This window comes from Reinekea sp., assembly GCF_982785585.1.
The window spans coordinates 1-57,671 of sequence record NZ_CEYAVF010000010.1 but is presented as its reverse complement, the minus strand read 5'-3'; the positions used below and the strand labels follow the sequence as shown (position 1 = coordinate 57,671).

The following is a 57,671-nucleotide window of genomic DNA, read 5'->3' as shown; positions in this document are numbered from 1 at the left end:
TAATGACCCAGGGAGACAGCTTAAAACGCTTTACCAAACTCATTCACAAGCTTTGTCAGGAGATGGATGGCAATAGCGAGTTACAGCCCTTGGTCGAGCAACTGCAGGCCGCCAACAAAGAATGGGGTGATGTCACGCTACAGATCGGCATGAAGGCGATGCAAAATCGCGAAGAGGTGGGCGGGGCGGCAGTCGACTACCTGATGTATTCTGGCTATGTTATGTTGGCTTACTATTGGTTGCGCATGGCCCAAACGGCTCAAGCAGCGCTCGCGACCGACACCGATGAACGTGACTTTTATCTAGCCAAGATCAGCACAGCACAGTTTTATTTTGCGCGTATCTTGCCGCGAACCCTGTCCCACAAGGCAATGATGTTGGCCGGTGTAGACAGTATTATGGCGCTCGATGAGTCCCATTTCGCGTTTTAGCCTTTCCAATAACGGCAATTGATTACCCGGTTAGTGTGACCGGGTGGGCCGGGCAACACTTAACAGGGTATTTACGATGGCATCATACAAGGCTCCTCTTCGCGACATTCACTTTATTCTGGCTGAGGTTTTTAAGGTTGATCCCCTGTGGGCCTCAATGCCGTCCACGGCTGATGCGTCGATGGAGCTGGCCGATGCCATCTTCGAGGAGGGTGCTCGTATCTGTGAAGCCGAACTCCTGCCGTTGAATCGCCAGGGTGATGAGGAGGGGTGCACCTATCTGAATGGCAAGGTGACCACACCAAGCGGTTTTAAGGCTGCCTATCAAACCTACGCTGAGAGCGGCTGGGTCGGCCTGGGTGGTGACCCGGAGTATGGCGGCCAGGGCTTGCCTAAAATGCTGACCGTCATGTTCGAAGAGATGGTCTACGCGGCCAATACCTCCTTTGCCCTGTATCCGGCCTTAACGGCCGGGGCCTGCCTAAGCCTACTCGCACACGGTTCCGAAGAGCTCAAAAAAACCTATTTACCGGCTATGTACGAGGGCCGTTGGGCCGGTTCGATGTGCCTTACCGAACCCCATTGTGGTACTGACCTCGGTATCCTCTCCACCAAAGCGGTGCCCAATGGCGCCGGTCATTATGATATTACCGGGACGAAGATCTTTATCACCGGTGGCGAGCACGACCTGACCGAAAATATCATCCATCTGGTACTCGCCAAACTGCCCGACGCGCCGAAGGGACCGCGCGGCATCTCGCTGTTTCTGGTGCCCAAGATGTTGGTCACCGAGGACGGCCAATGCGGTGCGCCGAACCAGGTTCGGTGTGGCAGTATTGAGCACAAGATGGGCATTAAGGGTTCAGCCACCTGTCTGATGAACTTCGATGGCGCCGCCGGCTACCTGGTCGGCGAGGCCAATAGGGGCCTCGCCGCGATGTTTACCATGATGAACTATGAACGACTGTCTATTGGCCTGCAGGGCATTGGTTTGGGTGAGGTCTCCTATCAATCGGCCCGGGCCTATGCTCTGGATCGTCGACAGTCGCGAGCGCCGAGCGGTGCCGTGTCGCCTGAGCATGCCGCCGACCCCATTATGGTGCATCCGGATGTGCGCCGTATGCTCTTAACCCAGCGGGCCTATAATGAGGGCGGACGGGCCTTCGCCGCCTATGTTGGCATGTGGCTCGACCTGGCTAAGGGCCAACCGGACCCGGTTGCGGCGCAGAAGGCGGCGGCCCTTGTGGCACTGCTGACACCGGTTGCCAAGGCCTATTTTACCGATCGTGGCCTGGATACGACTATCTTGGGCCAGCAGGTGTTGGGCGGTCATGGTTATATCCGCGAATGGGGCATGGAGCAGTTTGTCCGCGATGCCCGCATCGCCCAAATTTATGAGGGTACCAACGGTATTCAGGCGCTCGATCTCATGGGCCGCAAGGTGGTTGGAGACCAGGGCAAGGCCTTTAAACTATTCCATCAAGAGGTGAGCGTTGACATCGCCGCCGCCGAGCCGTCCGATCCCCGAGCCCAGGCTTTAAACGTGGCGTTGACCCAACTCAGTCAAGCCACCGACTTTGTGATTCAGCAGTCATCGCTCGATGCCAATGCGATCGGCGCAGCGAGCTGCGATTACTTGAATCTATTTGGATTGACGGCCTATGCCCATATGTGGCTGAAAATGGCGCAGGTGGCCAAGCAGGGGGAGGGTGACTTCTATCGGGCTAAGCTGGCCACGGCCGATTTCTTCTTCCAGCGCCTGTTGCCGGAATCTGGCGCCTACCTGGCCAAGGTTTTGGCCGGCAGCGACACCCTGATGGCCTTGGATGCCGACCTGATGTAGGCACCCAATAGCGCAGCCGGCTTAGCCGGCAGTGTGTGTCGCGGCCTTAAAGGCCGGGCGCATCCTGGGCCAGCTCGATAGCGATATCGGCCGCCAAGCGGGCGTTGTTTAGCACCAATTGGATGTTACTGGCCAGGCTGTCGCCGCCGGTTAATTCCGCCACACGGGCCAACAAAAAGGGCGTCGATGCCTTGCCATGAATCTGTCGCGCTGCCGCTTCCGCCAAAGCCGTTTCGATCGCCGTCTTGATGATTTCTTCTGGCATCGCCGCGGCTTCTGGAATCGGATTGGCAATGACCACTCCACCGTCTAGATTTAGGCGCCATTTAACCGCCAAGAAGCGCGCCATGGCTTGGGCTGAGTCGAGTCGGTAGTCGACCGTTTCTGAGCTGCTTCGGGTATAGAACGCCGGCAATGAGCTGGTCTGATAGCCGAGCACCGGGACGCCCATGGTTTCCAGATATTCGCGCGTTAGCGCTAAATCCAAAATCGACTTAATCCCGGCACAGACCACTGCCACCGAGGTTTTGGCCAACTCTTGTAGGTCTGCCGAGATATCAAATGTTTGCGTTGCCCCACGATGGACGCCGCCGACGCCGCCGGTGGCAAAAACTCGAATGCCGGCCATTTGCGCGATAATCATGGTCGCTGCGACGGTTGTGGCACCGTGCTGCCCGGTGGCGCAGACGAATGGCAGGTCACGTCGGGAGCATTTGATCACCGTCTGTCCGGCCTGGGCGAGAATGGCTATTTCCGACTCAGTAAGGCCGGCCTTTAAGCGGCCATCGATCACGGCGATCGTCGCGGGCATGGCACCGGCGTCGCGGATCGTTTGTTCAACCAACAAGGCGGTCTGGGCATTGTCGGGCCACGGCATGCCGTGAGAAATAATGGTACTTTCCAGCGCGACAACGGGCCGATTATTCGCCAATGCCTCGGCTACCTCGGGGTGTATGTCTAAAAATGCGCTGTAGTCGATGTTGCGGCTCATGAGCACCAAGCTCCCTTGCTAAGATGACTTAAAAAAAGCTGACGAATTTCGTGCACGCCAAGTTTAGGGTTGACAGAAGCCGTACTGCTGAGCGTAAAGGTGGCACAGGCAACGGCAAACTCGAGTTGGTCTGCTGGACGCTTAAGGAGATGACGAGCGGCTACGAAGCCGGCAAACAGCGAATCGCCGGCGCCAGTATCATTTTCATTATCGCCCTTTATCGCTGACTTATACCAGGTCCCATCTTGGTTGTGCAAAATAACCCCCTGCGGGCCCTGGCTTAGGAGGACGTTTTTTACGCCCTTGGCGTGGAGTTTCTTGGCCAATGCTAGGTCGTCACCGGTTTCTTGCAGAATAGCCGCCGCCTCCTCACTATTGACCTTTAAAACATCTAGGTGGGCCAACACCGAGCGCAGGCGCGGTGCCTTGGCTGCCGAGACGCCATCGGCACAGATGGGTTTGCTGCTGTGTTGCTCACAAATCCATTGGATACTGTTTTCGGGCAAATTGGCCTCGATAATAATCTGATCGGCTTGCGTAAAATAGGCAGCCTTCAGCGCCAACTGGTCCGGTGTTAGGGTGTCGATAATGGCCATGTCGGCGATGGCTGCCAACAGTGCACCGAGTTGGTTGTTAATGGCCATATAGGTGCCGGTGGTCAGCGTGGGATGCACGATAATGGGACCGGTATCGACGCCGGCATCGGTGCAGCTGCGCAGTATTAAGGCTTGTCCGATATCGTCTCCTAATACGGTCAATAAGGAGCAGTTCATACCCAAGCGTTGGAGATTTTCAGCGATATTTCGGCCCACGCCTCCGGCACTGTTTTTCACTAGACCCGGGTTGGAGTCGCCGGGGACAAAACGGGCAAAACAACTACCGGTAATATCTAGGTTGGCCCCACCGACAATAAGGGTCCTCAATGGCAATGTGTTCGTCATGGTAACCCTCCCAGTGAGGTCTATGGTGTCAATGCCGGGTCGTTTTAGAGCGAATCAGGCCCGCTTGCGTCAATGCATCAATATGCCGGGGCACTCACCCACGCATTAGATAGATCAGGTTCCTGCGCAACAAGCACAATATCGCAACCTAGGACCGAACCATAGGTTGCTGCTCAATAAGCGTTTGAAGTAGAGCAAAAACGAGCAACAGGCAGATTAGTGGTAAACTGCCAGCAGATCTACTATTTTTTTGGAACTTCTGTGGTCCAGAGTACACCTTTATTTATCTTAAGCCGTCACTGGCAGGAAACCGATTCGGGCGTCGAATTGCGCTTCTGGTTGAGCGGTCCAGACGGGCCCCAGTGCTGGCAATTGAGTGGCCAGGACAGTGTCTGTTTTGTCTCGGAGCGGCAAGTGGAGCGCTGGCAAGCCATTTGGCAACGGCAAAAGCCGGCCATTCGGCAAACGGGGAAAACCTTTAAAACCCTGATGGGCGACACGGCGGTGCCCGTCTATTCCCGTTCTTTTAGCCAGCAGCGCCGATGGGCTTGGCAAGGGAAGGAAGTTGGCCTAAAGGTTTGGGAAGAGGATATCAATCCAGCGGAGCGATATCTGATGGAGCGGTTTTTATTCGGCAGTGTGCAGTTTGACGCTCAGCAGGCCCGGCCGGCGCAGAGCGTGCCGAACCTGCGGCCACTGTCGATCGATATTGAAACCGCCTGGTTTGAGCCGGGAAAAACGCCCGATCTGTACAGTGTGGCATTGGCCGGTGCGGGCTTGGCTCGAGTTTTCCTAGTTGATCAGGGCCAGGCTAAACAGACGCTCGATCCGACTCTGGATGCGCATTGGTTTGGCTCTGTTCGGGCCTGTCTTGAGGCCGTTATCGACGCCATTTCAAGCTATGATCCAGACTGTATTATCGGTTGGAACGTGGTCGACTTTGATCTCAGAATCCTGCAGCAGCACTGCGATCAAGTCGGCCTGTCTTTTTCCATCGGGCGTAATGGTGTGCCCGCGGCCTGGCGCGCGCGGGCCGACCAGGCAGAACATTTTTATTTGGAAGTGGAGGGCCGTCAGGTTATCGACGGACCCGGAGCATTTCGCTCGGCGGCCTGGTCCTTCGACGATTATTCATTGGAAACCGTCGCCCAAACACTGCTCCAACGGGGCAAGAAAATTGACCATAGCGATGATCGGGTCAACGAAATCGAACGTTTGTATCGGGAGGATCTAAACGCCTTTGTGCAATATAATTTGGCCGATGCCCAATTGGTGCTCGATCTTTTTGCGCAAGCCGGGCTGTGGCATTTTCTTATCGAACGCAGTCACCTCACCGGCTTGGCGATGGATCGGGCCGGCGGTTCGTCGGCCGCGTTCAATACCGTCTATATGCCCAGGTTGCACCGGCAGGGTTACATTGCCTCAAACGTCGGTGAGCAACAGTTGCAAACCACCAGCCCCGGGGGCTTTGTCATGGACAGTATCCCAGGGATCTATCGCAATGTCTTGGTGCTCGATTTTAAGAGTCTTTACCCCTCCATTATCCGAACCTTTTTGATCGACCCCTTGGGTTTGCAAGAAGGCCTAAGTGCACCCGTGGCCGAGACGGTGCCGGGGTTTTTGGATGCTCGCTTTCATCGCCAACACCATATTCTACCGGCCCTGATTGATCAGCTTTGGCAGGCGCGTGATCAGGCCAAGGCGGAAAAAAACGCGCCGATGTCGCAAGCCATAAAAATCATTATGAACTCCTTCTATGGCGTATTGGGCAGCAATCTATGCCGGTTTTTTGATCCGCGCCTAGCCAGCTCGATTACCTTACGCGGGCATGAAATTTTGCAGAAGAGTCGTGACTTTATTGAAGCCAAGGGCCATCGCGTGATCTACGGTGATACCGATTCGGTGTTCGTGCATGCCGCCGGCCATGCCGATCCGGAACAACTCGGTCGGCAATTGGCCAGCGAGTTGAACGCCTGGTGGCAAGCAAAATTGCGCAGCGAGTTTGATCTGGCATGCCATCTGGAGATGGAATTCGAAACCCACTACGAACAGTTTGTGATGCCCACCATTCGAGGCACCGAGATGGGCTCGAAAAAACGCTATGCCGGCTGGCAACTCAGCGCGGGGGAATATCGACTTATATTTAAAGGCCTGGAGGCGGTGCGTTCAGATTGGACCGCGCTGGCCAAACGCTTCCAGTTATCCCTGTACGAACGGGTGTTTCGAAATCAACCTTATAAGGCCTTAATTACCGAGACGGTATTAGACTTGAAAGCGGGGAAATTGGATGAGCAATTGATCTACAAGCGGCGCCTGCGCCGTTCGATCGAACAGTATGACAAGCAGATGCCACCTCATGTCCAGGCCGCCTGGATAAAGAGACAACAGCAACCTCATTGGCGCGGGCGTAATATTGAATACGTCAAGACGGTCCAAGGTTGGCAGCCGGTCGGTTATATCTCGGCGCAGCTCGATTATGAGCACTATATCGATAAGCAGTTGGCCCCGATCGCCGACGCCCTGCTGCATTTCTTGTCGGAGGATTTCTACAGCCTGATCGATGACCAACTGAGCCTGTTTTAACAGTCAGCGAACGGCGGGCCGCATCGCCCAAAAGCCCATTATCCATCAAGGATCCAAGCGCACCAGACTGAAGCGTTCGGGCCCGATAATGACCTCCAAGGCGTTCTCGCTAAAGCCGACAATGGTGTAGGTGAGCGCAATAGGTTGGACCGACCGCTTGAAATCACCCCCGGGTGGCGCGGTCTGGCTGAACTCGGTAATCACTGTGAGGCTGGTGTTCTCTAAGGTCCAGATGCCTTGATAGTTGTAAACCGACTGGTCGGCTCGAGTCTGAATGTAGGTGATGCTGCCATTCTCAAACAGGGTGAACTTGACCTCGCCGCCGTCGTTGGCCGAACCAAACCAGAGTCCAGGTAGCAGTTCTTGAACCACCACCAAGGGCAGTTTCTTTTTGCCTTGAATGGAAACCTCGTCTGCGTCCGACGCTATAGGCGGTCGATCACCATAGTGTATGACGCCACTTTTATCCGTCCAGGTATAGATTTTCCCGGCAGCAAAAACCGCCATTGGCAGGGCTGTTAACAGTAGCCAAAGGGCCAATCGCCACCAGCTGGGATTATTCTTGTTCATCTGTAACACTCCATAGCGTCATAAAATGGGACAAATCACTGCTTTAAGTCTAGTCTGGTTTTCGCCCGAATGGGCAACCTAAGCCGTTACCTGGTTCACGTTATGGAAAATCGGATTACCGCCTGGCGCTAAAGCTGTCGAGCATCTCAGGATGATAAGGCGTGAGTTGATGCCGAGGGTGGATAAAAACATCACCGCGTTCAAGACACTCGCTTCATTGCACCCTATACTAGCGGCCATATGATCCGTAAAAACTCTCCCAAAGCTCGAAAAGCCAAACCTAAGGGCACCATTCGGCCGAAAAAAGCGCCGGGCAAATGGCCTATGGTCGTTAAGTTGTTTGTTCAGTTGAGTCTTGTGGCGGCCTGTCTCCTGTTTTTTTGGCTGATCTATTTGAACGCGATCGTGCGCGAAGGCTTTGAAGGTCGGCGCTTTAAAATACCGGCACGGGTCTATAGCGAAGCGCAAGAGCTCTATGTCGGAGCGTCGATCAGCCAAGACAGTCTTGTCGCATTACTGCAAAAACTGGGCTATCGAGCCGCAGATGAGGCTTTCCAGGCGGGTCGCTACAGTGTCAGAGGGGCCCGTGTATCGGTCTTTACGCGCGGTTTTAACTTCTGGGATGGCGTCGAACCGGCCGGTAAGATTGCTCTGCAATTCAATGCCAATGGTATAACCGGGCTTGCTGCCGAGAATGGCCAAACGCTGCCTTTGGTGCGTCTCGACCCTCTCTATATCGGCCAAATCTACCCCGGGATCACCGAAGACCGAGTACCCTATTCGCTCGATACTATCCCGGAGCGATTGGTCTTGGGCCTAGTCTTGGTTGAAGACGAGCGGTATTTTCAACACTGGGGTATTTCCTTTCGCGGCATCGCGCGGGCGCTATTTGCCAATATCTCCTCAGGGCAGGCCTCTCAAGGTGGGAGTACCTTAACCAATCAGTTGGTCAAAAATATGTATTTGACCTCCGACAAGACGCTGACTCGAAAGATAAAAGAAGCGTTGATGTCGGTTATTATGGAAATGCATTACAGCAAGAATGACATTCTCGAGACCTATATGAATGAGGTCTACATCGGCCAGCAGGGCGCTCGAGCTATTAATGGTTTTGGCCTGGGTGCCGAATTTTATTTTGGCACCACGCTCGAAGGCCTACAGATTCACCAGCAGGCGATGCTCATTGGCCTGATCAAAGGGCCCTCCTATTATAATCCGCGCCGTCACCCCAAGCGGGCCAAGTCACGGCGCGACACGGTACTTTCAGTTTGGCTCAGGCAGGGCTTGATTACCCAGGCCGAATATCGGCAAGCCTCCAGTGCCGCGTTGGATATAGCGAGTAAGCCCCGGCAGTCTAATTATCCGGCCTTTATGGATGCCTTGCGCCGGCAACTGGCTAACGATTACCGCAAAGAAGATTTACTCGGCGAAGGCTTGACCATCTTTACCACCTTAGATCCCTTGGCGCAGACCATCCTCGAGCAACAGGTTGCCGAAACCTTGCCGAAAACCGAACAACGTTTCAAGTTGGCAGCCAATATATTAGAAGCGGCGGCCGTGCTAACCCGGCCCTCGACCGGTGATATCTTGGCCATACTCGGGGGTCGTGAACCGCGTGCTGGTGGCTTTAACCGGGCATTGGATGCCAAACGGCCGATCGGCTCGCTGATGAAACCGGCGGTCTATTTGGCCGCATTAGAACAGGGTTACAGCCTGGCCGAGCCGCTGAATGATGCCGACGTTACCATCGCCGCGGGCGATGGTACTTTTTGGCAGCCGAAAAACTACGACCGGATTGCCCACGGCCAGCCGATGTTGGTTGACGCCTTGGCCAAATCCTATAATCAGGCAACTGCACGCTTGGGCATGCAAATTGGTCTGGTTGGCGTGTTTGATGTGATTGCCCGGCTCGGCGTATCCGATTCCATTCCGCTGGTACCCGCGGTAATGCTTGGCGCGCACGGTATGTCGCCCATGGAAGTGGCGCAAATGTACCAAACCATCAGCGGCAACGGCTTCTATTCGCCCTTAAATACCATTCGGGCGGTGTCCCATCCGCAGTTAGGGGTTATCCAACGCTATGATCTGAAAGTCAGTCAGCGGTTCAGTCCCGAAGCCATTTACCTATTACAGGCGGCGATGCATGAGGCCACCGTCATGGGGACCTCCGCCAGTATTCAATGGTTGTTGCCGAGTCACTGGTGGGCCGCCGGTAAAACGGGCACCACCGATGATAACCGGGATGCCTGGTTTAGTGGCTTTACCGGCGACCGCCAGCTGGTTGTTTGGGTCGGTCGAGACAACAATAAGACCACCCCGCTGACCGGATCAACCGGAGCCCTACCGATCTGGATTAAGGTTATGGCCGAGTTGCGACCGGAACAAGAGCGGCGCGGTGTGCCGCTCGGCATCACCCAGCTCGATGTCAACGAGGCGGGTATTGTGGTGCCCAGCGGCTGTGACAATGCCAGGTCCTTACCCTTTATCTTAGGGACCGAGCCGGTCGCCAGTATGAGCTGCAACGAACAGGATAATAGAGCGGTGCCCCGAAAATCCACCTGGTGGCAAAAACTGTTTAATTAAGGCCGCCCCGGCCGGAGACGATGCGAAGGCGCGTATCCAAGGGCACTGCAGCCATCATATAGAACCGCCCAGCGCTTTGTTTAGGGCAAAAAAAAGCCCTGCCAAGGCAGGGCGTTAGCTCGCGTAGACTCCGATTAGATCGAATAGTAAAGATCGAACTCGACCGGGTGAGTCGTCATATCCAGACGCACGACGTCTTCCATCTTCAGTTTAATATAAGCATCGATGGTGTCGTCATCAAATACGCCACCAGCTTTCAGATAGTCACGGTCGGTATCCAATGCCTTCAACGCCTGTTCCAGGCTGTTGCAGACGGTCGGGTAGGCGGCAGCTTCTTCCGGTGGCAGGTCATAGAGGTCCTTATCGGCAGGATCGCCCGGATGCATCTTATTGAGTACACCGTCTAGGCCGGCCATCAGAAAGGCGGTGAACATCAGGTATGGGTTCGCCGTTGGGTCGCCAAAGCGGACCTCGATGCGCTTGCCCTTGGGGCTGGTGACATACGGAATGCGAATCGACGCGGAACGGTTACGCGCCGAATAGGCGAGCATGACCGGTGCTTCGAAACCGGGTACCAGGCGCTTGTATGAGTTCGTCGAGGCGTTGGCGAAGGCATTGAGCGAACGGGCATGCTTGATGATGCCGCCGATGTAAAACAGTGCCGTCTCAGACAGGCCGGCATAGTCATCGCCGGCAAACTGATTGACGCCGTCTTTTGAATAGGACATATGGACATGCATGCCCGAACCATTGTCACCGACCAGTGGCTTGGGCATAAAGGTTGCCGTCTTGCCATAGGCATGGGCCACGTTATGGACGCAATACTTAAGAATTTGGACCTCATCGGCTTTTTTGGTCAGGGTGTTGGCACCAACGCCAATCTCACACTGACCGGCGGTGCCTACTTCGTGATGGTGCACCTCGATGACCAAGCCCATAGACTCCATGGCATCGCACATCTGCGCGCGAATTTCATGCAGGCTATCGACCGGTGGTACTGGGAAATAACCGCCCTTGATACCGGGCCGATGACCCATATTACCGTCTTTGAAGACCCGCTCAGAAGACCAGGCGGCTTCATCGGAATCGATTTTGTAAAACGAACCGGAAATATTAGAACCCCATTTGACGTCATCGAAGACGAAAAACTCAGGCTCTGGGCCGAACAAGGCGGTGTCGCCGAGACCGGTGGAGGCTAAATAGGCTTCACCGCGCAAGGCGATTGAACGTGGGTCCCGGTTATAGCCTTCGCCGGTGGAAGGTTCAACGATGTTGCAGCGAACAATGATGGTCGCGTCTTCGGTAAAGGGATCGAGCACCGAGGCAGAATCATCGGGCATCAAGATCATGTCGGATTCGTTGATGCCTTTCCAGCCGCCAATTGACGAGCCGTCGAACATCTTGCCCTCTTGAAAAAAGTCATCATTCACTTCTGAGGAAGGTATAGATACGTGTTGTTCCTTGCCTTTGGTGTCCGTAAAACGCAGGTCTATCCAGCGGGCTTCAGATTCTTTGATTAGCGAAAGCGTAAGCGACATTGGTCGTCTCCATCGTTTAAAAGGCGCTCAATGAGTTGAGCGATGTAAAAAGTGGTCTCACAAGAAAAGATCGCGCTTATTTTAATTGTAAGTATTAGCAGTACAGCTAACCAGGCAAAAGTTATGCCGGCGATCGAATATCACCTCGGCGGCTTTGCCTGGTGCTCGTTTAGAAGGAATAGACCAAGCTCGGCACTATAAGAGTGCGGCTGCATTGGCCAGGATCCGAAAGCGCGCCTTTTTGGTGCATTTTCCACTGCGACTCTAAACACCTAGATGATATACCGTCCGGCCGGGCCATGACAGAGAAGTGTGCAACGAAGTTGAGGCCCGGGTTTTTCCGCCAACCCCTCTAACAACACCAATTGCCCACATCGAATTCGCGTCCCCAAGGGTCGCTAAAGTTCAATGTACGGCACTATTGAAAAATATCACGGGAGTGGCAAGCCGTTCAACAGGCGGATTGAAACCATTCAGATCAATGGCGCTGGAGGCGGGTAGGGCGATGCTCTGGGCTAAGGCCGGAGAACCCTCGGTATTATAATGCAGTTACCGAGGCCAGTAACTGCACGGCGAACGCACTAGTTGGTCGTAGCGGTCTCGTTAGTGGCCTGCTTCTGCTGATAGAGGGCATCAAAGTTGACCGGTGCCAACATCAGGGCAGGGAAGCTGCCTTTGACAACGGCAGCGTCGACTGCTTCTCGAGCATAGGGGAAGAGAATGTTGGGGCAGTAGGCACCTAACATCTGATCACGGGTCTCATCGGGAAAACCGCCGATTGAAAAAATACCGGCCTGTTGCACTTCACATAAAAAGGCTGTTTCTTCTTCGATTTTTGCCGACACCGTCAGAGTAAGGACCACCTCATAGACATCGGTGTCGAGTTGACGAGTTTGGGTATTCAGATCCAGTTTGATCTGTGGCTTCCACTCCTTGCGAAAGATACCCGGTGCATTGGGGCTTTCAAAAGATACGTCTTTCAAATACAAACGTTGGACACCGAATTGGGGTTGCTGTTGTTCAGTCATGTTGACTCCGTAAATGTTATAGGATGCTTCAGTTCATTAGCCTGGGGAGAACATTTAGAGGGCTTGCGCAGGGACAACCCTACTAGCGGTCTAAACCCAGTAGGCTATCCAGTTGTGCCGAGCGGTCGAGGCTATAGAGTTCGTCGCAACCGCCAATATGGTCTTCGTTGATCCAGATTTGTGGCACGCTGGTGCGACCACTCTCTTGCATCATCTTGGTCCGCAGCGACGGATCACCATCGACAATCAGTTCTTGGTAACTCACACCCTTGCGATCTAACAAGCGCTTGGCTTGTACACAAAAGGGGCACCAGTTCGACGAATATATGCGTACAGTAGGTTTCATAACAGCTCGACCCGTAACAAATTAGTCTTTAACCAGTGGCAAATTACTGCCTTGCCACTCCAAAATTCCACCGCGCAGCTTGTGCAACTTATTGAATCCTGCCTTGGCTAGGATGGCGCCGCTCGCGCCAGCGGTGGTGCCCGTTTTACATATCAGGATGACCGGCGTGTCTTTAAAAGACTCCAGTTCATTGATGCGCTTGAGCACATCCTTTGCGGGTATATGTAAGGCGTTGGGCAAATGGCCGGCGCGAAACTCATCCTTACTGCGGATATCAATCACCTTGGCATTTTCATTATTAATCATCTGCGTCATCTGTGATGGCGACACCGCAGCGCCACCGCGCGCGCCTTCGGTCTTGATCAGAAGGAAAAATAAAATCAACCAGACTGAGCTGAGTTGCCAATGGTTTATGATGAATTCAAAAAATTGCTCTAACATGGCTCGATCTCTGATTGTCGACTAAAAAAGAGGCGGCAGTATACACCACCTTATCCAATGGTAACCAATTGGATGCAAAATGAGTCAATTCAAGTCTTACTCAAGTCACTTTTGGCTGGAGAATCCTCCGGATCGATAGGTAGATCAACTTTCGGTCGGGAAAAGCAGCGGTAAATCTAATTTCAGCTCGAACTTTGGCATTGGATCATTACACTGTATAATTTGTAATTTTCCTACATTTTAACGCGAGGCATTAAAGATGGCTAAGGGTAAAACGGCAATTCTGCTTATTCTAGATGGTTTTGGCTACAGCGAGACATCGACATCAAATGCCATTGAGCAGGCCAATATGCCGGTTTGGGATCGCTTGTGGTCTACATTTCCGCACACCCTGATCCAAACATCTGGCATGGCGGTGGGCTTGCCCGAGGGTCAGATGGGTAATTCCGAAGTTGGTCATATGAATCTGGGCGCCGGTCGTACCGTTTATCAGTCCCTGACTCGAGTGACCAAGGCCATCAGTGATGGTGATTTTTTTGTCAACGAGAAGCTTATTAAGGCTGTCGATGCTGCCGTTGAGGGCAACAAGGCGGTGCACCTGATGGGCCTTCTAAGTCCAGGCGGCGTGCACGCGCACGATGATCACTTTCATGCCATGGTCGATTTAGCGGTGCAACGCGGGGCCGATCAGGTCTATGTCCATGCCTTCTTAGATGGTCGCGATACGCCCCCGCGCAGTGCCTTGGCGTCAATAGAGCGCTTGGAAGCGAAGTTGGAAAAACTGGGCGTTGGTGGCATCGTGTCAATGATCGGTCGTTATTACGCGATGGATCGGGATAATCGTTGGGAACGGGTGCAAGCCGCCTACGACCTATTGGTTTCCGGTACGGCCGACATAGTCGCGGCCACACCTATGGACGCCTTGCATGCCGCCTACGATCAGGGTAAGGACGATGAGTTTTGCCCGTCGGCCTCGATTCGCGCCGATAATACCCAGGCCATTACCATCAACGACGGTGATGCCGTGGTCTTTATGAATTTCCGGCCCGATCGATCCCGTGAGTTGACCCGAGCGCTGATCGATCAAAACTTGCAGTCCGATCTAGATCGTAGCCGAATGCCCAAGCTCAGTGCCTTTGTATCTTTGACTGAATATGCCGCCGATATAGACTGCGATGTTGCTTACTTACCAGAAAACCTGACCAACACCCTGGGGGAAGTTATCCAGAAACAGGGTGGCAAGCAGCTGCGCATCGCCGAAACCGAAAAATATGCCCATGTAACTTTCTTCTTTAGCGGGGGGCAGGAGAGCGAGTTTGAGGGCGAAACGCGCACGTTGATTCCGTCGCCGAAGGTTGCTACCTATGATTTGCAGCCTGAAATGAGTGCCCCAGAGGTCACTGAGAAACTTGTTGCGGCCATTGCTTCAAAGCAATACGACCTGATCGTTTGTAACTACGCCAATGGCGATATGGTTGGCCATACCGGCAAGATGGCTGCCGCCATCAAGGCCGTTGAAGCACTGGATACGGCCTTAGCTGCCGTAAGCCAAGCCGCATTGGCGGCTGATGCGGATCTGTTGATTACCGCCGATCACGGCAATGTTGAGCTGATGGTCGACCCCGTCACCGGTGGCCCAGTGACCAGCCATACGATCTTTCCAGTGCCCCTGATCTATGTCTCCAATCAGGCCCAGGGCGTCCAATTGCAGGCTGGCGCGCTAGCCGATATAGCACCGACCCTGTTGACAATATTGAAGATTGCCGTGCCGGTTGAAATGACCGGGCGGAATCTGATTGTTTAGCCAACGGCTGACCGCTGTTTAACCCGCCTAAGGCGGGTTTTTTTTTGCTCTCCAGTTTGGTTTTAATACTGGCCTGGGCCAACCGCAAGCCGATTAGTTAGATCGCTCTGGGCCGGGCTCAGGACCGACGATGAAATCGAACCCGCGCGTGCTGGCGACAGGTCGCGACGCACCTGTTAAGATCGCCAAAACCTTTTTGTGGATGCCCAGTCATTGCTTCGTTCCTTTATTTTGCCTCTGTTGATCGCAGCCGCGTTGCTAGGTGGACACCTAAGAGCTGACGACTTGGCGCAAAACCAGGCCGCACTGCAAGCGGTCAGTAAAGCGTTAAAGGCACTGGAGACCACACTGGCCGGGCAGCAGCAGGACGTATCCAGTGCTCGGCAGGCGCTCCAAGAGGTTGAGCGAGAAATGGCCGACTTACAACAAAAAAGTCTTGTCTTGAATCAAACAGTGGCTACCCAAAAGGCAGCCATAGCCCGGCTCGGTGAACAAAAAAGTGAGTTGCAGGCGCAGTTGGCGACCCAAAAAGATCAGATATCGGCTGTTTTACGCCTTGCTTACAAGCAAAACAATCAGCCACTGATTAAACTGCTATTGTCGAAGCAGCGTCCCGAAGACGTTGCTCGGCATCTGTATTACTTTTCCGTGCTGACCGATAATCAACAGCAGCAGGTAGCAAAATGGGTCGAGGAGCAGAACCTGTTAGCGACGACCCTGCGCACCGAAGCTCAATTGCTGATAGAGATGGAAGAAAATAAAGAGCGCTTGGTTGAACAAAGCCGTAAACTCAAAAGTCAGCAAAACAAACGCACTCTGGCCATCGCTGCGATTAACAGCGAGGCCGAAAACACCATTGGCAACATTGCTCGCAAAGAAAAAGAACTTGCGAAAATGACCGAGCTAATCGATCAATTGCAATCCAAGCTGGCCAGTTTGGGTCTGGAATTTCCCGATTTGGAAGGGCGCACGAACCCTAAAGGTGAACTGCCATGGCCCGTGTCGGGTCGTTTAAAGAACGCTTATGGCCAATCGTTTGATGGCAGCGTGCTGACCTGGCAAGGGTGGTTAATTGCGGCCCCATTGGGCACCGATGTGCTCGCCGTTCAGCGTGGCCGAGTGGTCTTTGCTGATTTTTTCAAAGCCAATGGGCTGTTGATGATCGTCGATCATGGCGCTGGCATCTGGACACTCTATGGCCGGAATCAAGCTCTATTGCGCGATGTCGGCAGTTGGGTTGAAGCTGGCGATGTGATCGCAGCCGTCGGGCAGTCTGGGGGCTATAATGAAAGCGGTCTGTACTTTGAAGTCCGAAAAGACGGGGAGCCACAAAATCCGGCGAACTGGTTGCAGAAAAGGTAGGCCTTAACCTTGAATACACAAATTGAAAATACTGATGTTGAAGGAACTCTTATGAGACTTATTCGTAATCCGTTGTTGGCAGCATCGACGGCACTAGTTATTGGTTTTGCCGTGGGTATTGCGACGGTGGTTCAGGCCGATGATGAAAGCCAGTTGCCGATCGATGAAATTCGCCTGATGTCGCAAGTGTTGGAGCGTATAAAACAGTCCTATGTTGAAGAGGTGACCGACGAGCAGCTCTTAGAGTCCGCCATCGAAGGTATGTTAACCGCCTTAGATCCCCACTCAGACTATTTGACGCCGGATGACTTTAAAGATCTGCGTGAGAGCACCTCGGGTGAGTTTGGCGGTCTGGGTATTGAAATCACCCTCGACACCTCGGGCTTTATTAAGGTGGTGGCCCCAATAGACGATACCCCTGCATATCGCGCCGGAATGCAATCGGGCGATCTGATTACACAGATAGATGATGCCCCGGTAAAGGGTATGACCATTAACGATGCGGTTGGCCTAATGCGCGGCAAACCTGGTACCTCCTTGGTATTGAAGGTGGTTCGTTCAGGCGAAACGGGTCCGTTGGAGATCGAAATTACCCGCGCAGTGATTAAGGTGACCAGTGTCCGTCATCGCATGCTGGAACCGGGCTTTGGCTATATTCGCATCTCTCAGTTTCAGGAGCGGACCGGCCCGGACTTTGAAGATGCATTGAATCAATTACATGCCGAAGCTGATGATAAGTTGCAGGGCTTTGTACTGGATTTACGCAACAATCCGGGCGGCGTTTTGCAGGCATCGGTTGATGTGGTCGACAATCTGATCACCGATGGACTCATTGTCTACACCGAAGGCCGTATCGCGAATTCCGATAGCCGATTTGTGGCGCGCAAGAAAGATCCGAGTAAGGGTGTCACGATGGTGGTCTTGATCAATGGTGGCTCTGCTTCAGCCTCTGAGATTGTCGCCGGTGCGTTGCAAGATCACGGTCGAGGTTTAGTCATGGGCACTCAGTCTTTTGGCAAGGGCTCAGTGCAAACGATTTTACCGCTCGATAAGGATCATGCGTTGAAGCTGACCACCGCCCGTTACTACACGCCCAACGGCCGGTCCATTCAGGGTCAAGGCATAGTGCCGGACATTGAGGTTAAGCAGGGTAAGTTGACGCTCAATGACAGCGAGGGCTTTTTCAAGGAATCCGATTTGGCCGGTGCGCTGGTCAATCCTGATAGCGAAGCCGATGTCGACGGGGACGAAAAATCCACAGTCGAACCGAGTGAGGATTATCAGTTGTTTCAGGCTGTGACGGTACTCAAGGGCATAGCCATTCTGAATGCCAAATAGTTCGTTGCGTTTTCTACTGGTCCAGCTAATGTTGACGGTGCTGCTTTCGAGCAGCGCCGTTTTTGTGTCGGCCCAAGGGAAAATTGTTCTGGTTATTGACGATTTGGGTAATCAGCGCCGCGCGGGCCGGTCGGTCATAGATAGCCCATGGGTCACCACCGTGGCGATCATGCCGGGTCGGCCTTTTACCGAAGAGTTGGCCCAATATGCCTTTGCGCAGGGTAAAGAAATTATTATCCATATGCCGATGTCCAACGAGACCGACTTCCCCTTAGGACCTTTAGGTTTGAATCGCGTAGACGGCAAGGCTACCCTGACAGAGAATTTGCACACAGCCCTAGCGGGGGTGCCGCATGCGGTGGGTTTATCGAACCATATGGGCAGCCGCTTAACGCAAGATCGCGAGGCCATGGGTTGGGTGATGGCAATGCTCAAACAGGTGGGCTTTTATTTTTTCGACAGTCGGACGGTGTCGACCACCATCGCCTACCAGGTCGCGGCGCAGTACCAACTGCCTTGGTCCATGCGCAACATTTTTTTGGATCATTACCGAACCGAGGATTTCATCGCGCAGCAGTGGCACTTGGCGCTGACCAAGGCGCGTCAGGGCGAAACGGTTACGGTGATCGGTCACCCCTATCCTGAGACCCTGCGCTTTTTGAACAATCTGCAGCTCGACCCGAGTGACCTGGCGCTGCTATTACCCTTATCTGCGGTGCTCAACTACGCTGATAAAGTGGCACGCCCCCTGAGGAATTTCCCGCAAGGGCTTTAAGCTGTACCCAATTCATTTGATGTTCAGTATAGGGCGCTATAGTCTGGCGCAACTGAACAAACGATCGCATAAGGAAAACGCTATGAAACAGCTGCTGGTTATCTTCTTGATGAGTGCTCTAGTCTTGTCAGGCTGTGCAACCCTCAACAAGAATGAATGCCTTACCGCCAACTGGTATCAGATCGGCTATGAGGACGGTGCGCGCGGTTTTCCTGACACCCGTATCGGGTCGCATCGTGAAGCCTGCGCCAAACACGGCATTTCGCCTGATTTTCGTGCCTATCTGGATGGTCATGAAGAAGGGGTTATTCGTTTTTGCACCGCGCAAAATGGCTTCGCGCAAGGTAAGAACGGCTATCAATACGCCGGCATCTGTCCGCCGTCACTGGAAGGGCGCTTTCTCGATGGTTACGATGCCGGGCGGCAGATTTACGCGGTGACCTCGGCCATCCGCAGTGCCGAATCCGAACAGCGCCAGAATGAAGCGAAAATGAGTGCCCTAGAGCAAGAGATTATTAGCAAAAAACAGGTCATGTTTGCCGCCGAAACCTCGGTCGAGGATCGTTACCGGCTGGATGGCGAGTTAAGCAGCATGCAGCAAGATTTGGGCGGTTTGGAGCAGCGTAATAGGCAATTGTTGGTCGATCTTGCGCAGGCCCAAGCCCAATTGCGTGTGCTTGAAGAAAAGTATGCCTACTTCTAGGCGATATTCGGATAGTGGCTGGATCGACAGTCACTGTCATCTGAATGAATTGGCGACTGCGCCGGCTCAGCTTAAGGAGGCCAAGCAGGCGCAGATCGAATATTTTATTGTCCCAGGTACGGCACCGCAACAATGGTCAGATGTGATCGCATGGCAATCTGCCCACTGTGCGATCGCCTTGGGCACCCACCCTTGGTTTGTTGACCCGAATGAGGACCAGATCGGCCAGTTAATTGTTGCCCTTCAGCAGCATGAGGTGGTCGCCATCGGTGAAATTGGTCTCGATTTTTACTCCAATCAAAGCCAACCTCGACCCCATAGGGCGCTGCAGCAACGGCTGTTCGAAGCCCAACTGATGATCGCCAAAGCGCATCGTTTACCGGTGATCGTGCACAGCGTCAAAGCCCATCAGCAAGTGATCGATACCCTGCGCCGTCTGGCCATCGAGGATGGCGTCGTGCACGCCTTTATCGGCAGTGCGGAGCTGGCGCAGCAGTATATCGAGCTAGGCTTTCATCTGGGCATTGGGCCGTTGATCCTAAAATCACCCAAAACCCGGGCCGCTCTGGCGCAGGTCCCGCTGAGTCAAATGCTGTTAGAAACCGATGCCCCTTTTGGCAACAGCCATTCGGCCGCTAATCCGTTGCTGCAAATCTTGTCGGTAGCCCAATGTGTAGCCGAGATTAAACAGATCAGCTTAGCGCAACTGCAGCACGCGACCCGAGGCAACACTCAGCGTCTGTTTCGTCTGCCGGCCGACCATTAGTCACACCGGGGCACTGACCGCTTGATCCATTCTGTGGGGATCCTAGAGCTCCTCAGGAGCGGGGAGGGCGTCGCCGCAGACACGACAATATTCAGCATCAATCTCATGACCGGTGATACCGCAACCGATGCACCCGCGCGCGTCCCGTTGGGTGCGCATCGCCTGAGTCAGTTCGGCCGTGTAGATGCCGGTCGGTACGGCGATAATGGCATAACCGGTAATCATCGTTGCCGAGGCAATTAATTGGCCTAATGCAGTCGCCGGCGCAACATCGCCATAGCCCACCGTGGTTAGGGTGACGATTGCCCAATAGATACTTTTGGGGATCGAGGTGAAGCCATTTTCTGGGCCTTCCACCAGGTACATAATAGCGCCAAAGACCACCACCAACGTGCTGACAAAGTAGAGGAAAACCAGAATCTTGCGTTTACTTGAACGCATGGCCCAGACCAGTTGTTCGGCCTCATGCATGTAACTGAACAGTTTAAGGACACGGAAGACCCGTAAAATTCGCAGGATGCGAATAACCAAAAAGGTATTGGCGCCGGGAATCAGAATGGTTAAATAGGTTGGGATAATGGATAACAGATCGACGATACCATAAAAGCTGAAGGCGTATTTTAGCGGATGTCGCACACAGGATAAGCGCAGTAGATATTCGACGGTAAAGGCTAGGGTAAAGGTCCATTCGATAAAGTTGAGCAAGCCTTGATAGCTGATCCGAACCGCCGTGACGCTTTCCAGCATAACCGCCAGCACACTGAGTCCGATGGCCATGATCAGGGCCACATCGAACAGCTTTCCGGCGCGGGATTCGGCGCCAAAGATAATGTCATTTAATTTCAGCTGCCAGGGAGCCAGTGGGCTGTCGGCAGACTCGGACTGAATAATATGAAACCGATTGAAGTTGCCACGGGCCATCAGAAGGCCTCCCCAACAGTGATCGCAAAGTTAAGCTCTTGGGCATCCACTAAGCCGATATCGAGCCGAACGTTGAAACGATCGGGGGTCGTTGCAAAACGGAGTCCTAGACCGACGCTGGAGTGAAATTCACGTACCTGGAGTTCGGCCAAGCTGGGCGCAACCTGAATGCTATCGAAAAAGGCCACACCGGCCCATTTAGGCCCCAATGTCTTGCGCCATTCCAACTGGCCGCCCAGGGCTGTGAAATCGATCCAACGATTGCCATTGGCGCCTCGTAAGGTGCGGTCCCCGGTCGGCTTGGGTAGATGGGTGAAGGGTGTCTTGGCGCTGGCCAACTGGCCATGAGCTCGAACGGCTAAGACGTCGGCACCCAGGGTGATAAAGTGCGCGGCACTGACCTGGGCCAGATAAAAACCGACGTCACTGCCCAATGCTTCACTGTACAGATCCAAGCGGCTCGACCAAAGCTGACCACTGGTGGACCAGTCGGTATTATCGCGGCTGTCGATCCGGCCAGAGATTCCCAAGCCGGTATAGAGACCGCCGCTCTGACCGGCAACCGAGGCATCCAATAGGTCGGCCTGCGACGGGTCGATAAGGGCATCGATGCGGTGAAATTCGGCCAATAGGCTGGCACCCAGGTAGAATGTGTCGGTCACCTTTCGGGTCGCCGAGACAGAACTTTCCAGCGCGCTGTCGGCATAGCTATCGCCCGCATCGGGCGTTTGGTTGGCCTGGCCGTAATAGTCGCTGGGCCAATATTTACCGCCCAGCTTGCCGCTGATGTTCCAAGCGCCGTCGGAGACATATACGCTCGGCCAAATATAGGCCTGGTATTGTCCTTCGGTGGTGCCCTGGAGCAAAGCCTCTAATCGATTCTGGGGTACCGTAGGTGTTTGCTGGGCAAAAATACGCATCACATAGGCACCATACTGGAAACCGGTTTCCGGCGAGGAGCCGACAGCGGGTAAGGGTACCCAGGTGGCCGGTTTTAAAGGCGCGGCAACGGATTCGACAGCCACTAGTAACACTAATCCAAGGGTCAGCCGGTTGATGTTCATAGGCGCAGTCTGTTCCATATTTAATTGTCAGCCGATCACGCTACCCCAGCACCTATTGCCGGTCAATGGTCGATTGTGGGCGGTCGGGGCGTTAAGATTGGCGTCCACTCAAGGCATCGGCCATCAGCTAGCGGGTGGTTCGCCCCATTACCGCCTGAGTCGTCCAAGCTGACGGTGGCTATTGGCGCAGGGATGCGGCAACCTACAAGTATAGGCTTGGGACGACGATATAGGGTTTATATGATCGATTTGAATAACTCCAACCTGGGCGGTGGCCTGGTTAAAGGCTTAGGCGGGCTTGATCAATTGGGTGGGGCGGGTCGCTTGCTGCAGAGCGATAGGGCGTATTCGAGCTGTTTCGGCGATAACAGGGGTTTTCAATGGATCCGTAACGACCGTTCGTGGTGGTTTAGTTGAGGCTCATGGCAAGACGCCAACAGGCCCAGAGAATGGATAGGGTGTCATGGCCGTTAGTCTAAAAAAACCGGTATTTTATGAGTTGGAAATTAAAAAAAGTCGCTTTCTCGCTTGGGTTGAACCGGTGGCTGACGCCGAAGCCGCCAAAGCCCGGCTGGCGGCTTGCCGAAGCGCGCACCCGGGCGCGCGGCATATCTGCTTTGTGTTTTCCGTGCCCGGTACCAGCGGCATGAGCGATGACGGGGAGCCGTCGGGCACGGCGGCCAAACCCATGGTGAATGTGCTCAATCATAAGGGCCTGGTGAGTGTGATGGCCATCGTGGTGCGCTACTTTGGTGGCATCAAGCTGGGCGCGGGTGGGTTGTCGCGCGCCTACGGCGGTGCCGTCGCCAAAGCCTTAGAACAGGCAGAATACCAAGCGGTAGAACGTCAGTGGTCGATTCTAATCCGCTGCCCCTTTGCCCTAGAGAGTCAGATTCGACGGGTTTGCGAGACCTACCAGGTGGCGCTGCTGGAGGTCCAGTATGGCCAAGCGGTCAGTGCCAGCCTGCAGGTAGCAGACTCGATCAAAACCGATCTGGTGTCAGCCCTTCAGGCCACGGCGCCCGGCAATTCAGAGTTCATCGTGCAGGTGGCGGGCTAAGGGCGCTGGGTGAGGCCATTCGGCCCGCAGCGGTCACTCATCCGTGCCACAGTTCATTTCCCTGCGTGCGAAAGCCAACTCCTTGATGTGAATCATCTAACAGCCTGGTCTAGTATTAGATAATGCTAATCTGACTTTTTGGAGTATCACAACGATGAAACTGGTAATAGTAGGCGGGGTGGCCGGTGGTGCTTCTGCCGCGGCTCGAGCGCGGCGAATTAGCGAGACGGCTGAAATTATAGTGTTTGAACGCGACAGTTTTATCTCCTTTGCCAACTGTGGCCTGCCCTACCATATTGGCGGTGAGATCCAAGATCGCAGTGCCCTCTTGGTGCAGACGCCTGAATCGATGAAGGCACGCTTTAAGCTCGACATTCGCATCAACTGTGACGTGATCGGTATCGACTCGGCGGCCCAAACCGTGCGGGTCCGGGAACTGGATGGCGGGCGAGAATACAATGAGCGCTATGACGAACTGGTCCTATCCCCCGGTGCAAGACCGATTGTGCCAGCCATTTCAGGGGTCGATTTGAGTGCCGTTTTTACGCTGCGCAATATTCCCGATATGGATCGTATTATCCGTAAGATCAATATTGACGCGCCCCGTTCGGCTGTGGTCGTCGGGGGCGGTTATATTGGCATCGAGATGGCCGAAGCCTTGATTCATCGGGGTATTGAAACCACCCTGGTGGAGATGTCGAATCAACTAATGCCGCCAATCGATCCGGAAATGGCGGTGCCTCTGCATCAGGAGATGCGTCGCCATGGGGTGCGCCTGCAGCTCAACGACGCCCTGCAGGAGATCGCCGAAGTCGACGGCCGCCTGCAACTGACCCTTAAGGCGGGTAAACCATTGGTAACCGACCTGGTGATTATGGCGATCGGCGTACGGCCGGAAAATCAGTTGGCCGAGTTGGCCAATCTGGCCATCGGTGCGCGTGGCGGTATCCAAGTCGATCGGCATATGCACACCAGCGTTGAGCATATCTGGGCGGTCGGGGACGCCATTGAGGTCAAAGACTATGTTACCGGCCTGGCGGCACAAATACCGTTGGCGGGCCCGGCCAATCGACAGGGCCGTATTGTGGCCGATAATATATTTGGCCACCCGGCTGAATATAAGAACACCCTTGGCACTGGTATCTGTAAGGTCTTTGATCTGGCAGCAGCGTCAACCGGTGCCAGTGAAAAGTTGCTCCGCGGGCAAGGCATCCCGTTCGAGAAAATCTATGTCCACGCCAGCGATCATGCCGGTTATTACCCCGGTGCCACCCAGGTCAATCTGAAGCTGTTGTTCGATCCAAGCGATGGTCGCCTGTTGGGAGCCCAAGCCATCGGTCCAAAGGGCGTCGATAAGCGCATCGATGTATTGGCCACGGCGCTGCGCGCTCAGATGACGGTGTTTGACCTAGAAGAACTTGAACTCTGTTATGCCCCGCCCTTTGGTTCTGCCAAAGACATTATCAATCAGGCCGGCTTTGTCGCCAGTAATGTGCTGCGCGGTGAACATCAGATTTGTCAGGCCGAACAGATCAGTGCCCGGGTCGATGATGCACTGCTTATCGACGTGCGCAGTCCCGCTGAAATCGGCGTTCTCGGAACCATTGATGAGGCCCTGAACATTCCAGTCAATCTGCTCCGAGCCAACCTCGACCGGCTGCCCAAGGATCGTCCGCTGGTGGTCTTTTGCGCCGTTGGCTTGCGCGGTTATGTCGCCTACCGCTTACTGAACAACCTGGGCTACCAGGTACGTAATTTAACTGGGGGGTTCACCACCTACCAGATGGTGAAGCGGATCGGCATCTAGCGCGATACCTACTATAGAGGTGATCGGCATGCTCGGACAAAAGGATTAATCGGCCACAACGGCTGACTGTAATTGAACCAAGGCCCAGTCGATGTGCTCGTCTACCAGGGCCGATACCCGCCCTTTGGCGCGCTCTAAGGTGGCGATCAACTCTGGCGACGCCGGGGCATTACCCAGTGCCACGGCGATATTGCGCTGCCATTGGGCATAGCCGATACGGCGAATTGGACTGCCCTCGGTGTTGTGCAGAAATTCCACCTCGGTCCAACTAAAAGCCTCCATCAGAGAGATTTTCTCCAGCGAATGGCGCGGCGTAAAGTCGGCCTCCTGCGTGGTATCGGCCTTGTTGTTATGGGGGCAAACCAGCTGGCAGTCATCGCAACCATAGATGCGGTTGCCCATCTTTGCGCGTAAATCGACCGGGATGGAGCCGTCGTATTCGATGGTTAAGTAGCTGATGCACTTGCGCGCGTCCAATACCCCCGGCGCAACAAAGGCATCGGTTGGGCAATCGACCAAGCACTGATTGCAGCTGCCGCAATGACCCTGTTCCAAGGGCGGATCAAAGGGCAGGTCTAAGTCGGTAAAGAGCTCGCCAAGGAAAAACCAACTGCCGACGCCTGGCGCCAGCAATAGGGTGTTTTTCCCAGTCCAGCCCAGTCCAGCCTGTTCGGCCAGCTGGCGTTCCATTACCGGGGCGCTGTCGACAAAGGGGCGATAGCCATGACTGCCGGCTAATTCGGTGATCTGTTGGGCCAATTGCACTAGGCGCTTGCGCAGGACCTTATGATAGTCTCGGCCCAGCGCATAGCGCGCGACATAAGCCAGCTCCGGTGAGTCGAGCACGGCCATGCTGTGGTGATTGGCCGGCAAATAGTCCATGCGCACTGCAATGACCGTCTTGGTGCCCGGTTGCAGTAGATCGCCGCGTAAACGTTTGTCGGAATTGCGCGTTAACCAGTCCATCTCGCCATGATAGCCGGCGTCCAGCCATTGCTGCAGATGTTCGCCATGCGCGCGGGTGTCGGGCGCGCAGAAGCGCATCGCTTGAAAGCCAAGCGGGGCTCCTAGGGCTCGAATTTTCTCCGCCAGGCTGAGTTCAGTTGTTGTTGCAATAAGGTCCACAGGTACCGCCATCGGTAAATTCATCATCGTTCAGTCACATCCATCGGGACTAATGATACACTCTGACGGGTTCGTCTTGGATTAAGAAAGAAGTTAAACCGTGAAAATTCAAATAACAGAAGCTCAAATGCTCCGTTTTGGTCAACAATTGGCCCAGGTATGTCAGGCCGGCAGCGTTATCTATCTGCACGGAACCTTGGGCATGGGTAAAACGACCCTGTGTCGAGCCGTGATTCAGGGGCTGGGCTGGGCTGGGCGAGTCAAGAGCCCGACCTACAATTTGGTAGAAGAGTATGACTTGCTGACCGTGCGCGCCATTCATTTCGATCTCTATCGCCTGGCTGAACCGGAGGAGTTGGAATTTATTGGTATTCGCGATTACGATGCCAGCACTAATTTGTGGCTTATCGAATGGCCGGACCAGGGCCGGGGCTGTTTGCCCGCGGCAGACCTGGAGGTGACTCTGAGCGAGGCTCCGGGCTTGCCTGAAGAACGCCTGATCCGACTGCACACGAACAGTGCCAAAGGTGCCAGCCAGTTGCTGGCCCTACAACAATTAATGGAGATACAAGCTTGAAGCAAAGGTTGCTGGTTTTATTACTGGTCTTGTCCGGTCCGGTTTTTGCTGCGACCGTGCATGGCGTGCGTATTTGGCCGGCGCCTGACAATACTCGGTTGGTCTTTGATCTCGATACCCCTATTGACCACTCGATTCTGGTCTTAAAGAACCCCTTTCGTATCGTGCTCGATATCGAAGGTGCCGGCCTGAGCACCGACTTTGCCGAGCTGGATCTTACCGGTAGTGGCGTCACCCAAATCCGCAGCGCAACGCGCAACGCCAATGACATCCGTATCGTCTTGGATATGTCGACCAATATGCTGCCAAGAAGTTTCGCCCTCAAGCCTAACGACCAGTATGGCCATCGCCTAGTGCTCGATCTGGAGCGACCCACGCTCCAGACCCCAACCATCACACCTCGTATTGAACCCGTGGTCAGCAAGTCCATCGCCCAAATAAGCAATCAGCGCCGGGATATAGTCGTCGTGATTGATGCCGGTCACGGTGGAGAAGATCCCGGCGCCATCGGCCCCTCTAAATTGAGAGAGAAGGATGTGGTGCTGGCCATTGCCAAGGAAGTGTATCGGCAGCTCTCCGCCATAAAAGGGTATCAGCCGATCTTAGTGCGCGACAGCGACTACATAGTGGGCTTGAAGCAGCGCCGTGAACTGGCTCGGAAAAAGAATGCCGATCTGTTTATCTCGATTCACGCCGATGCCTATTCTAAGGCCTCGGCCCATGGCGCCTCGGTCTATGCGCTGTCAAACGGTGGGGTGGTCAGTGCCGTTGCCAAATATTTGGCCAATCAAGAGAATGCCGCCGATGTGATCGGCGGGATTAACGGAGTCAGCCTGGAAGATAAGGACGAGGTCTTGAAATCGGTGCTGGTGGATCTGTCAATGACTACCACCTTGCAGAGCTCACTCAGTGTCGGTTCGATAGTCCTCAATAAAATGGGCAAATTTGCCAAGTTGCACGGCGACCGGACTCAGATTGGACAGGCCAATTTCGTGGTCCTAAGAGCCCCAGATGTGCCATCCATCCTGATCGAAACCGGTTTCATCAGCAATCCGCGGGAAGAACGTAACCTCGGCTCGGCGGCCTATCGTAAGAAAATGGCCAGCGCGATCAGCGCCGGGATTCAAACCTACTTTCAGCGCACGCCGCCGGAGAGTAGTTATATCGCGTGGCAGAAGCAGCAGTCGCAGACCCTTCAGGCTGCGACGCGCAGATACACCGTTGCCAAGGGTGATACCTTATCGGGTATCGCGGGGCGATATGGCATATCACTGACCAATTTAGTCAGCTTGAACAACCTTAGAAGTAACTCCATACGGGTAGGGCAGGTGCTGTTAGTGCCGGGGGCTTCCTAATGGCTGTTAATCAACACCTTAATACGACAGGATGCCAGGCTTGATGGCGGAGCGCACAATTGAAATATTATCGCCCCGTTTGGCTAATCAGATCGCCGCGGGCGAGGTGGTCGAGCGTCCGGCATCGGTTGTCAAGGAGCTGATTGAAAACAGCCTCGATGCCGGTGCGACGCGGATCGATATCGAAGTTGAGCAGGGTGGCCTGAAGTTGATCCGGGTGCGGGATAATGGCCGGGGCGTGGCCAAGTCCGATCTGTCCTTGGCGCTGGCGCGTCATGCGACATCCAAGGTTTACTCACTCGATGAGTTAGAGGCCTTGGTATCGCTCGGCTTTCGGGGTGAAGCCCTTGCCTCGGTGGCGTCCGTATCGCGGTTGAACTTCACCAGTAAACCGGCCAGCCAAGCCGATGCCTGGCAGGTCCAGTCCCAGGGTCGGGATATGCTCACTGAGGTAACCCCGGCCGCCCATACCGATGGCACCTCCGTCGAGGTGCGCGATCTGTTCTTTAATACTCCGGCTCGGCGCAAGTTTTTACGCACTGAAAAGACCGAATTCAGCCATTTGGAAGAGGTCATCAAGCGCCAGGCTTTATCGCGCTTCGACGTCGGTTTCTCATTGCGGCATAACAATCGCACCATCCACGCGCTGCGTCCGGCCCTGACCATAACCGAACAGCAACGCCGGATCGCGGCGCTGCTGAATCCTGACTTTATGCTCAACTCGATTCTGATCGAGACCGAGCGGGCTGGCCTGAAGATGACCGGCTGGGTGGGGTTGCCGACCTTTTCCCGGTCCAGTGCCGATATGCAGTACTTCTTTGTCAACGGCAGAGTGGTGCGCGATCGGGTGATCGCCCATGCCGTCAAACAAGCCTATCGTGATGTATTGTTCCACGGCCGCCAACCCTGTTTTGTGTTATTTCTAGAACTCGACAGCCTGGGTGTTGATGTCAATGTCCACCCGACCAAGCACGAGGTCCGCTTTCGCGATCAGCGTTTGGTCCACGATTTCCTATTTTCGCAATTGCACCGCGCCCTGGCCGAAGTGCGCCCCCAACTTGGCGCAGAGCCGCTGGTTGCGCCTGAGTTAACGCCCACTACCAGCGGTATCGAGGCCGGTGAATTTGGCGGTCAGCGCAGCCTGAATATGGCAGACCGCTCTGCGCCCTATTCGATGTCATCAACGCCGAGCTCGAGCCTTAGCACCGGCGAACAGGTCGCCTTTTATCAGCAGTTGCAGCGCCCAAGCGATCTCGTTACCGAGCGCGGCTGGCAGGCACAGCAGCCGCTGCCACAGACCAGCCAAGTGGACATCCCGCCCTTAGGTTTTGCCATTGCCCAGCTGCACGGCGTGTTTATACTGGCCCAGTCTGAACAGGGGCTAATCCTAGTTGATATGCATGCGGCCCATGAGCGCATTACCTATGAACGGATGAAGAACCAATACGATCAGCAGGGCATTCAAGCACAGCCCTTGTTGGTGCCATTGAAGTTGGCGGTGAGCAATCGTGAGGCCGATACGGCCGAGGAGTTTGCCGAGGTGCTGGCAACATTTGGCTTGGAGCTGCAACGCTCCGGGCCGGAAGCCCTGACAGTGCGGCAAATACCGGTTTATCTGCAGCAGGCCGATGTGGAGCCGTTGGTGCGCTCGGTGCTAGCCGACTTTAGTAGCCATGAAAGCTCGGATGCCATCCTCGCCCAGCGCAATGAAATACTCTCCACCATGGCCTGTCACGGTTCGATTCGGGCTAACCGCAAGCTGACCATTCCAGAGATGAACGGCTTGCTGCGCGATATGGAACGTACTGAACGCAGCGGACAATGCAACCATGGCCGACCGACTTGGACCCAGCTGTCGATGACCGAGTTGGATAAGCTGTTTTTGCGGGGACGATAAATGATCGACAATAGGCCACCGGCTCTATTTCTAATGGGACCGACTGCTGCCGGCAAGACCGAATTGGCGATTGCCCTAGTAGAGCTGGGCAGCTGTGAAATCATCTCGGTAGACTCGGCACAAATCTATCGCAGCATGGATATTGGCACGGCCAAGCCAGATGCGCAGACCCTAGTCCGCGCGCCGCACCATTTGATCGATATTTGCGACCCGGCTGAAAGCTACTCGGTGGTGCAGTTTCGTCGTGCTGCGCTCGCGACAATGGCCGAGATCAGTCAGCGTGGTAAAATACCCCTATTGACGGGTGGTACCATGCTGTATTTCAAATCATTGGTCGAACCGATGGCCGACTTGCCGGAAGGTGATCAGGGCATCCGCAGCGAACTGGCACAGCAGATGGCGGACCAGGGTTTGGTCGGGCTCGTCGCGCAATTGGCTCAGGTTGACCCGGTGGCTCACGCCCGCATCGATCTGGCGAATCCGCAGCGAGTGCAGCGTGCGCTGGAGGTGTTCCGTGTCAGTGGCCGACCCATTTCAGCCTTCTGGGCCGAAGGCACCCACGACGGACGGGGTAATTTGGCCGTCGGCGCGGCGGAGCAATTCCCTTATCGATTACTGCAATATGGCGTGATACCGCAAGACCGGGCCATTCTGCATGCGCGCATCGCACAGCGCTTTCGTTGGATGCTCGAACAGGGCTTTGAGCAAGAAGTCCGGGAGCTTTATAGTCGAGGTGACCTGCATCTAGATCTGCCATCGATGCGCTGTGTCGGATATCGACAGATGTGGCACTACCTCGATGGCCTGATCGATTACGATGAAATGATTGAGCGCGGTATCATCGCGACGCGTCAACTGGCCAAACGTCAGCTGACCTGGTTGCGCGGCTGGCCCGAGTTGCAGGCGCTCGACACTAGTGCAGTGAGCAGTGTTGATTATTGCCAGCAGATCTTAGGGCAACTGTGACGCCGCCGTGGTTGAATTTGACCATATTTTGGCTGGCCATCTAGGCGAACTGAGATCAAGCAAGCTTGTTTGCTAACTATTAATATCGGGGGTATTAAGTAAATAATGTCCTGTTGCCATCCACAATGAGATGGAAATCAACTAGAATTACTAATTGGAATTTTTGAATGCTATTGAACCAGCCTCCATTGTGGGCCAATGGCGCGCTTCGGCGTAATAAATTGGTCGATGTTGGCCCATTCTTTGGGCACCGAGTGACGGAGTCATTGGCTTTAGTGGCACCCGGGCACGCTGGTTTGCAAGCCAACTATTATTATAATCCTTGACAAAAAGGGAGCAGAACATGTCAAAAGGGCAGTCTTTACAAGACCCTTTCTTAAACGCGCTACGTAAAGAGCGCATTCCAGTGTCAATCTTTCTGGTAAACGGCATTAAGTTGCAGGGTCAGATCGAAAGCTTCGACCAGTTTGTTATTTTGTTGAAGAACACTGTTAGCCAAATGGTTTACAAACATGCCATTTCGACGGTCGTCCCCGCCCGCAATGTCAAGATTACCCAAGACGACGATGACGTAATTACTGTCGAGTAACGGGACGGTCCACTATTTTTCTCTTAGCCGGGCAGCGCCGGGCATCGGAGTTTTGATTGCTTTTTGAACGTGTAGAGGGCGGAAACCGAGCCATATTGGTTCATGTTGACTTTCCTGAGTCGGACCAGCGTGAGGACGCGGCGGAGTTTTCCGAGTTAGTTACCTCAGCTGGGGCCGAGACCGCATTGTTTATCCGCGGTGTTATGACGGTTCCTCATTCCAAATTTTTTGTCGGTGCTGGCAAGCTAGAAGAGATTCAGCAGGCCGTGATTGACCATGAGGCCGACCTAGTATTATTTAATCACGCATTGCGACCCTCACAGGAACGTAATATCGAAGCCGCCATAGAGTGTCGGGTGCTCGATCGGACCGGACTCATTCTCGATATATTCGCTCAGCGTGCCCGAACCCACGAGGGCAAGCTGCAGGTCGAATTGGCTCAGCTGGAGTATCAGAGCACGCGTCTGATTCGTGGTTGGACCCACTTGGATCGAGAAAAAGGCGGTATTGGTCTGCGTGGCCCGGGTGAAACCCAGCTGGAGTCGGATCGACGCCTACTGCGTAGCCGTATCTCAACGATTCACAAGCGCCTCGACAAGGTTGAGAAGCAACGCAACCAGTCCCGGCGCGCCCGAAATCGATCCAACACTCCAACGGTGGCCCTAGTGGGATACACTAATGCGGGTAAATCCACTCTTTTCAATTATTTGACAGACGCTACGGTCTATGTGGCGGATCAGCTTTTTGCCACGCTGGATCCGACCTTGCGTCGTCTTGAAGTGCCTGATATGGGCGGTATTGTGCTGGCCGACACGGTAGGCTTTATTCGTCACTTACCTCATAAGTTGGTCGAAGCCTTTAAAGCGACCCTGCAGGAAACGGCCGGCGCCGATCTGTTATTGCACGTCGTAGATTGTGCTGATGAAAATCGTCACCATAATATGGCGCAGGTTGAAGCCGTATTAACTGAGATAGGGTCAATTGATATACCCCGGTTGGAAGTATTCAACAAGATCGACCTGCTCGATGATTTTCAACCTGCTATTGAGCGTGATAATGCAGGGCGACCGGTCCGAGTCTGGTTGTCGGCCGTAAGTGGTGAGGGCACTTCATTATTGCTGGCGGCCATTACCGAATTGCTGGGTGATGAGATTCTCGCCACCACTATTGTGTTGGAGGCCAGCGAGTCTGGTTTGCGTGCCGCTTTATTCGAGCAAAATGCCATCTTGTCTGAAAGTTATGACGAGGTCGGCCGAGTTCAGCTGGAAGTGCGCATGCAGAAGAAAGACTTTAGACAATTGTTAAAACGTTTTAACCTGACCGAAGAACGCTTTGGTGTTGCGCGGGTTAAGGAATTTTTCGAGCAATAGCTGAGTTTTCAGTTATAAAAACTATAATAGAGACGGAGTAGACCATGGCGTGGAACGAACCACCAGGTGGCAATAAGAACGACCAAGACCCTTGGGGTAATCGCAATCGAAATAAAAACGATGGCCCTCCAGATCTTGACGACCTCATCAAACAGATCACCGAGAAGCTCAATAAATGGCTTGGTGGCAATAAGAAAGGCGGCAACGGCGGTTCGGATACCCCGCCAGCAGCCGGCTTTGGCGCTATAGCAGCCATCGTCGCGGTGATCGCGGTGCTCTTCACTGGTTTCAACGCCTTTTACACGGTCGATGAATCCGAGCGCGCCGTGGTGCTGCGTTTGGGTGAGTTTTATCGGGTCGAAGCCCCCGGTCTGCACTACATGATCCCCTTTATCGATCGTATTGCCGACAATGAAAACGTCAATGTGACTCAGGTGCGTGAACACAGCCTGAAAACCTCGATGCTCACGGCCGATGAGAATATCGTTACTGTATCGATGACGGTGGAATACCGCGCAGCCGATGCCAAACTGTACGTGCTTAACGTGCGTGATCCAGAGTCAACCATGGCGCATGCGTCCGAGTCAGCTTTGCGCCACGTTGTTGGTTCTGCCGGTTTGGAGCAGATCTTGACCACCGGCCGAGATCAGGTCCAGGCTTTGGTAAAAGATCGCTTACAGCAGTATCTGGACAACTATGAAGTCGGTATCCAGGTCGGTCAGTTGAAGATCACCAATGCCGCGCCGCCGACTGCCGTGCAAGACGCCTTCGATGACGTAATCAAAGCGCGCGAAGATCAGCAGCGACTGATCAACGAAGCCCAAGCTTACGCCAACCAAATTGTGCCCGTCGCCCAAGGTGCCGCTCAGCGTCAATTGGCCGAGGCAGAAGCCTATCGGCAAGAAGTGATAGCCCGTGCGACTGGTGAATCGGATCGTTTCACTGCGCTGCTGAATGAGTATCTAAAGGCTCCTGATATCACGCGTGAACGTTTGTACCTCGATACTATTGAAGAGGTTTATGGCAAGAGTTCGAAGGTGTTGTTAGATGTGGAGGGTGGCAATAACATGATCTATCTGCCCCTCGATCAGCTGCGCCAGAGCCAGGCCAGCGGCGCCGCCGCAACAGACCTGAAAGCCGGTGCCGTGAGCAGCATGTCACAGACCGATGTCAGCAACCTAACCGACCAGATTCTGCGCGAAATCGATCGCCGCAGAAGCAACCAATAAGGGGCTGAACAGATGAACGCAAAAAGTAGCCTACTAGTAGTCGTGCTCGGCCTAGTGATATTGGCAGCCAGCAGCAGTATGTTTATCATCGAAGAGCGTCAAACGGCCATACGGCTGTATTTCGGTGAAGTCACGGCTTGGGACATTGAGCCGGGTCTGCATTTTAAGATCCCACTGGTGCATCAGATCAAGAAGTTCGATAACCGTTTGATTACGCTCGACAGTCAGGCCGAACGCTTTATTACCAGCGAACAGAAGAGCTTGGAAGTGGACTCCTACGTGCAATGGCGCATCACGGAAACACTGAAATTCTACACCGCCAACAGTGGCGGTGATTTCTTCCGCGCTAACGAGGTACTTGGCTCTCGAGTCAATGCGGCTCTGCGCGACGCCTTTGGTGACAAGTCTCTGCGTGAAGTGGTCACGGGTCTGAAAACTGGTGAAATACTGTCCTCTGGTAACAACATACGCAGCGATGAAGGTGAACGAGATGCCCTGATGCAGCGTGTCTTGCAGAAGGTCAATGCCGTGGCCGTAACCGAACTGGGGATTCAGGTCGTCGATATTCGTATCAAGGCGATCGATCTGCCGCAGGAAGTGTCCAGCGATGTATTCCGTCGTATGCGCTCCGACCGGGATCAGGAAGCGCGAAAATTCCGTTCCGAAGGTCAGCGTCAGGCAGAAATTATTCAGGCCAATGCCGATCAAGAGCGAACCATTACCATCGCCAACGCGTTCCGAGAGTCTGAACAGATTCGCGGTGCTGGTGATGCCGATGCGGCGAAAATTTATACCAGCGCCTATTCGGTCGATTCTGAGTTCTATGCCTTTCACCGCAGTTTGAGGGCCTATCGCAATGCCTTCAACTCGACGGGTGATATGCTGGTGCTGGAGCCGGATAGCGACTTCTTCCGTTACTTGAATAATCAGAACGGAAAACCCTAACGATATGACTGGGCGAAAGCCCTAAGTCTCTGTATAATCTTGCAACCGGGCAGATGCCCGGTTTTTTTGTGCCTAAATTTGTGACATTACGGGATTTCAGATCGAATGACCATTTCAGAACGCTGGCTTTTACCGGACGGCATAGAAGAGATTCTGCCGCCGCAGGCCGCCCGTATCGAAGCTTTACGCCGCGCCCTACTCGATGAGTATCGGGTGTGGGGCTATGATCTGCTGCAACCGCCCTCGGCGGAATATTTGGAGTCCCTCTTGACCGGGGTCGGCCACGACCTCGATCTGTTGACCTTTAAGATTACCGACCAGCGCTCAGGCCGCTTGATGGGCATTAGCGCTGACCGGACCCAACAGGTCGCGCGCATGGACGCCCATTCGATCCCCAAAATCGGTGTCGCGCGCTACTGCTATTGTGGTGAGGTGCTGCATACCAAGGCGACCCACCTGCTATCATCGCGCAGTCCGATGCAAATTGGCGCTGAATTGTATGGCTATTCGGGCTTGGATAGCGAAGTTGAAATTGTGTCCCTAATGTTAAGTTCACTTCAGAGCGCCGGTCTGAAACAGATAACGGTCGATCTGGGTCACGTTGGTATCTATCATGCTTTGGTCGCCGAGACCGAGTTGAGTGCCAGTCAGCAGACCGAACTCTACGGCCTATTGCGTCTGCGCGCCTTGCCAGAGCTCCAGCAATGGCTTGCCGCGGTTGATATGGCCGAGGAGCATAAGGCGATTTTCCTGAAATTACCGGCCATGGCCGGCTCATTGGACGATCTGGAACTTTGGGTGGAGGAGTTTGCCGAGGCTCCTAAGGCTGTTTTGGCAGCATTGCAGACCCTTAAATCGATTGCCCTGGCGATCCGGCAGGCATTTCCCGAGGTCCGAATTCATTTTGATTTGGCCGAATTACGAAATTTTAACTATCATACCGGCCTGGTTTTCTCCGCCTTTGTGCCTGGCTTTGGCCAGCCAGTGGCGCGTGGTGGGCGCTATGATCATACCGGTGAAGTGTTCGGACGTTCTCGACCGGCTACCGGCTTCTCCAGTGATCTAAAAATACTGGCCACCCTAGTGGTCAGTGATTGGGCTGAAACGCCTGGTATCTTGGCACCTGCGAGCAATGATCCGGCATTGGCTGGGGTTATTCGAAGCTTGCGGGCTCAGGGTGAACGGATTATTCAATTATTTAGCGAACAACCCGAGAGCGACGAGCTGGGTTGTGATCGGGTATTGGTGCAGGACAATGGCCAATGGCATATTCAACTGATTTCTCAAAACGGACAAGTTTAAAATGGGTAAGAATGTAGTCGTACTGGGCACCCAATGGGGTGATGAAGGCAAAGGCAAGATTGTTGACCTGTTGACCGAAAACGCAGATGCAGTGGTCCGATTCCAGGGTGGCCACAATGCCGGTCACACCATTGTAATTGACGGTAAAAAAACCGCATTACATCTGATTCCGTCTGGTGTAATGCGCCCAGGTGTGACCTGCGTCATCGGCAACGGCGTGGTTTTGTCCATCACCGCCTTGCAACGTGAAATGGCCATGCTGGAAGAGAAAGGGGTGCCCGTGCGCGAGCGTCTGCGTGTTTCTCAGGGTTGCCCACTAATTTTACCGGTCCACGTTGCCCTAGATCAGGCGCGTGAGGCCAAGCGTGGCATTAAGAAAATCGGTACCACCGGGCGTGGCATCGGGCCGGCCTATGAAGACAAGGTCAGCCGTCGCGGGGTCCGCCTGGGAGATGTGTTCCAGGCCGGCTTCAAGGAAAAGTTGACCGAAGTGCTGAATTACCACAACTTTATGCTCAAAGAATACTACGGTGCCGAAACAGTAGATGTCGATCAGTGCATCGCGGAGGTTATCGCCGACGCTAAAAGTATCCTAGATATCACCACCGATACGGTCAGCTTGGTGCACGAGATTCGCGAGCGCAGTGGTAACATCATGTTCGAAGGCGCCCAAGGCTCGTTACTCGATATCGACCACGGTACCTATCCCTATGTGACCTCGTCTAATACCACGGCCGGCGGTGTCGCCACCGGTTCCGGTGTCGGTCCGCTGTATCTGGATCAGATCATGGGCATCACCAAGGCCTACACCACTCGAGTCGGTGCCGGTCCATTCCCGACTGAACTGTTTGACGACAACGGCAAATACCTGGCCGAAAAGGGCCAAGAAGTGGGTACTACTACCGGCCGGGCTCGACGTTGTGGCTGGTTTGATGCAGTATTGGTCAAGCACAGTATCCGGATTAACTCGATCAATGCCATCTGCCTGACCAAACTCGACGTGCTCGATGGTCTGGATATCGTCAAGGTCTGTGTCGGTTATCAGGATGAGGCGGGACAGGCAGTGGCTTGGCCGGCGTCATCCGAAGCCTTTGATACCGTAACACCCGTCTACGTCGACCTGCCCGGTTGGCATGATTCCACCGTAGGTGCTAAGTCACTGGCTGATTTACCGAAGAATGCCCGTGCCTACATCGAATACATCGAAAAGGCTATCGGCGCCCGAATCGATATAGTGTCCACTGGACCCGATCGAGTTGAAACCATCGTGTTAAAGCACTCCTTCGAACTCTGAGACACCACACTAGCGCGGGATAGGTCGCTAAAAGAACGCAGTTGCACAGTGCAGCTGCGTTCTCGTTTTCCTTCCGATGAAGTCTTTCCTACAAATTGAGTCCATCTCCCGTTATACTAATTTTTCTAAAATAACAATGAAATATGGATATTGTGAAAAAAAATAACTCAACTTTAGACCCTCACCTAGAACGTGAGGCGGAAAAATACGATAACCCAATTCCCAGTCGTGAATTTATTGGTGAGCACCTTGCCCAACGCAAAGGGCCCGCAAGCCATCCTGAATTGTGTTTTGAATTGTCCCTAGTAACTGAAGACGATGTTGAAGCTCTGCGCCGGCGTTTGCTGGCCATGGTCCGAGATGGCCAATTACTCTGTTCACGCAGTGGTGCCTTCGGCCTAATCGACAAAATGGATCTGATCCGCGGACGTGTACAAGGCCATCGCGATGGCTTTGGCTTTCTAATCCCGGAACAAGGCGGTGATGATTTTGTGCTCAATAACCGCCAGATGCGTTGTTGTTTTGATGGCGACATCGTATTAGCCCGCAAAGGCGATAAAGATCAACGTGGCCGAGTTGAGGCGATCATCACTGAGGTGATTGAACGTCGTACGCCCGAGTTGGTTGGTCGGTTCCGCTGGGAAGGCGACTTTGGTTTCGTAACCCCCGAAAACAAGCGTATTAGCCAAAATGTTCTGATCCCAGCCAAAGATGTTGCCGACGCTAAAGATGGCGACATCGTGTTGGTTGAGATCGTCGAACAACCTGAATTTCGTAAACAACCTATTGGTCGGGTCAAAAACGTTCTGGGTGCTCATATGGCGCCCGGCATGGAAATCGACATCGCCATGCAAACCTATGACATTCCGCACGAATGGCCGCAAGATGTCGAAGTCCAGATCGTCGATTTCGGTACCGAGGTCAAGGAAGGCGACAAGGTCAATCGGGTCGATCTGCGCGACAAGGCCTTCGTCACGATCGACGGTGAAGATGCGCGTGATTTCGATGACGCGGTATTTGCTCAGGCGATGAAGAACGGCGGAACACGCCTTTATGTCGCGATCGCGGACGTGTCGCACTATGTTGCCGTGCACAGCCCGCTCGATGTGGAAGCGCGCAATCGCGGCACCTCAGTCTACTTTCCGGAACGGGTTATCCCAATGTTACCGGAAGTACTGTCCAATGGTCTCTGTTCGCTCAATCCGCAAACCGATCGTTTGGCGTTGGTTTGTGAGATGGAAGTCAGCGCATTGGGCGTGGTCGACCATTTTCGCTTTATGGAAGGCATTATCTATTCGCATGCCCGTCTGACCTATACTCGGGTGGCCGAGGTGCTCGACAAGAGTGAACCGAGTCATCGTGCCGCCTTGGTGGCCGAGTATGGTGTTAATGTCGAGAAAAATATCGATGCGCTCTATGCTGTCTATAAGGGCTTCGGTATTGCTCGCTCAATCCGCGGTGCGATCGAATTTGAAACCCGCGAAACGCGCATTGTCTTCAATGATGAACAGAAGATTGACCGCATCGTGGCAACCTCGCGTAACGACGCGCATCGCCTGATCGAAGAATGCATGTTGGCGGCCAACGTCTGCGCTGCAACCCTGATTGAAACGATGGAAATTCCGTGCCTCTATCGCGTGCACGATACGCCGTCGCCAGAGCGCTTGCAGAATCTGCGTGAATATATGGGCGAACATGGCCTAGGCGTAACCGGCGGCATGAAGCCAAAGGCCGCCGATTACCAGAAGCTACTGCACCAGATTCGTGGTCGTGAAGACTTTGAACTGTTGCAAACGGTTATGCTGCGCTCAATGGCACAGGCTGTGTATCAGATGGAAAACCTGGGCCACTTTGGTTTGTCCTTTGATCGCTATGCTCACTTCACCTCGCCGATTCGACGCTATCCAGATTTGCTCGTGCATCGTGCGATCCGTTCGGTGATTCGCAGTAAAAAGCGCACCGCCTTAGTGACTCGGGTCAAAGAAGCCGAGCTGATGGCGACAGCGGATATCTATCCGTATGACGTCAAGCAGATGCTCGAGCTGGGTGAACATTGCTCGATGGCCGAACGACGCGCCGATGAAGCCACTCGTGATGTGGTCACTTGGTTGAAATGTGAATATATGAACGATCATATAGGCTCAGAATTCAGTGGCACCGTGTCGGCGGTGACCAATTTTGGTCTCTTTGTTCAGTTGGACGATATCTACGTTGATGGCTTGGTGCACATTTCCAGCCTGCAATCGGATTATTACCAGTACGAGCAAAGCGCGCATCGCTTGGTCGGCGACCGCACCCGTATCGTCTATAGCCTAGGCGATAAGCTGCAAATCCGCGTGGTTCGCGTCAGCTTGGACGATCGTAAGATCGATTTCGAACTGGCCGAAGGTGGCGTGACCAAACCCGATCGGGGTCGTAAGGGCAGCACTCAGCGCAAGCCGGCGAAACGTCAAGAGAGTTCGACCGATGGGTCCGATCAGGGTAATAAAGCCAGTACAGATGGCAAGCCGAAGAAGCGCAGTGGCAGCCGTAGCGGCGGCCGTAAGCGTTAATCGAACGGTCCTCGATCGTTCTGAGATCGGCCGATCCCGACAAGGTGCGCCTGTTCAGCAGGCGCGCCCGTTAGTTTAGACACGGACGCCCAGAATAATACCCGCCCCTATCGCCTGCTTAGCAAATTTCGGAGAAATCTAACAATGACGGATTCCATGTGGGTCTTTGGTTTACACGCTGCACAAAGCGCCGTGGAAACGCACCCGGAACGGATCAAAGAGGTGGTACTGCTCAAGGGCCGCCAAGATAATCGTATGAATCGACTGCTCGATTTGGTGCGAGCTCAGGACGTCAAGTTTCGCCTGGTGAACCGGGAAGACTTTGATCGTATTCTGCACAAGCATGAGCTGATGGAAGGCCGCCATCAGGGCGTTTTAGTACAGACTCTGGCGGCACCGGTACTCAAAGAGGCCGATCTGGAGGAAATGCTCGACGCGCTGACGGTCCCGCCGCTGTTGCTAATTCTCGATGGGGTTACCGATCCGCATAACATCGGCGCCTGTCTGCGGTCCTGTGACGCCGCCGGTGCGCACGGTTTGATCGTGCCGAAGGACAAGTCGGCTAGCCTGACCCCTGCCGCGGTCAAAGTGGCCAGTGGCGCTACCGATACGGTGCCCTTCTTCGCGGTGACCAACTTGGCGCGCACGCTCGAGGCGCTGAAGAGTCGGGGGATCTGGATCTATGGCACGGCCGGCGAGGCCAAGAGTTCGGTCTACCAAACGCCGTTAACGGGCCCGATCGCACTGGTTATGGGGGCCGAAGGCAGTGGCTTGCGCCGCCTGACCCGAGAAACCTGTGATGGTCTAGTTTACCTACCGATGGCCGGTCAGGTCAGCAGCCTCAATGTCTCCGTTGCCGCCGGTGTATGTCTGTTTGAAGCAGTACGCCAGCGTTTGAGCGCTGCCGCACCATAGGGGCGTCTCTGGATCCCCTTTCTGCTTTTGGGCACCGGTCAGCGGTAGCCCATATCTCTGTCTTAAATATTACCCAGCTCAGTTCGGATAAAGCCGCAGTGCCTCATCGGGTGCGCGCGCCGAGCCTGTTCGACCGATCAGGCGCTCCAAGGCTTGCACCAATGCGGTCATGGCTGAGGCGCTCGGAGGTGTCGCTTGGTCGCTAAAAAGCGATCGTTCCAGATCTTCAAAACTTTGTCGTGTTGACTGATCCAAGCGGGCTTTTACTACCGTTAGGGGGTCATTGCCTGCCCCGGTCAATCGCAGCAGACATTGATAGAGGCCGGAATAGTCCGAGGCCTTTGCCAAACGTTGGGCTACTGCCCAATTGGGCGAGACCGCGCCAGGTGTTAGGACGTCCGTGCTGCGTGCCGTCGTTACAGTTCTTACCTGGCGCCACCACAGCCCTAACGTGAGCAACCACCCAAGGCCCGCCAGAAGCGTGGCGTAAAGCCAGTAATTGGGTCCAAACGGGGCAAGTTCGGGCTGCTCGGTTGACCGACTCTCAGGGCTCAATAGCGGCTCGGCGCCCGGAGCTTGTCCGGTCCCTTTCGGGCTGACCTGGGTGGTCGCCACTACCCTGATAGTGCGCTCCGGAAGCTCGGCCCATGCCAGCGTGTCGGTATCGGTATTCCACCATGGAATGCGGATGGCGGGGATGCGATAGGTACCCGGCGTGTCGATGGTCAAGGCCGCAGAATCTAGGCGCTGGTTGTCGCTGAAGGTGGCTTCGTTACGATACAGCCTCAGACGACTGTCTAACGAGGCGCTGATCGTCGCTAAGGGGTCGGGCAGCCGGCTGGCGGCCAAACCCTGGGTTTGGGTAGAGATCTGCCAGTCGAGGTGGCTGTTCGTATCCATAGGCTGACCGGTATCGAGATTGTCGCTCAGCCGTATTTCGGTCGCGGGCAGCCAATAGGCATCGGACGGGAAGCTGGCTGGGATCGCGCGAATCTCAATCGGCTCAAGATCGACCGTGCGGCTAAAGCGGACGTAGCGACCTTGGGCCGAATCGGGGTACTCGCCGTTAAACACGATGGTCGGTATCTTGACCGCGCCCGGATTTTTCGGCGTCAGTTCCAATACTTGACGATAGAGGTTATAGGTCTGACCGTTGCGGGTGGTATTGGTGTTTTCCTCCTTCACGAGCCGCGTTTCAAAGCTGTCCAAATCGATCGTTTCGATCGCGCCCTTGACCTGGATCTTATAGGCAAACTCCAGGACTATTTCAAAGGCTTGATCGACATAGGGGCGGTTGTTACTCAGACGACCGGTGAATTGCACGGCATCCTCTGCTAAGGAGTCGCCGCGCTGGCGCGCATCGAGCACGGTAACAAAGATCGGCTCGCTCTGCTCGTCACCGGCTCGGATGCTGGGGATCGCAACCACGCCACGGGCCTTACTGGAGAGTCGAAATTGATAATCGACCCGCGAACGAGCGCGGCCATTGATGTTTTGACTAGACTGCTGCTGGACCCGTTGTTCGATCGAAAACAAACTCGCCAGCGCCGCTAAGTCGGTCGAGTTTAACTCGGCGGCAGGGGAGACGGTGACCGTCAGTACCAATGATTCGTCATTATAAAGCTCGGTACGATCGACCTGCGCGCTTACCGCCGCTTCGGCCAGGCCGACAACCAAAAACATTGTGATCAGAGCGCCAAGGCGCCACGCAGTTACCATAGAGTGCCATCCGGTTCGATAGGGTTTTGTTGAAATTGATATCTGAATTTTTGTTGCAACAGCGAGCCAGCAGGGGCCTGCAATTGATTGAGCACCGCCTGCACCTCCTGATCCGCCCTGAGTTGCTCGGCACTTTTCTCCTCGCCCGCCGCTGCCTGCTCGGCGGCTTGATCGGCCGCCTCTTGTGCTGCCTGCTCTTGCGCTGCCTGGCTCGTTTCGCTCGACTCGGGTGCCTCGGTCGGGTTGCCGTCCTGGTCCCCGGGTTGATCCGGCTCGCCGTCGTTAGGCTGTTGGTTTGACTCAGACGGTGCATCGGATTCTGGTTCTCCGGATTGCGAGTCCTGTTGTTCCTGTTGTTCCTGTTGCTCTTGTTGCTGCAGAAAGGCTTCGATCAGGGCCTTATTTTTTTCTGCCGCCGGATTCGGAGCCCTGTCCAGGCTCTGTTGATAGGCCTGGATCGCCGCTTCCAGTTTGCCGGCATTGGCCAGGGCATTGCCGGCGTTAAACAGTGCCGCTGGTGTCGCCAGGCTCAAAAATGTGTCGGCCGCAAGCTCAAACTGACCGCTCTGATACTGCGCCTCGGCCCTCAAGGCCGGGTCCTTAGCAAGCTGCAGTGCCAACTCAGGATCTTGCCGCACCAGGGCCTGATAGGCCTGTTGATTGCGGTTATGCAATAGATCCACGGCCAGGGCCTCGTTCGGAGCACCACTGAGCAGCACCAGCATCAGGACACCCGCGCTTGACAGGGAGGCCTGGCGATTAACCCAGAGCAAGAGCAGGGCAATGGGCAGCAATAGCCAATAACCCAGATCCTCCACGGCCATTTGCTCGGCAACATTAACGGATTGCTCGCCCAACAAGCGCAGGCTGGGCTGGCTACCCATTTCGGCGGCGCTAAAGCCCAGCCCGGCTGCTCGTTGTAACAGGTCGCCGATCTGGGTAGAGACCACCACCAACTGATCGTTATCCGAGAGATAACCCTGCTCATTGGGCAAGGGGATAGGGCTGCCGGCCGCGGTACCGACCGCGACCACCGTCCAGGATTGGGCCTTGGGCAGTGCTTGCCGAATGGCGTTCACCTTGTTGGCGGCGATATCGTCGGTGAGCCAGAGGACATGAGCCGCAGGCCCGTCCCCGCTGGCCAACTGGTCGGCTAGTAGGGCAAAGGCCTGTTCGGCGTTATTGCCAAACTCGGGCATTAAAAAGGGCGTCAGTGCGGCCAACTGGGTGCCTAGGGTAGCCACATCCTGGGTTAGGGGAGTCAGCAGGTGGGCTGAGGCCGAATAGACAATCACACTGGTCTTATCGAACAGGCCACTGCCGGCCCAGTCGGCGATCATCCGCTTGGCTCGGGTCAGACGATTGGGTAGCAGGTCGGTGCCGGCCATCGATAGGCTGTTGTCGAGTACCACGTAGAGATTGCCCTGAGTGACTGATTGGGCGCTGTTGGTAGGTTGGGCCGGTCCCGCTAAGGCGAGAATAATCAGCACGCCGAGTATCGGTACCAGCCAGGAGCGCATCCGCCGGCGCGCACTAACCTGGCCGGCCAGGGCCGCATAAAGGGTCGGGTCGATCAGTCGTTGCCAAGCGCTTTGGTGTCGCCCGTTGCGAATCAGCCGATAGGCCAGGGGAAGCCAGAGTAGCAAGAGCAACAGTAGGTAGGGTCTAAGCCAGATCATCGGTTCTCGCTCCTCGGCGCCAAGGCAGGCTGGCAGCCAACACAATTAGCCCAAAACTGGCCAGCAATGGCAACCAGTAATACTCGATCACCAGTCGCACGTCGCGGTCATCCCGATCACTGGTTTCCAAATTGTCGATGGTGCGAAACACCTGTGCCAAGTCTTGGGTGCTAGTGGCCCGGAAATAACGGCCCTGAGTTTGTTCGGCGATGGTTTTGAGCGTCTGTTCATCGATCTCATTGCCACCGCCTCTGAGCATCCCCAAGAAGCTGGTTGGTCGATCGCCGCCAAAGCCGATGGTGTAAACCTTAATGTCGCTCTGCTGGGCGATGGTGGTGGCCTGTTCTGGGGTGACATCGCCGGTCTTGTTCTCACCATCGGAGAGCAGGATAATCACCTTGTCCGGGGATTCGGACAGGCGCAGTTGTTTTACCGCCAGCGCCAGACCATCGCCAATCGCCGTGCTGTCGCCGGCCATGCCCGGGCGAAGATCTCTGAGAATGGCGCTCACGGCTTGGACATCTGGGGTCAAGGGGGCTTGGATGTCGGCAAAGCTGCCAAACACTACCAGGCCGATAAAATCCTGCCGGCGCTGTTCGACGAATTGGCCGACGACCGCCTGGACCGCCTGATAGCGCTCGATGGCCCGCCCGTTCCAGGTCATATCGGGCTCCAGCATGCTGCCAGAGAGATCGACGGCCAAGAAGATGCTGCGTCCGGCGATCACGTTGCTGACTGGCTCCCCGACCCATTGCGGCCGTATCAGCGCCACCACCAACAGGACCCAGGCCACTTGCAGCAGCCACCCGGCCCGCGTTACGCGTTGTCGGCCAGGCGGTTGTTGCTGGCTCAAGCTCATTAAATAGGGATGCTCCAAGGCCTCGGCGCTGGCCGATGTGCGACTCCGCGGCAGCAGCCAGAACAGCGGCAAGATTAAGGCCAGCCAAGGCCAGGCAAAATTCATCGGTGTGCCTCCTTGCGCCAGGCCTTGAGTAAACGCTGAACCTCGGCCCAATCAATCGGGTGGACCGCCGGTTCGGCCCGATAGTGGCCGTTTAACCAACTCGGGGGCAGGGTTGCCAGGCTCGAGGTAACCCGCTCTGCGAAGGCGCGATCGGTTAACCCCTTGTCGGCGCCGAGCTTGTTGATCAGCACCCAACGCAACAGTTGGTGCAGCTGCAGCAACTGCCGATCGGCGTCAGTTTGGCCCTGAATGCGTTTGCGCTGGCGCGACACCCGGCGCCAATCGCGACCCAGGCGCCACCAATAGAGCAGTGCCGCTGTGGTAATGAGCACGGCGCCTAAGACCAGCCAGTAGCCCAATGCGATGGGCCAGATGGATGGCTCGGTGGGCAAAACATTGCCGGCCAGTTGGGCGAGCAGCTGCTGCACAGCGGGGTTTTCTTCGGGCATCAGTGATACAGAGGCCAAGACTGCACCTCGCTCCAGTGGAATTGATTATTACGGTGGCTGAACAGGGCGCCATTGGCCTGCCAGACGAAGCGCTCCAAGGCGTCATTGTGGGCCTTAAAATGGTCTTTGTACTGCTGCTGTAGGCGGCCATCGGAGCTGGCGATCCAACCACTCTGGTTGGGGTTTTTAACCGGCAGTAGGCCGGCCGACGGCAGCTGGCAGTCGAATGGATCCAATACCTGCAGTAGGGTGAGCGAGCTGATCGCCTGCACCGGGATCTGCTGCGCCAGTTGGGCGATATCTTGCTGCAAGAAGTCGGCAATAAACCAGAGGTTGGGGCGGTTTTTCCAATGCGCCAGCGACACCGCCGGTGCCGGCTCGAGCGTGCGGAACTGACCAGCCAGATAGGCATGGGCCTCGACCAAGAGCTGACAGGCCCGAGCGCCGTCCTTTTGGGCACTGACGCGCAGCTCTTGTTGCCAGTCGGCGCCGACGCGCACGAACAGGCGCAGTGGATGCTTCAGTTGCAGAAAACGCCAGATCAGGAAGGCGGCCCAATGGCAGGCCATAACCGATTTAAAACAGCCCTGAGTGCCAAAATAGCTGCTACTGCTGAGGTCGAGCCAGATGGTGTGCTCGCTGTGGCGATCTTCTTCCATAACTCGGACAAAGGGCAGTTGCTTCTTGGCAGTTTGACGCCAATCGATTTGGCGCACATCGTCGCCGGACTGATAATGCTTCATCTCGATAAACTCACGGCCCTGACCGCGATAGACAGAACGCTGTTCGCCAATGCGCTGAGCACGGCTGCGCGGCGGCGTTAAGCGGCGGAGATCCAGTGCCAGAGTTTGCAACTTCAACAGTTCATCGAGCTGCACGGTTGCGCCCAAAACGGGGAATTCAGTCTGCATCCTAGCTTACCCCACCGGCACCGCGGCGAGTAACTGGTGCACTAACGCATTACCATCGAAGCCCTTGGCCTGTGCCTGTAAGCTGAGTACCAAGCGATGGGCAATAACCCGGCTGGCAACCTGTTGGATATGGTCTGGGGTCACGAAGTCACTGCCGGACAACCAAGCCAGGGCGCGCGCGCAGCGATCCAAGGCGATGGTGGCGCGCGGCGAGGCGCCATAAAGGATTAAACCCTCTAGGTCGGCCTGATACGCACCGGCATGCCGGGTGGCATTGATTAGGTGCACTATATAGGTTTCAACGGCCGCGCTGACATGGATCTGATCGACCTCGGCCCGCGCGGCCATCAAAGTATCGAGGTCAATGTTGGCATAGGCGGGCAGCTCATGGGCCTGCTCCTGCCGGGCCAAATGGAGGATTCGAAACTCATTTTCAAGGCTCGGATAATCGAGCGAGACCTTCATCAAGAAGCGGTCTAATTGGGCCTCGGGCAGCGCATAGGTGCCTTCGTGCTCAACCGGGTTTTGTGTGGCCATAACCAGAAAAGGCGCGGGCAATGGATAGGTTTGGCCGTTAGCCGAGACCTGCCGTTCCGACATTGCCTCGAGCAGCGCCGATTGCACCTTGGCCGGAGCTCGATTGATTTCATCGGCCAAGACCAGGTTGGCGAAGATCGGCCCGGGCTGAAATTCGAAGCGATGTTCTTCGACGCGATAAATGTCGGAGCCGGTGACATCGGCGGGCATCAGGTCGGGGGTGAACTGGATCCGCTTGAAGCTGCATTGCAGGCCATCGGACAATGCCTTGATCGCACTCGTCTTGGCCAGCCCGGGCGCGCCTTCGACCAGCAGGTGGCCATCGGCCAACAGTCCGATCAGCAGCGACTCGATGAGTTGCTCCTGGCCGATGATTCGGGATTGCAGCGCGGTCTTTAATGCATGGAGTGCGTCGTAGGTTGCCATAGTTCATAGAATGCCGGTGAGAAGACTGCAGGCAAATTAAGGGCTTAAGGCGACCGATACAAGGGGGTTTACCGGATTTTTGCAGAACAGAGTCCAAAACCTGGGTTAAACCGGTGCTTGGCCGGTCAAACCCTTATCGAGTTCGCGATCTATTATCGCACCTCCAGCCACCACAACGGATTGCTACTCATCTGGCCAAGCACAATGGCCTCGCCGATGACCGGTGTGTTGACCTGAACGTTGCTCGCCGCGGCTGCGGCCGTGACCCGTTCAAAGGGATCAAACCAGCTGTGCAAACTCAAATCGAAAGTGCTGTTATGGATCGGCACCATCTGTTTACCGCCTAGATCGAGATGAGCCTGAACCGATTCTTCGGGCAGCATATGCACCCCGGCCCAGTTCTTGTTGTAGGCACCGGTCTCCATAAAGGTGACATCAAAGGGTCCAAAGCGTGTGCCGATCTCCTTAAAGCCATCGAAGTATCCGGTATCGCCACTAAAGAACAGGCGTTGCGCGTCGCGGCCAGGCTGTTCGGGCGCGCTAAATACCCAGGAGGCCCACAGAGTCCGATCTCGATCGGTTAGGCCTCTGCCACTAAAGTGCTGTGACGGCGTGGCCGTTAGGGTGACACCGGCCACGTCGGTGTCCTGCCACCAATCGAGTTCGATGACCTTAGCGGGATTGACACCCCATTTGATTAGATCGGCCCCAAGCCCGAGCGGACAGACAAAAAACTCCACCTTGGCGATGAGCTGCTTAATGCTCGCTTTGTCCATGTGATCGTAGTGGTTATGCGATAACACCACGGCTTTAATTTGCGGCAATTGCGCTATCCCGATTGGCGGCTGATGAAAGCGTTTCGGTCCGGCAAACTGAACGGGCGAGGCGCGTTTGGAAAAGACTGGATCGGTGAGCCAGAATTCGCCATTGAGCCAGATCAGCAGGGTAGAGTGCCCGAGGCGATAAAAGCGGCTCTCGGCGCTGGGCAGGTTGAGCAATGACGCCGGATCGATATTCAGCACCGGCAGGGCATCGGTTGGCGTGGCCTGTTCGCTCTTATGTTTGCGATAATCCTTGAACATACTCCACAGGCCGGACATTGACATCTTCATGGCCTCAACCGGATTGCGAAACTTGCCGTCGGCGTATTGTGCCGAACGTTGGGTCAGTTCTTCGGTCGAAGGACTGCTGTTTAATATAGTGCCGACACTCATTACCGAGCCTCCTAATAGGACCGTAATAGATACTAGGCCAATGCCTAATTTTTTCTTCCATTGACTGCGCCGCGGACGATTAAACATCCTGAGCAACCGCCATATTAGAATCTTCTGTGGCGAAGAAATCTTGCTGGGTTAAGGTCTGGGCCAGCCCTAGGGCGGTTTCATAGCCTAAGCCGACATTCGCACCGGTTTTCAGTGCGATTTTGCCTGCTTGGCTGGGGGCCTGATCTAATGTCCAATTGGTCTTATTCATCGTTAGTACCTTTGCTTACCAAATGAGTGACCGATCCAACCTGACCGGGTCGCTAAATGCCGTGAATTAAGGGCTTTGAGTCGTATTTGCTTAATTGATCGTTAAGCTACGCAGCGCAATCGCGAAGCCGGTGTCGATATGTTGTTGCAGTGCTGCGCCGGTTAAATTGGCGTCAATGGCGCTGTCGATCGCAACTTCCAGCTGCGCGAAAATAAGCTCGATCATATAGGGCAAGGGCACCGCGACGGTATTGTCCAACCGACTGAAGTGCTCCAATAATTGGCCCATCACGGCAAACTGTTGGTGGAGCTGAGTCTCAGCCTCTTGACTGGCCATATTGGCCAATTTCATTTGTTGTAACAGGTCGTGTTCTATCGGGTTATCGACACCCCAGCGGATGTAAGTGCACCAAAAGTGGTTAAAGCAGGCGACGGTATCGTTCAAATCCGGCAGGCCGGGTAAGGTGGCATCGGCGACGCGCGTCTTAATTTCCACATAGACCGCATCGATCAAGGCTTCTTTACTGGCGAAGTAATTAAACAGCGTCCCGGTGGCCACGCCGGCATGCTTAGCGATCCGCGCGGTCGAGGTGTTCCAGAACCCTTCTCGGGCAAAGAGGTCGGTGGCGGCGTTGATCAGTTGAGTGCGTTTGTCTGTCATGGCTTGAGCTTAACAATGAATGACTAGTCAGTCAATTTTCATCCTGCCCGAACCGTTTCAGCCCAAGCTGCTGTCAGTAAACCTACTCAGCTAACCCCCATGGGTCCGCAAGGTGGAGGTAGCGGCGGTTTTCCTGACCCGAGATTTCAAACTACACCTTTGTGCTCAACAGTTTATGATCCTATCTAGCGCAGGTTTAACCTGCCGGTGAGTGTCTACTGCCTTACCGCACCCAATTCCTCTTCTGCTTAAGGTGATAAAAAGATGGCGACTAACCTATCCGCGGCACCGCAACCGCAACTAACAGTGCCGCAATTCAAAGAATCGGTCCTGAAGCATTTACATTCCACCCTCGGGACCTATGAAGAAAAGGCCTCCCAGCAAGCGTGGAATCAGGCCATTGCCGCGGCCATCAACGAGTTTGTCTACGACGGTGTCAGCCGTACCCGAAAGACCCATGCTGGCAAAGGCACACGGGCGGTGCATTATTTGTCATTGGAATTTCTGATGGGTCGACTGATGTCGAACAACTTGCAGAATCTCGGCCTCTATGAAATTGCCGATGCGGCGATGACAGACCTGGGTCAGAGCCTGTCCGATATCTTGGAAGAAGAGCCCGATATGGCCCTGGGCAACGGCGGATTAGGTCGTCTGGCAGCCTGCTTTATCGATTCGATGGCGACCCTGAGTTTGCCGGCCATTGGCTATGGCATTCACTATGAACACGGCCTGTTTCGGCAAGAATTTTACAAGGGTCGCCAGGTGGAGCGGCCCGACGAGTGGCGTGAGTTTGGCAGTTCATGGGAAATATGCCGACCGGAATCGCAGCAGACCGTTAAGCTATACGGCTATGTGGAAACGGTTTATGAGCAGGGCCAATCGCGTAAAGTGTGGCGCCCGAGCCGAACCTTACGTGCCATTCCCTGGGATATCCCGATCGTCGGTTACGGCGGTCAAAATGTGAATATCCTGCGCTTGTGGGAATCGCGTGCCGATAAGTTTTTCGACTGGGATGTCTTTAACTCTGGCGGTTATCTCGATGCCTATGCCGAATCGGTGCAAGCCGAAACCGTCTCCAAGGTGCTCTACCCCAATGATGAAACCGAAGCGGGTAAAGAACTGCGCCTGATCCAGCAATATTTTTTCAGCGCCGCCTCGATTGCCGATGTGATGCGCCGCTATAAGAGCGCTCACGGTAACGATCTGAGCAAGTTTGCCGAACTCAATGCCATGCAGTTGAACGATACTCACCCGGCCATCGCGATCCCAGAATTGATGCGTATCCTGGTCGATGAAGAAGGCTTCACTTGGCATGACGCGTGGACCATGACCCGCGCCACCTTCGCCTACACAAACCATACCCTGTTGCCTGAAGCCCTCGAACGTTGGCCGTTAAAGTTGATCGAAAAGGTTTTGCCGCGCCATATGGAAATTATTTTCGAAATCAACTCACGCTTTTTACAGGACGAGGTTGAAGCCAAATGGCCTGGCGATGATGCCGTTAAACGCAAGCTGTCGATCATCGAAGAAGGCTCGGCGCAGATGGTACGCATGGGCAATCTGTCCGCGGTTGGCTCGCACACGGTTAACGGTGTGGCGCAGATTCACTCCGAATTGGTCAAGAAAGATCTGTTCCCAGAACTCAATGCGCTATGGCCCACCAAGTTCACCAACGTCACCAATGGCATCACTCCACGACGCTGGATGAAGGCCTGCAATCCGCGCTTGTCGAGTCTGATCGAAAAGCATGTCGATGCCGATTGGCCACGTTATCTTGAGAAACTATCTGGCCTAAAAGCCCTCGCCGATGACGCTGCGTTCCAGAAAGACTATATGGCCGTCAAGCAAGCTAACAAGGAAGATTTTGTTAAGGTGATCCGAGAGTTAACCGGTATCGAGGTCAGTGCCGATGCGATCTTCGATGTGCAGATCAAGCGCTTGCACGAATACAAACGTCAGCACCTTAACCTATTGCACATTATGGCGCTCTATCGCCGCCTATTGATCGATCCGAACTATGATTTGCACCCACGCGTCTTTATCTTCGGCGCCAAGGCCGCGCCAGGTTATCGCTTGGCGAAGGAAATTATTTTTGCGATCAATAAGGTTGCTGAAAAAATTAACAATGATGTGCGTATCAACAATAAACTCAAGGTCGTCTTCCTACCCAACTATCGAGTGTCGCTAGCCGAAAAACTGATTCCGGCGTCCGATGTCTCCGAGCAAATTTCACTGGCAGGCAAAGAAGCCTCGGGCACCGGTAATATGAAGCTGGCGTTAAACGGTGCCATCACCATTGGTACCATGGACGGCGCAAATATTGAAATTGCCGAAGAAGCCGGCACCGACAATGTGGTGATCTTCGGTATGGAAGTGGATGACGTCGAGGCGTTGTTGGCCAAGGGTTATCAGCCGGCCGATTATTATCGCAGCAACGATGAACTGAAGGCGGTGCTCGACTGGTTAGATGGTGATTTCTTTACCCCAGGAGAGCCCGGTCTGTTATCTGAAGTCAAACGCAACTTGATTGAGTCGGATTCCTTTATGGTCCTGGCCGACTTTGAGGCCTACAGCGAGGCACAGAAAAAAATCGACACACTATACCGTGACAAAAAGGCCTGGGCCCGAGCTGCCATTATGAATACGGCCAGTTTGGCGAAGTTCAATTCGGACCGATCGATTCAAGACTATGCCGAAAATATTTGGCATATCAAGGCCGTCCCGGCCAAGTCTTGATCGCACGCATGGGCTGTTGACGGTCCACGTCCACTGTACCAAAACCTTCTAGGCGCTTCGGCGCCTTTTTTAATTAGCTGCCAATCGAGGCCCACGGGCGCACGCCTTGCGCAACCGAAATTATGACATAAACTTATTGAAACGAAGCTGGAAAGAACCTCATAGGCGATGAATCACTTGACCATTAAACACCTAACCGGGCTCTTGGCTTTGCTGGCCCTTGCACTGTCGATTGTTCTCGCTCTCTTCGTCTACACCGATGTCCGTCTGTTGCGGCAAATGTTGGCCAAAAATGAAACGGTACTCTTGCCAATTATTCGTCAAGGCTATGAAGCGCGCATCAATACCATTCAAGTACAGCAATGGCTTACCGACATCAGCGCGACACGCGCTCAGGATGGTTTGAACGATGGCTTCGATGAAGCCAAGAGTGCCTATCAAAACTTTCGTCAAAATATTCAGCAGCTGTTGGCGTTGGACCCGGCCAATGAAGCACTCTATCGCGCGATTTTACCGGTATTTGACGCCTACTACGGTGCCGGTAAGAATATGGCTCAGGCCTATATAGATGGGGGCCCCGCGGCTGGCAATCTGCTGATGACGCCGTTCGATGATTCCGCTGCGGCAATCGGCGCTAAGCTCGACCAGCTTCATCAACAGATCGAATTGCTCGCCCGGCAGAATATCGCTCAGGCGCAGAGTACGATCAGCCGTCATATAGTCACCCTGTTGGCCAGCTTTGCCGCGCTTGCGGCGATCCTACTGCTGATGTTCGTCTTTGTCGTCGTGCGGGTCGCGACGCCAGCCCACAAGATCGCCGAGCGTTTGAGCGCCATCGCCGATGGCGACTTAACCCATGATTTGGACGACGGGCGACGCGATGAGTTAGGCGCTATTGTGACGGCGTCGAGCCGCATCGGCGCAAAATTCCAACATTTTATTAGCCAGATTGTCGGTGGCTCCAATTTGAATTCGGCCTATTCCTATGCCCTGCTGTTTTCGATGCAAGATGCCACCGAGGTGATCGAACATCAGGTCCAGGAAAGTGCCCGAATTGTCGCGGAAGTGGAGGCGCTTATGGCCTCAACTCGGGCGATGCAGGAGGCGGTACAGCAGACGGTATTGGAAACCGGTGATGCGCGTGAGCAGGTCAATGCCAGTCGCACTAATTTGGGCGACGCCAACACCATCGTGCGGGAATTGGAGCAGCACCTAGACCACGCCGAAGTCGCCATCACCGATCTGGCCGGTCAGTGCCAATCGATCAATACGGTGGTGTCGACCATCAGTGGTATAGCCGACCAGACCAATTTGTTAGCCCTCAATGCGGCCATCGAAGCCGCCCGCGCCGGAGAACAGGGGCGCGGTTTCGCGGTGGTCGCAGACGAGGTGCGGGCACTGGCGCAGCGCACTCAGGAGTCCACTGGGGAGATCCGCCAAACCGTCGATGCGTTGCAAAAACTGGCCGACACGGCGGTTACGACGATCAACCAGAATAAGGCGGTTGCGGCGCGCAATGCGGCCTTAAGTGAGGATGTTATTGAGTCGTTGAGCAAGACCTTTGGTTATATAGAGGCGATCTATCGATCCAATCAACGGGTGCATGATATCACTGAGATTCAGCTCAGCAATGTGCAGACGATCAGTGCGCGCACCCAGATGATTGAGGATTTGTCGGCCCAGGTTATGCACAAAATCGGTCGCAGTGACCGTCTTAGCGGGTATATGAAACAGAGCCTACAATCCTTTACCACCATCAGCGAGCAAGTGAAAATCCGCTGAGCGCTCGCTCGCTCGCTCGCTCGTAAGGCCGGCCGCTAGCCGGCCGAGCCAATTAGATCGAGCGCAGATGAAATACCTGTTCGGTGCCGGCAATGGCCGCCAAAACCTCAGCGGACGGTTCGCTGTCGATATCCAAAATATTGTAGGCGATATTATCCCGGCTCTTATTCAACATTTCGACCACATTGATATTCTCCTCGGCGAGCAGGTTCAGGACCTGGCTCAGGACCTTGGGCACGTTTTGATTGGCAAAACAGATCCGATAAGCCGTGGTGCGCTCCAGTTCACAGTTGGGGAAATTGACCGAATTGCGAATATTGCCGTGTTCAATAAATTCAATCAGTTGGCGCGCACCCATAATGGCACAGTTGTCCTCTGCCTCTCGCGTGCTGGCTCCTAAATGCGGTAGGGCAATCACATCGGGTCGATTGATCAGTTCTGGGCTGGGGAAATCCGTGACATAGGCGGAGAGCTTGCCGGTGTTAAGCGCGACGAGGGCATCGGCGGTATTAACGATCGATTCCCGGGCAAAATTGAGTAGCTTTGCGCCGTCCTTGATGCTGGCCAAACTGGTGCTGTTAATCAGGTTTTTGGTCGCCTCGATCGCCGGTACATGCAGGCTAATGTAGTCACTGCGGCTGAGCAACTGTTGCAAATTCTCCGCCTTTTGGACCTGATTGGGTAAACGCCAGGCGGCATCGATTGAGATGGCCGGGTCGTAGCCGATCACCTTCATGCCCATACCCAGCGCCATATTGGCCACACTGGAGCCAATAGCGCCGAGGCCCACCACGCCGAGTGTCTTGCCCATCAATTCCTGGCCCTTGAAATGCTTCTTCTCGGCCTCGAGCAGTGGACCCATATCCTCCGCCGTGACCTCTGACAGACCCGCTGTGTAGCTCAGGCCGGCATAAATACCGCGCGAGGACAGCAATAGGCCGGCCATGACCAGCTCCTTGACCGCATTGGCATTGGCACCGGGACTGTTGAAAACCACGATGCCGGATTCGGTGCAGCGCTCTACCGGGACATTATTGACGCCAGCCCCGGCGCGCGCTATCGCCTTAAGGCCGGTCGGGAATGTTAGGTCGTGCAACGTGGCGCTGCGCAGTAAAATCCCATCGGGTTGGGCAATTTCGCTGCCGACCTCATATTGGGCGCGCGGGAATTGATCGAGGCCTTCGACGGCAATGGTGTTATAGGTGCGAATTTTATACATAGGTGCTTCCTGTCCTAGGTAACAGCGCTCCCGACAGTCGGTGATTCGGTGTCAGCACGGGGTGCTAACTGAGCCGTTCCAGCACTGTCGATGACGCGCAATGACTTATTGTGACTATGAGTTCAGGTGACCCAGTTGGAACCCCTGGGGTCCCAAATAGGCTAGCCTGCTTTAGGCCAAACATCGGCAATCGCTTCAGGCGACTTGGGTATAAGCCCAGTCAAGCCAAGGCAGCAGGGCAGACAAATCGGCTTCTTCAACGGTCGCACCAGCCCAAATTCGTAACCCGTCTGGAGCGTCCTTATAGGCGCCGATGTCATATGCAACGCCCTCGTCCGCCAACAGTTTCACCAGTTGCTTAATCTGTTCGGCGCTCAGATCGAGCGTAAAACAGACACTGGTATTGGAGCGAATAGCCGCTTCCTGGGCCAGAAAATGAATCCAAGGAGTCTGTTCGACAAAGGCTTCTAAAACGGCCAAGTTGGCCGTCGATTTGGCAATGCTCTGTTGCACGCCGCCAATCTGTTCCACCCAAGACAAGGCATCGAGGTAGTCGGCGACGCAGAGCATCGACGGCGTATTGATGGTTTCGCCGCGGAATATACCCTCACTGAGTTTGCCACCGGCGGTCAGGCGAAATATTTTCGGCATCGGCCAAGCTGGGGTATAGGACTCTAATCGCTCCACCGCACGCGGGGACAAGATCAACATGCCGTGGGCCCCTTCACCACCGAGTACCTTCTGCCAGGAAAAGGTCACAACATCCAGCTTGGACCAGGGCAGCTCCATGGCAAATACCGCGGAAGTGGCATCGCAAATGGTTAGGCCGGTGCGTTCATCGGCAATCCAGTCGCCATTGGGCAACTTGGCCCCAGAGGTGGTGCCGTTCCAGGTAAAGACCGTGTCGTGCTCCGGGTTCGCCTGAGTCATATCGGGCAGTTGGCCATAGTCGGCGGTCAGCGTGCGCACTTCGGGCAGCTTTAATTGTTTGGTAATGTCGGTAATCCAGCCCTGGCCAAAGGACTCCCACCCGAATACATCGACCGGCCGCGGACCCAGTAGGCTCCACATCGCGATTTCCATGGCACCGGTGTCGGACCCCGGTACGACCCCAACCCGATAGCCGGCCGGTAGATCCAGCAGTTGTGCAGTTTGGTCACAGGCTTTTTTCAGCGCGATTTTGCCAATGCTCGAGCGGTGCGATCGGCCGAGTAAGGTTTGATCGAGGTTGCTGAGGCGGTAACCCGGACGTTTACTGCACGGCCCGGAGGAGAAATTCGGATTCTGGGGTTTAAGGCTTGGTTTCATAATGCTTTATCTGTCCCTTTGGTCAGTTTAATCGCTATAAAATAGGTCAATTACATCATCGAATCATGGTACGCCGAAACCAAAGGGAGCCAAAACCTTTCTGATCAAAGAGTTCTAACCTGGTGGTGAAATATATGCATCGCCGAGTTGCGCGCGTCGCATTCACATCTGGCGCGGGCCTGTGCCGCCGACAAAGCCAAATTGAGCTGGTGTTTAGGTTAGCAGTGCAACTAAACTAGCGCCCCAGCTAATCGATCGTCAGGAGTTCAGTATGCAAAACAGTGTCCCGTCCGTTGTCTTTAAAACCCGAGTGCGCAATGAAGCCTTAGGCGGCCCGAATCCGTTTGAATGGCAAGATGTCAGTACCGATGAGCTGTTTGCCGGTAAAAACGTTGTGGTTTTTTCCCTACCGGGCGCCTTTACGCCAACCTGCTCAACTTCGCATCTGCCACGTTATGAAGAGCTGTACAGCGAATTTCAAGCCCAGGGCGTCGATGCAGTGGTCTGTGTCTCGGTCAATGATGCCTTCGTAATGTATCAGTGGGGTCAAAGTCAGAAGGCCGAAAACGTCTTTCTGCTGCCCGATGGCAATGGCGAATTTACCCGTAAAATGGGTATGTTAGTCGACAAGAACAATCTCGGCTTTGGTCAACGCAGCTGGCGTTATGCCATGCATGTTGAAAATGGCCAGATTAGTAAGTTGTTCAGCGAGGCCGGTTTTGCCGACAATTGCGCCACCGACCCCTTTGAAGTGTCCGATGCCGATACCATGCTGAACTACCTAAAAGCGCGCTAAA

Annotated in this window: 48 protein-coding genes (1 of these 48 running past the window's edge); 27 read left to right on the top strand and 21 right to left on the bottom strand. The window is 54.7% G+C overall.

Annotation, left to right across the window (positions count from 1 at the left end; genetic code table 11):
• On the top strand, positions 1-431 hold the end of the coding sequence (locus AC4FIC_RS06075; RefSeq protein ID WP_100256417.1) for an acyl-CoA dehydrogenase C-terminal domain-containing protein. The gene continues 1,351 nt to the left of window position 1, outside the view; only the last 431 of its 1,782 coding nucleotides appear in the window; the start codon falls outside the window, past its left edge; its stop codon occupies positions 429-431.
• 76 nt (positions 432-507) lie between these two features.
• Complete coding sequence (locus AC4FIC_RS06070; protein WP_100256418.1) at positions 508-2,274, top strand: acyl-CoA dehydrogenase C-terminal domain-containing protein; 1,767 nt, start codon at positions 508-510, stop codon at positions 2,272-2,274.
• A gap of 46 nt (positions 2,275-2,320) precedes the next feature.
• Here AC4FIC_RS06070 and AC4FIC_RS06065 read toward each other — a convergent pair whose 3' ends face one another.
• Together AC4FIC_RS06065 and AC4FIC_RS06060 are read right to left on the bottom strand one after the other, a co-directional pair.
• Positions 2,321-3,265, bottom strand: coding sequence for a pseudouridine-5'-phosphate glycosidase (locus AC4FIC_RS06065; protein ID WP_100256419.1), 945 nt, complete (start codon positions 3,263-3,265; stop codon positions 2,321-2,323).
• Positions 3,262-4,206 carry a carbohydrate kinase family protein gene (locus AC4FIC_RS06060; protein ID WP_100256420.1) on the bottom strand — a complete coding sequence of 315 codons (945 nt, stop codon included), beginning with the start codon at positions 4,204-4,206 and terminating at the stop codon, positions 3,262-3,264. Before AC4FIC_RS06060 ends, AC4FIC_RS06065 begins: the two co-directional genes overlap by 4 nt.
• Before the next feature lie 261 nt (positions 4,207-4,467).
• On the opposite strand from AC4FIC_RS06060, the gene AC4FIC_RS06055 reads away from it, so the two are divergent.
• A complete protein-coding gene (locus AC4FIC_RS06055) occupies positions 4,468-6,789 on the top strand; it encodes a DNA polymerase II (RefSeq protein ID WP_100256421.1) in 2,322 nt (773 codons plus the stop codon).
• A gap of 45 nt (positions 6,790-6,834) precedes the next feature.
• Here AC4FIC_RS06055 and AC4FIC_RS06050 read toward each other — a convergent pair whose 3' ends face one another.
• Entirely contained in the window at positions 6,835-7,359 is a 525-nt protein-coding gene (locus tag AC4FIC_RS06050) for a DUF4124 domain-containing protein (protein ID WP_476194287.1), read from the bottom strand.
• A gap of 324 nt (positions 7,360-7,683) precedes the next feature.
• On the opposite strand from AC4FIC_RS06050, the gene mrcB reads away from it, so the two are divergent.
• Positions 7,684-9,942, top strand: coding sequence for a penicillin-binding protein 1B (mrcB, locus tag AC4FIC_RS06045; RefSeq protein WP_273285850.1), 2,259 nt, complete (start codon positions 7,684-7,686; stop codon positions 9,940-9,942).
• A 134-nt stretch (positions 9,943-10,076) separates the two neighbouring features.
• On the opposite strand, the gene glnA is transcribed toward mrcB, so the two are convergent.
• The 4 genes from glnA to AC4FIC_RS06025 form a co-directional block, all read right to left on the bottom strand.
• Complete coding sequence (gene glnA / locus AC4FIC_RS06040; protein ID WP_100256424.1) at positions 10,077-11,480, bottom strand: glutamate--ammonia ligase; 1,404 nt, start codon at positions 11,478-11,480, stop codon at positions 10,077-10,079.
• A gap of 581 nt (positions 11,481-12,061) precedes the next feature.
• Positions 12,062-12,508, bottom strand: coding sequence for a protein-export chaperone SecB (secB, locus tag AC4FIC_RS06035; RefSeq protein WP_100256425.1), 447 nt, complete (start codon positions 12,506-12,508; stop codon positions 12,062-12,064).
• A gap of 82 nt (positions 12,509-12,590) precedes the next feature.
• On the bottom strand, positions 12,591-12,854 hold the full coding sequence (gene grxC, locus AC4FIC_RS06030) for a glutaredoxin 3 (RefSeq protein ID WP_100256426.1): 264 nt from the start codon (positions 12,852-12,854) through the stop codon (positions 12,591-12,593).
• A gap of 21 nt (positions 12,855-12,875) precedes the next feature.
• A complete protein-coding gene (locus tag AC4FIC_RS06025; RefSeq protein WP_100256427.1) occupies positions 12,876-13,295 on the bottom strand; it encodes a rhodanese-like domain-containing protein in 420 nt (139 codons plus the stop codon).
• 259 nt (positions 13,296-13,554) lie between these two features.
• Here AC4FIC_RS06025 and gpmI point away from each other — a divergent pair, with 259 nt between their 5' ends.
• The 6 genes from gpmI (at position 13,555) to AC4FIC_RS05995 (ending at position 20,043) form a co-directional block, all read left to right on the top strand.
• Entirely contained in the window at positions 13,555-15,099 is a 1,545-nt protein-coding gene (gpmI, locus tag AC4FIC_RS06020) for a 2,3-bisphosphoglycerate-independent phosphoglycerate mutase (RefSeq protein ID WP_100256428.1), read from the top strand.
• A 213-nt stretch (positions 15,100-15,312) separates the two neighbouring features.
• Complete coding sequence (locus AC4FIC_RS06015; protein ID WP_145980232.1) at positions 15,313-16,461, top strand: murein hydrolase activator EnvC family protein; 1,149 nt, start codon at positions 15,313-15,315, stop codon at positions 16,459-16,461.
• A 51-nt stretch (positions 16,462-16,512) separates the two neighbouring features.
• Positions 16,513-17,799 carry a S41 family peptidase gene (locus AC4FIC_RS06010; protein ID WP_273285847.1) on the top strand — a complete coding sequence of 429 codons (1,287 nt, stop codon included), beginning with the start codon at positions 16,513-16,515 and terminating at the stop codon, positions 17,797-17,799.
• A complete protein-coding gene (locus AC4FIC_RS06005; protein WP_273285846.1) occupies positions 17,789-18,574 on the top strand; it encodes a divergent polysaccharide deacetylase family protein in 786 nt (261 codons plus the stop codon). The genes AC4FIC_RS06010 and AC4FIC_RS06005 overlap by 11 nt, the downstream gene beginning before the upstream one ends.
• Positions 18,575-18,656: 82 nt before the next feature.
• A complete protein-coding gene (locus AC4FIC_RS06000; RefSeq protein WP_158524288.1) occupies positions 18,657-19,277 on the top strand; it encodes a DUF2799 domain-containing protein in 621 nt (206 codons plus the stop codon).
• Positions 19,264-20,043, top strand: a complete 780-nt coding sequence (locus AC4FIC_RS05995; protein ID WP_100256433.1) for a TatD family hydrolase — start codon at positions 19,264-19,266, stop codon at positions 20,041-20,043. Before AC4FIC_RS06000 ends, AC4FIC_RS05995 begins: the two co-directional genes overlap by 14 nt.
• A 42-nt stretch (positions 20,044-20,085) precedes the next feature.
• On the opposite strand, the gene AC4FIC_RS05990 is transcribed toward AC4FIC_RS05995, so the two are convergent.
• Both AC4FIC_RS05990 and AC4FIC_RS05985 read right to left on the bottom strand, forming a co-directional pair.
• Positions 20,086-20,964: an ion transporter gene (locus AC4FIC_RS05990; RefSeq protein ID WP_100256434.1), complete on the bottom strand. Its 879-nt coding sequence runs from the start codon at positions 20,962-20,964 to the stop codon at positions 20,086-20,088.
• A complete protein-coding gene (locus tag AC4FIC_RS05985) occupies positions 20,964-21,989 on the bottom strand; it encodes a BamA/TamA family outer membrane protein (RefSeq protein WP_273285845.1) in 1,026 nt (341 codons plus the stop codon). The genes AC4FIC_RS05990 and AC4FIC_RS05985 overlap by 1 nt, the downstream gene beginning before the upstream one ends.
• 502 nt (positions 21,990-22,491) lie before the next feature.
• Here AC4FIC_RS05985 and AC4FIC_RS05980 point away from each other — a divergent pair.
• Positions 22,492-23,088, top strand: coding sequence for an IMPACT family protein (locus AC4FIC_RS05980; RefSeq protein ID WP_100256436.1), 597 nt, complete (start codon positions 22,492-22,494; stop codon positions 23,086-23,088).
• Between the two features lie 154 nt (positions 23,089-23,242).
• On the top strand, positions 23,243-24,895 hold the full coding sequence (locus AC4FIC_RS05975; protein ID WP_273285843.1) for an FAD-dependent oxidoreductase: 1,653 nt from the start codon (positions 23,243-23,245) through the stop codon (positions 24,893-24,895).
• A gap of 45 nt (positions 24,896-24,940) precedes the next feature.
• On the opposite strand, the gene queG is transcribed toward AC4FIC_RS05975, so the two are convergent.
• Positions 24,941-26,032 carry a tRNA epoxyqueuosine(34) reductase QueG gene (gene queG / locus AC4FIC_RS05970; protein WP_100258695.1) on the bottom strand — a complete coding sequence of 364 codons (1,092 nt, stop codon included), beginning with the start codon at positions 26,030-26,032 and terminating at the stop codon, positions 24,941-24,943.
• A gap of 88 nt (positions 26,033-26,120) precedes the next feature.
• On the opposite strand from queG, the gene tsaE reads away from it, so the two are divergent.
• From tsaE to rlmB, 12 genes are all read left to right on the top strand, one after another.
• Positions 26,121-26,597 carry a tRNA (adenosine(37)-N6)-threonylcarbamoyltransferase complex ATPase subunit type 1 TsaE gene (gene tsaE, locus AC4FIC_RS05965; protein ID WP_227003760.1) on the top strand — a complete coding sequence of 159 codons (477 nt, stop codon included), beginning with the start codon at positions 26,121-26,123 and terminating at the stop codon, positions 26,595-26,597.
• A complete protein-coding gene (locus AC4FIC_RS05960) occupies positions 26,594-27,952 on the top strand; it encodes an N-acetylmuramoyl-L-alanine amidase (protein WP_100256439.1) in 1,359 nt (452 codons plus the stop codon). Before tsaE ends, AC4FIC_RS05960 begins: the two co-directional genes overlap by 4 nt.
• Before the next feature lie 43 nt (positions 27,953-27,995).
• On the top strand, positions 27,996-29,849 hold the full coding sequence (gene mutL, locus AC4FIC_RS05955) for a DNA mismatch repair endonuclease MutL (protein WP_227003761.1): 1,854 nt from the start codon (positions 27,996-27,998) through the stop codon (positions 29,847-29,849).
• On the top strand, positions 29,850-30,815 hold the full coding sequence (miaA, locus tag AC4FIC_RS05950) for a tRNA (adenosine(37)-N6)-dimethylallyltransferase MiaA (RefSeq protein WP_100256441.1): 966 nt from the start codon (positions 29,850-29,852) through the stop codon (positions 30,813-30,815).
• 343 nt (positions 30,816-31,158) lie between these two features.
• Positions 31,159-31,404, top strand: coding sequence for an RNA chaperone Hfq (hfq, locus tag AC4FIC_RS05945; protein ID WP_100256442.1), 246 nt, complete (start codon positions 31,159-31,161; stop codon positions 31,402-31,404).
• A gap of 56 nt (positions 31,405-31,460) precedes the next feature.
• Complete coding sequence (hflX, locus tag AC4FIC_RS05940; RefSeq protein WP_100256443.1) at positions 31,461-32,774, top strand: ribosome rescue GTPase HflX; 1,314 nt, start codon at positions 31,461-31,463, stop codon at positions 32,772-32,774.
• A gap of 44 nt (positions 32,775-32,818) precedes the next feature.
• On the top strand, positions 32,819-34,003 hold the full coding sequence (hflK, locus tag AC4FIC_RS05935; protein ID WP_100256444.1) for an FtsH protease activity modulator HflK: 1,185 nt from the start codon (positions 32,819-32,821) through the stop codon (positions 34,001-34,003).
• 12 nt (positions 34,004-34,015) lie between these two features.
• Complete coding sequence (hflC, locus tag AC4FIC_RS05930; protein WP_100256445.1) at positions 34,016-34,948, top strand: protease modulator HflC; 933 nt, start codon at positions 34,016-34,018, stop codon at positions 34,946-34,948.
• Positions 34,949-35,053: 105 nt separating this feature from the next.
• The gene (locus AC4FIC_RS05925) at positions 35,054-36,250 is read left to right on the top strand and encodes an ATP phosphoribosyltransferase regulatory subunit (protein WP_100256446.1); all 1,197 of its coding nucleotides are present in this window, start codon (positions 35,054-35,056) and stop codon (positions 36,248-36,250) included.
• Between the two features lies 1 nt (position 36,251).
• Positions 36,252-37,544 carry an adenylosuccinate synthase gene (locus AC4FIC_RS05920; protein ID WP_100256447.1) on the top strand — a complete coding sequence of 431 codons (1,293 nt, stop codon included), beginning with the start codon at positions 36,252-36,254 and terminating at the stop codon, positions 37,542-37,544.
• 143 nt (positions 37,545-37,687) lie between these two features.
• Complete coding sequence (rnr, locus tag AC4FIC_RS05915) at positions 37,688-40,096, top strand: ribonuclease R (RefSeq protein WP_273285839.1); 2,409 nt, start codon at positions 37,688-37,690, stop codon at positions 40,094-40,096.
• A 144-nt stretch (positions 40,097-40,240) separates the two neighbouring features.
• On the top strand, positions 40,241-41,011 hold the full coding sequence (gene rlmB, locus AC4FIC_RS05910; protein WP_100256449.1) for a 23S rRNA (guanosine(2251)-2'-O)-methyltransferase RlmB: 771 nt from the start codon (positions 40,241-40,243) through the stop codon (positions 41,009-41,011).
• Positions 41,012-41,089: 78 nt separating this feature from the next.
• Here rlmB and AC4FIC_RS05905 read toward each other — a convergent pair whose 3' ends face one another.
• From AC4FIC_RS05905 to AC4FIC_RS05865, 9 genes are all read right to left on the bottom strand, one after another.
• The gene (locus tag AC4FIC_RS05905; RefSeq protein ID WP_100256450.1) at positions 41,090-42,730 is read right to left on the bottom strand and encodes a BatD family protein; all 1,641 of its coding nucleotides are present in this window, start codon (positions 42,728-42,730) and stop codon (positions 41,090-41,092) included.
• Positions 42,724-44,409, bottom strand: coding sequence for a VWA domain-containing protein (locus tag AC4FIC_RS05900; RefSeq protein WP_476194882.1), 1,686 nt, complete (start codon positions 44,407-44,409; stop codon positions 42,724-42,726). The genes AC4FIC_RS05905 and AC4FIC_RS05900 overlap by 7 nt, the downstream gene beginning before the upstream one ends.
• Complete coding sequence (locus AC4FIC_RS05895) at positions 44,396-45,373, bottom strand: VWA domain-containing protein (RefSeq protein WP_100256452.1); 978 nt, start codon at positions 45,371-45,373, stop codon at positions 44,396-44,398. Before AC4FIC_RS05895 ends, AC4FIC_RS05900 begins: the two co-directional genes overlap by 14 nt.
• The gene (locus tag AC4FIC_RS05890; RefSeq protein ID WP_145980235.1) at positions 45,370-45,840 is read right to left on the bottom strand and encodes a DUF4381 family protein; all 471 of its coding nucleotides are present in this window, start codon (positions 45,838-45,840) and stop codon (positions 45,370-45,372) included. The genes AC4FIC_RS05895 and AC4FIC_RS05890 overlap by 4 nt, the downstream gene beginning before the upstream one ends.
• The gene (locus tag AC4FIC_RS05885; RefSeq protein ID WP_100256454.1) at positions 45,822-46,733 is read right to left on the bottom strand and encodes a DUF58 domain-containing protein; all 912 of its coding nucleotides are present in this window, start codon (positions 46,731-46,733) and stop codon (positions 45,822-45,824) included. The genes AC4FIC_RS05890 and AC4FIC_RS05885 overlap by 19 nt, the downstream gene beginning before the upstream one ends.
• A 6-nt stretch (positions 46,734-46,739) precedes the next feature.
• Positions 46,740-47,696 (bottom strand): AAA family ATPase, encoded by a 957-nt coding sequence (locus AC4FIC_RS05880; RefSeq protein ID WP_100256455.1) that lies wholly within the window; start codon positions 47,694-47,696, stop codon positions 46,740-46,742.
• Positions 47,697-47,848: 152 nt separating this feature from the next.
• Complete coding sequence (locus tag AC4FIC_RS05875; RefSeq protein ID WP_100256456.1) at positions 47,849-48,910, bottom strand: MBL fold metallo-hydrolase; 1,062 nt, start codon at positions 48,908-48,910, stop codon at positions 47,849-47,851.
• Positions 48,911-48,989: 79 nt separating this feature from the next.
• A complete protein-coding gene (locus AC4FIC_RS05870) occupies positions 48,990-49,169 on the bottom strand; it encodes a hypothetical protein (protein ID WP_100256457.1) in 180 nt (59 codons plus the stop codon).
• Between the two features lie 90 nt (positions 49,170-49,259).
• A complete protein-coding gene (locus AC4FIC_RS05865) occupies positions 49,260-49,829 on the bottom strand; it encodes a TetR/AcrR family transcriptional regulator (protein ID WP_273285836.1) in 570 nt (189 codons plus the stop codon).
• A 264-nt stretch (positions 49,830-50,093) separates the two neighbouring features.
• Between AC4FIC_RS05865 and AC4FIC_RS05860 the strand changes: the two genes are divergently transcribed.
• Together AC4FIC_RS05860 and AC4FIC_RS05855 are read left to right on the top strand one after the other, a co-directional pair.
• On the top strand, positions 50,094-52,565 hold the full coding sequence (locus tag AC4FIC_RS05860) for a glycogen/starch/alpha-glucan phosphorylase (protein ID WP_100256459.1): 2,472 nt from the start codon (positions 50,094-50,096) through the stop codon (positions 52,563-52,565).
• A gap of 168 nt (positions 52,566-52,733) precedes the next feature.
• Positions 52,734-54,347, top strand: coding sequence for a methyl-accepting chemotaxis protein (locus AC4FIC_RS05855; RefSeq protein WP_100256460.1), 1,614 nt, complete (start codon positions 52,734-52,736; stop codon positions 54,345-54,347).
• 52 nt (positions 54,348-54,399) lie between these two features.
• Here the strand turns inward: AC4FIC_RS05855 and AC4FIC_RS05850 are convergent, their stop codons facing one another.
• Positions 54,400-55,566: a phosphoglycerate dehydrogenase gene (locus AC4FIC_RS05850; protein ID WP_100256461.1), complete on the bottom strand. Its 1,167-nt coding sequence runs from the start codon at positions 55,564-55,566 to the stop codon at positions 54,400-54,402.
• Between the two features lie 195 nt (positions 55,567-55,761).
• A complete protein-coding gene (locus tag AC4FIC_RS05845; protein WP_100256462.1) occupies positions 55,762-56,874 on the bottom strand; it encodes a phosphoserine transaminase in 1,113 nt (370 codons plus the stop codon).
• A gap of 271 nt (positions 56,875-57,145) precedes the next feature.
• Here AC4FIC_RS05845 and AC4FIC_RS05840 point away from each other — a divergent pair, with 271 nt between their 5' ends.
• A complete protein-coding gene (locus AC4FIC_RS05840; protein ID WP_100256463.1) occupies positions 57,146-57,670 on the top strand; it encodes a peroxiredoxin in 525 nt (174 codons plus the stop codon).
• Position 57,671 lies beyond the last annotated feature (1 nt).

What these genes read in the sequence shown, in the direction of transcription:
- AC4FIC_RS06070 (WP_100256418.1), top strand. Translation starts at nt 508, where the DNA reads ATGGCATCATACAAGGCTCCTCTTCGCGACATTCACTTTATTCTGGCT.
- AC4FIC_RS06065 (WP_100256419.1), bottom strand. Translation starts at nt 3,265, where the DNA reads ATGAGCCGCAACATCGACTACAGCGCATTTTTAGACATACACCCCGAG.
- AC4FIC_RS06060 (WP_100256420.1), bottom strand. Translation starts at nt 4,206, where the DNA reads ATGACGAACACATTGCCATTGAGGACCCTTATTGTCGGTGGGGCCAAC.
- AC4FIC_RS06050 (WP_476194287.1), bottom strand. Translation starts at nt 7,359, where the DNA reads ATGAACAAGAATAATCCCAGCTGGTGGCGATTGGCCCTTTGGCTACTG.
- mrcB (WP_273285850.1), top strand. Translation starts at nt 7,684, where the DNA reads ATGGTCGTTAAGTTGTTTGTTCAGTTGAGTCTTGTGGCGGCCTGTCTC.
- glnA (WP_100256424.1), bottom strand. Translation starts at nt 11,480, where the DNA reads ATGTCGCTTACGCTTTCGCTAATCAAAGAATCTGAAGCCCGCTGGATA.
- secB (WP_100256425.1), bottom strand. Translation starts at nt 12,508, where the DNA reads ATGACTGAACAACAGCAACCCCAATTCGGTGTCCAACGTTTGTATTTG.
- grxC (WP_100256426.1), bottom strand. Translation starts at nt 12,854, where the DNA reads ATGAAACCTACTGTACGCATATATTCGTCGAACTGGTGCCCCTTTTGT.
- AC4FIC_RS06025 (WP_100256427.1), bottom strand. Translation starts at nt 13,295, where the DNA reads ATGTTAGAGCAATTTTTTGAATTCATCATAAACCATTGGCAACTCAGC.
- gpmI (WP_100256428.1), top strand. Translation starts at nt 13,555, where the DNA reads ATGGCTAAGGGTAAAACGGCAATTCTGCTTATTCTAGATGGTTTTGGC.
- AC4FIC_RS06010 (WP_273285847.1), top strand. Translation starts at nt 16,513, where the DNA reads ATGAGACTTATTCGTAATCCGTTGTTGGCAGCATCGACGGCACTAGTT.
- AC4FIC_RS06005 (WP_273285846.1), top strand. Translation starts at nt 17,789, where the DNA reads ATGCCAAATAGTTCGTTGCGTTTTCTACTGGTCCAGCTAATGTTGACG.
- AC4FIC_RS06000 (WP_158524288.1), top strand. Translation starts at nt 18,657, where the DNA reads ATGAAACAGCTGCTGGTTATCTTCTTGATGAGTGCTCTAGTCTTGTCA.
- AC4FIC_RS05995 (WP_100256433.1), top strand. Translation starts at nt 19,264, where the DNA reads ATGCCTACTTCTAGGCGATATTCGGATAGTGGCTGGATCGACAGTCAC.
- AC4FIC_RS05990 (WP_100256434.1), bottom strand. Translation starts at nt 20,964, where the DNA reads ATGGCCCGTGGCAACTTCAATCGGTTTCATATTATTCAGTCCGAGTCT.
- AC4FIC_RS05980 (WP_100256436.1), top strand. Translation starts at nt 22,492, where the DNA reads ATGGCCGTTAGTCTAAAAAAACCGGTATTTTATGAGTTGGAAATTAAA.
- AC4FIC_RS05975 (WP_273285843.1), top strand. Translation starts at nt 23,243, where the DNA reads ATGAAACTGGTAATAGTAGGCGGGGTGGCCGGTGGTGCTTCTGCCGCG.
- queG (WP_100258695.1), bottom strand. Translation starts at nt 26,032, where the DNA reads ATGGCGGTACCTGTGGACCTTATTGCAACAACAACTGAACTCAGCCTG.
- mutL (WP_227003761.1), top strand. Translation starts at nt 27,996, where the DNA reads ATGGCGGAGCGCACAATTGAAATATTATCGCCCCGTTTGGCTAATCAG.
- miaA (WP_100256441.1), top strand. Translation starts at nt 29,850, where the DNA reads ATGATCGACAATAGGCCACCGGCTCTATTTCTAATGGGACCGACTGCT.
- hfq (WP_100256442.1), top strand. Translation starts at nt 31,159, where the DNA reads ATGTCAAAAGGGCAGTCTTTACAAGACCCTTTCTTAAACGCGCTACGT.
- hflK (WP_100256444.1), top strand. Translation starts at nt 32,819, where the DNA reads ATGGCGTGGAACGAACCACCAGGTGGCAATAAGAACGACCAAGACCCT.
- hflC (WP_100256445.1), top strand. Translation starts at nt 34,016, where the DNA reads ATGAACGCAAAAAGTAGCCTACTAGTAGTCGTGCTCGGCCTAGTGATA.
- AC4FIC_RS05925 (WP_100256446.1), top strand. Translation starts at nt 35,054, where the DNA reads ATGACCATTTCAGAACGCTGGCTTTTACCGGACGGCATAGAAGAGATT.
- AC4FIC_RS05920 (WP_100256447.1), top strand. Translation starts at nt 36,252, where the DNA reads ATGGGTAAGAATGTAGTCGTACTGGGCACCCAATGGGGTGATGAAGGC.
- rnr (WP_273285839.1), top strand. Translation starts at nt 37,688, where the DNA reads ATGGATATTGTGAAAAAAAATAACTCAACTTTAGACCCTCACCTAGAA.
- rlmB (WP_100256449.1), top strand. Translation starts at nt 40,241, where the DNA reads ATGACGGATTCCATGTGGGTCTTTGGTTTACACGCTGCACAAAGCGCC.
- AC4FIC_RS05905 (WP_100256450.1), bottom strand. Translation starts at nt 42,730, where the DNA reads ATGGTAACTGCGTGGCGCCTTGGCGCTCTGATCACAATGTTTTTGGTT.
- AC4FIC_RS05900 (WP_476194882.1), bottom strand. Translation starts at nt 44,409, where the DNA reads ATGATCTGGCTTAGACCCTACCTACTGTTGCTCTTGCTACTCTGGCTT.
- AC4FIC_RS05895 (WP_100256452.1), bottom strand. Translation starts at nt 45,373, where the DNA reads ATGAATTTTGCCTGGCCTTGGCTGGCCTTAATCTTGCCGCTGTTCTGG.
- AC4FIC_RS05885 (WP_100256454.1), bottom strand. Translation starts at nt 46,733, where the DNA reads ATGCAGACTGAATTCCCCGTTTTGGGCGCAACCGTGCAGCTCGATGAA.
- AC4FIC_RS05880 (WP_100256455.1), bottom strand. Translation starts at nt 47,696, where the DNA reads ATGGCAACCTACGACGCACTCCATGCATTAAAGACCGCGCTGCAATCC.
- AC4FIC_RS05875 (WP_100256456.1), bottom strand. Translation starts at nt 48,910, where the DNA reads ATGAGTGTCGGCACTATATTAAACAGCAGTCCTTCGACCGAAGAACTG.
- AC4FIC_RS05870 (WP_100256457.1), bottom strand. Translation starts at nt 49,169, where the DNA reads ATGAATAAGACCAATTGGACATTAGATCAGGCCCCCAGCCAAGCAGGC.
- AC4FIC_RS05865 (WP_273285836.1), bottom strand. Translation starts at nt 49,829, where the DNA reads ATGACAGACAAACGCACTCAACTGATCAACGCCGCCACCGACCTCTTT.
- AC4FIC_RS05860 (WP_100256459.1), top strand. Translation starts at nt 50,094, where the DNA reads ATGGCGACTAACCTATCCGCGGCACCGCAACCGCAACTAACAGTGCCG.
- AC4FIC_RS05855 (WP_100256460.1), top strand. Translation starts at nt 52,734, where the DNA reads ATGAATCACTTGACCATTAAACACCTAACCGGGCTCTTGGCTTTGCTG.
- AC4FIC_RS05850 (WP_100256461.1), bottom strand. Translation starts at nt 55,566, where the DNA reads ATGTATAAAATTCGCACCTATAACACCATTGCCGTCGAAGGCCTCGAT.
- AC4FIC_RS05845 (WP_100256462.1), bottom strand. Translation starts at nt 56,874, where the DNA reads ATGAAACCAAGCCTTAAACCCCAGAATCCGAATTTCTCCTCCGGGCCG.
- AC4FIC_RS05840 (WP_100256463.1), top strand. Translation starts at nt 57,146, where the DNA reads ATGCAAAACAGTGTCCCGTCCGTTGTCTTTAAAACCCGAGTGCGCAAT.